Raw genomic sequence first — 55,426 nt, 5'->3', positions numbered from 1 at the left:
CGCGACCCATGACGAGGCGGTGCCCAACTCCAATGCGGTGGCGGCCGACGCCCTTATCCGCCTCGCCGCGCTCACCGGAAACGATGAACTGAGGGCGCGGGCCGACCGGGTGCTGGCCGGTGTTTCCGGCGCCACGGCGAAGAATGTGCTCGCCCATGGTGCCACGCTGAATGCCATCGACACCCGTCTGGGCCTCGCCGAGATCGTGGCGGTGGGAGCAAACGGCGCGGCGCTTGCGATAGCCGCGCTCAAGGTGCCGTTCCCGCTGCGGGTGGTGGCGCGGGCGGGCGACGACGTGCCATCCGGCAGCGTGATGGCGGCCCGGATCGCCTCCGCGCCGGCGGAAGGGGCGGCTTTCGTCTGCGTGGGGGAGCGCTGTTCGCTGCCGGTGAGTGATCCGGCCCAAATCGCGGCGGCGGTGGGCGAAATGATCGGTTGAGGCGCCAATTTTCGAGACGCCGGGACCGACCCCTCTTCAAATCGCGTCAGAAAACCTCCTGCGGGAGGTTTTCTCGGGATGAAGAATGGATCGGACGAGAGGGCAATTGCCCGCCCACGGGCTTCCCAAGCGATCAACCTTTGGTTGATTTATGGTTGTAATAGCGTGAAACGGGTAGACTTCAGCGCCCTCAGCTCCCCGTTTTCTCCACTGGCGGCGCGTCGGCATATTTCAGCCAGAGCGCCTTCTCGCCCATGCCGGCGACGAAGGCCGCATGGGCTTCCGCCTCGGCGGCGGTCAGGCGCGGGGCGAGCGGGACGGGCCGGGGATGCGCCGCCTGGGCGGCGACCACCAGCCGCGGCGCCTCGCTGGAATCCTCCACCAGGCCGATGAGGCTCGCCTGCTTGCCGCCGAGCAGTTCGCCATAGACCTCGGCCAGAAGCTCGGCATCCAGCAGCGCGCCGTGCTTCACCCGGCGCGAGCTGTCGATGCCATAGCGGTTCATCAAATCGTCGAGGCGATTGCCGCCACCGGGATGCTTGCGTCGCGCCAGCGCCAGCGTGTCCACCACCCGGTCGCGGGCGATAGCCGACCGGCCGAGGCGGTCCAGCTCCGCGTTGAGAAAGCCGATGTCGAAGGCCGCGTTGTGGATCACCAAAGTATCATCGGCAATGAAAGTCAGGAATTCGTCGGCAACATCCTTGAATTTCGGCTTATCCGACAAGAATTCAGCGGACAGGCCATGGACGTTGAAGGCCTCCACCGGCATGTCGCGCTCAGGGTTGATATAGACGTGGAACACCGTGCCGGTGAGGATGCGGTTGACCATCTCCACGCAGCCGATCTCCACCAGCCGGTCGCCGCCAAAGGCTTCAAGGCCGGTGGTCTCGGTGTCGAGCACGATCTCGCGCATAGGCGTTCCCCCAACCTCAGCCGGCGACGCGGCGCCCCGGCCCCGACAGCGCCCGCACGATGCCGGCCACCTGATGGGCCGCCGCCGGGAAGCCCCGGCCGGTGTCGATGACGAAATGCGCGCGCCGACGCTTTTCAACGTCCGGCATCTGCTTGCCCACAATGGCCTCAAATTTCGCTTCCGTCATGCCGGCCCGCTCCAGCACACGGGCACGCTGCACAGCTTTCGGCGCGCTGACCACAGCGACCGCATCGACGCGTCCGGTGCCGCCGGTCTCGAACAGCAGCGGAATGTCCAGCACCACCAGTCGCGCCCCCGCCGACCGCGCCTTCGCAAGGAAGGTTTCTTCCTCCGCCCGGACCAGTGGGTGAACAATGGCTTCCAATCGCCGCATGGCCTCAGGGTCGGCGAGCACCCGCGCGCCCAGCGCAGCGCGGTCGATGGCGCCCTCCCGCGTCACCCCGGGAAACGCCGCCTCCACCGGTGCGACCGCCGCCCCCCGATAGAGCGCGTGCACGCAGGCATCCGCGTCATGCACCGGCACGCCCATGGTCCGGAACAGCCGCGCCGTGGCCGACTTGCCCATGCCGATGGAGCCGGTGAGACCGAGGACCCACATGGCGTCACGCCTCCAGCTGGCCCGTGGCCCTGAGATCGGCAATCAGCAGATCGCGCAGCTCGGCGGTGACCTCGGGCCGCACGCCGAACCAGCGCGCGAATCCGGGCACGCCCTGATGCAACAGCATGCCAAGGCCATCCACCGTGCGAAATCCCTGCTCCGCCGCGGTCTTCAGCAACGGGGTGATGAGCGGCACATAGACGATGTCACTCACCACCGCTTCGGGCCTAAGACGCGACAGATCAAGGGTGAGCGGCGCCGCGCCCTTCATGCCGAGCGAGGTGCAATTCACCAGAATATCGGCATCCGCCATCACGTCGGCCGCCTTGTCGAAGGCCAGCGGGACCACCGTCTTGCCGAACAGCGAGGCGATGGCCTCGGCCCGCTCCAGCGTGCGATTGGCCAGCACCACCCGCTCGAACCCGCGCTCAACCAGCGCATGGACGATGGCCCGGGATGCGCCGCCCGCACCCAGCACCAGCGCCAGCTTTCGCTCCCCATCCCAACCCGGAACGGCGGCATCCAGATTGGCGATGAAGCCGTAGCCGTCGGTACTGGCACCGCACAGCCGGCCGTCATCGAGCCACAGGGTATTGGCGGACCCCAGGGCCGCAGCGCTCTCGTCCGCCTCATCGAGGACGGAGAAGGCAATTTCCTTGTTGGGTGCCGTCACGTTGCAGCCGGCATAGCCCCGCGCCGCGAGGCTGCGGTAGAAATCCGCCGCCTGCGCCGGAGGGACTTCCTCCCGGCCATAGTCCCCGTCGATGCCATAGGCCTTCAGCCAATAGCCGTGGAGCAGCGGAGAGCGGGAATAACTGACCGGCGAGCCGGTGATGCAGACCCGCACCGTCACGGCAAAAGTCCCTGTTCCCGGAAGAAAGGCAAAAGCTGGAGCAGCGGCAGGCCGAGGATGGTGAAATGGTCCCCATCCACCCGCGTGAACAGATGCACGCCCACGGATTCCAGCTGGTAGGCGCCCACGGACGTGAGCACCCGCGGCCCGGCCGCCGTGATGTAGGTGGTCAACGCCTCGTCGCTCAACGGCCGCATGGTGAGAAAGGCGCTGACCACCGTCTCGAACAGGATCTCGCCGTCGCGGGCCACCGCCACCGCCGAATGCAGGGCATGGGTCTGGCCCGCAAGCTCCTGGAGCTGCAGGCGTGCCGCCTCGATGCTGACCGGCTTGTGGTAGATCTTCGCCCCCAGCGCCAGGGTCTGGTCCGCGCCCAGCACCAGGCGCCCCGGGGCCGCATGCGATCCGGCAAGCGCCTTCGCCCGGGACAGGATCACGGCGATGCCGGCGGGATCGACCGCGCCCGCATCCGCCTGGATCGACCGCTCGTCCACCTCCGCGGCCACCGTTTCCACCGGAACGCCCGCATGGACCAGAAGGGTCAGGCGCGTCGCGCTCTTGGATGCCAGGACGAGCGGCTGTTCACCACGCCACACGAGCATATCTCCCTCTGCTGCCGCGCTCCGGCCGGGGCCGATGCCTGTGGGTTTCCCTCAAAGCCGGCCGGGGTGCAAGCTGTGCTCTCGTCTCATACCAATGGCGCATGAGCCTGTCTCATGGGCCATTGGTCAAGCCCGCGCGGCGCCCGGCTCCGGCTTTAACATCCACAACTCGGGAACACCCGAGTTGTGGATCGGACCCACTTGGCATCGGTCGAAGGCAAAAGGCTGATGGTCTCAGGTCTCGGCGATGGCCCGGCGCCGGCGCTCGCTGTAGAGCGCATAGATGGTCGCCGCGGTCTCTTCCACCGAGCGGCGGGTGACATCGATGAGGGGCCAGCCGTTGCGGGCGCACAGGCGCCGCGACAGGGTGATCTCCTCGTTCACAGCCTCCCGGTCCACGTAGGACGCACCCAGATTGGCCGCATTGAGCCCCAGAAGGCGGTTCTGGCGGATCTCGACAATGCGCTCCGGACTGGCCACCAGGCCCACGACGAGGGGCTTCTTCAGCTTCTCCACACCCGGTGGCAAGGGCACGCCGGGCACCAGCGGGATGTTGGCGGTCTTGATGCCGCGATTGGCAAGATAGATGGACGTGGGCGTCTTGGAGGTGCGGGACACGCCGAGCAGCACCACGTCGGCGCTTTCCAGGTCGTCCGTCATGTGCCCGTCGTCGTGCATGACGGTGTAGTTCAGCGCATCGATGCGCTTGAAATAATTGGCATCCAGCGAATGCTGCCCACCCACGCGCGGGGTCGGGCTGCCGCCGAGATAGGACTGGAACAGCTGCACCACCGGCGCCAGCACCGACAAATAGGGCACACCCAGCTCACGGCAGCGCTGCTTCAGCCGCTCGCGAATCTCCTTGTCCACCAGCGTGTAGAGCACGATGCCGGGATTGCTCTCCACCTCGTTCAGCACGCGCTCGAGCTGCTTCATGGAGCGGATGAGCGGATAGACGTGCTCGATGGGCAGCACGTTCGCATACTGCGCGCAGGCCGCCCGTCCCACATTGATGAGGGTTTCGCCCGTGGCATCGGAAACCAGGTGCAGGTGGAAGTAACTCTCGCCGGGCGTTTTCGGATTCACAGCTATCCACCGCTCCTGTGGAACCCTGTTGAAAAAGGCACGCCCAATGGCGCCGTGCAAGTGCGGGCTCTGGATAACCCCGAAATCCATCCACACCCAGACCGTGCGGGACGAAATCCGGGAGCCCCCTGTGCGTCCATGTGGACGCCGCTCCGGGACCCCCGCGTTAATCCTTTGTTAACCGGCCTTTCGCCGGCTTCGCACCCGCGGCAAGTGAGCCTTCCGGACGGGGCATGCCTGTGGACCGGTTGTCGAGTGTCGCTCACATCGTTAATCAACCGTTAAGACTCCAAAGACTCTCTCTCTTTAAAAGATTCTATTAGATTGAAGGGACGGGATGAACCGCGCTCCTGAGACAAGATCGCCTTTCCTGCGGGTGCTCGACGGCACGCCGATCGATCCCCCGCCGCTCTGGATGATGCGGCAGGCGGGGCGCTATCTTCCGGAATATCGCGCCGTGCGGGCGCAAGCCGGGGATTTCCTCACTCTGTGCTACACGCCGAAGCTTGCCGCCGAGGTGACGCTGCAGCCGATCCGCCGCTACGGATTCGATGCGGCCATCATCTTTTCGGACATTCTGGTGGTGCCTCATGCCCTCGGCGTCGGTCTCACCTTTGAGGCCGGGGAAGGCCCGCGCCTGACGCCGGTGACCGACCGGGCCGGCGTGGGCGCCCTCAAGGATAGGCTCGATCCCGACAAGGTGGACCCCGTCTACGAGGCCATCGCGATGGTCCGCGCGACGCTTCCGGCTGAGGTGGCGCTGATCGGTTTTTGTGGCGCGCCCTGGACGGTGGCCACCTACATGGTCGCCGGCCAGGGCACGGATGACCAGGCGCCGGCCCGCATGCTGGCCCTGCGGGACGAAGCTCTGTTCCAGAGCCTCATCGACCGGCTGGTGGAGGCTTCCATCGTCCACCTGTCGGGCCAGGTGGCGGCCGGGGCCGATGCGGTGCAGATCTTCGACACCTGGGCCGGCGTACTCGATCCCGTGTCTTTCGAGCGCTGGAGTGCCGAACCGCTGCGCCGTATCGTCGCGGGGCTGAAGGCGCTGCATCCCCATGTGCGCGTCATTGCTTTTCCGAAGGGGGCTACGCTGGAGGCGCTGGAACGGCTCGCCGATACCGGCATCAACGCCATCGGCCTCGATTGGGCGGCGGATCGGCAGGCGGCGCGGCGGCGGCTGTCCGGGCGTGTGGCGCTCCAGGGCAATCTGGATCCGCTGCGCCTCATCGCCGGCGGAGCGGCGCTGGAGGAGGAAGTGGCGCGTATCCGCGATGATTTCTCCGGGGTGCGGCACATCTTCAATCTCGGCCACGGCATCCGCCCGGAAACCCCGCTCGACCATGTGGAGAAGCTGGTGGAAGCGGTGCGGCGGGCGCGCTGATCGACCCGAGGTCCAACCAAGATGGCTGACGATTTATATAGCTGGATCAAGGCACTGCACGTCATAGCCGTCATCTCCTGGATGGCGGGCATGCTCTATTTGCCGCGGCTCATGGTCTATCATTGCGCCGCCGCGGCCGGCTCGGTGCAATCCGAGACCTTCAAGGTGATGGAACGGCGGCTGCTGAAGGCCATCATGAACCCGGCCATGATCGTCACCTGGGTCGCCGGGCTGTATCTGGCCTATGCGGGCGGCTGGTACATGGCCGGCTGGTTCCACGCCAAGTTCGCCCTGGTCCTGGCCCTGTCCGGCTTCCATGGTGCCCTCTCGCGCTGGGTGCGGGACTTCGCACAGGACCAAAATACTCGCCCGGCCCGTTTCTTCCGCATTGCCAATGAGGTGCCGACGCTGCTGATGATCGGCATCGTCATTCTTGTGGTGGTCAAACCGTTTTGATGCCCCCTTGACCGGAAGGAGGACTTGCGCCGCCTTCCCGGCCCGCCTATCTTGGGGACGCTTTCCTAAACGCAGGCGAACGCGCTTCCTTCAGTCCGGTGCCGTCATTGGCCCGGCCGGCGTGTCAGGCGGCAGGCTGCGTGCCCCGGCTTCCCCTGAAGACCTGCGACCCCGTCCCTCCCCTACCGGCCATGTCTGATCTTTGCGATCGGCTTCGGCATACTCAAGATTCATCGAGGCTTTCCCTTATGCGGGAAGTGAAACTTCAAGACCTTAAGTCCAAGACCCCCGTCGAACTCCTCGCCTTTGCCGAGGAGAGCCAGGTGGAAAACGCCAGCACCCTGCGCAAGCAGGAGCTGATGTTCGCCATTCTGAAGCAGCTGGCGGCCACCGAAACGGAGATCATTGGCGAAGGCGTCGTCGAGGTGCTCCAGGACGGCTTCGGCTTCCTGCGTTCGCCCGAGGCGAACTATCTGCCGGGGCCGGACGACATCTATGTGTCTCCCTCCCAGATCCGGCGGTTCGGCCTGCGCACCGGCGATACGGTGGAAGGACAGATCCGTTCGCCGAAGGAAGGCGAACGGTATTTCGCGCTTCTCAAGGTCAATACCATCAATTTCGAAGACCCCGAGAAGACGCGGCACAAGATCAACTTCGACAATCTGACGCCGCTCTATCCCGACGAGCGCCTCAAGCTGGAGCATGAGGAAACCGTCGGAAAGAAGGATTTCTCGCCGCGCATCATCGACATCGTGGCGCCCATCGGCAAGGGCCAGCGCGGCCTCATCGTGGCCCCGCCCCGCACCGGCAAGACGGTGCTGCTGCAGAACATTGCCAAGTCCATCACCGCCAATCACCCGGAATGCTTCCTCATCGTGCTGCTCATCGACGAGCGGCCGGAAGAAGTCACCGACATGCAGCGCTCCGTGAAGGGCGAGGTGGTCTCCTCCACCTTCGACGAACCCGCCACGCGCCACGTGCAGGTGGCCGAGATGGTGATCGAGAAGGCCAAGCGCCTGGTGGAACACGGGCGCGACGTGGTGATCCTGCTGGATTCCATCACCCGCCTCGGCCGCGCCTACAATACGGTGGTACCGTCCTCCGGCAAGGTGCTCACCGGCGGCGTGGACGCCAACGCCCTGCAGCGGCCCAAGCGCTTCTTCGGCGCGGCGCGCAATATCGAGGAAGGCGGCTCGCTCACCATCATCGCCACGGCGCTGATCGAGACCGGCTCGCGCATGGATGAGGTGATCTTCGAGGAGTTCAAGGGCACCGGTAACTCGGAAGTCATCCTCGACCGCAAGGTCTCGGACAAGCGTGTGTTCCCGGCCATCGACATCACCCGCTCGGGCACCCGCAAGGAAGAGCTTCTGGTGCCGGCGGACACGCTCAAGAAAATGTATGTGCTGCGCCGCATCCTCAATCCCATGGGCACGGTGGACGCCATCGAGTTCCTGCTCGACAAGCTGCGCCAGACCAAGACCAACGCGGATTTCTTCGATTCCATGAACACCTGAGGGGCGCGCCTGCGTGCTCCATGGGTGGTGCAAGATGCAGCCGTCACGCCTCCGGGGCGTGGCGGCTGTGCTGTTTCGGGAGTGAACAAAGCGCCAACAGGACCGTTTGGGCGATTCGCTCCGTTTGTGTTCCGGTGCTGTTCGCCTGCCGGGGGATGAACTGTCCCGATCCGGGATCGTTTCCGAATTTTGATCTGCTGCTCCGACCGGGCAGGGTGCGAACCCTCTCCCGCCCCGAAGCCGGATGTTTCCGGCTTCGGTCCTTGGGAGCTGAACTCGGCAACAGCCGAGTTCAGGCGGGAGAGGGAGCGAGGGCGCTTGTTTTCAGAGAACCGGGACACAGGGCGGCAGCGGATAGCGGCCCCGCCCCCGGGAACAGACACGCAACCTGCCACCTCATCCGATTCGCGCCCGGTCCGTTCCTGCCGCGTTCTTCACGGATGCGTACCTGTGTCAATTCGGGAGCTTTCCCGAGGCACCCTTTCCGTTTCACGCTCGACCTCCTATCTTCAAGGAAACGCGCGGCCCCGCCCGCAGCTTTTCTTTTGAGGATTGAGCCATGTTCATTCAGACGGAAACCACGCCGAACCCGGCAACCCTGAAGTTCCTGCCCGGCCGTTCGGTGCTGGGCGAAGGCACCCTCGACCTGCGCTCGCATGACGATGCCGACCTTTCCCCCCTCGCCCAGCGCCTGTTCGACGTGCGCGGCGTGGCCGGGGTGTTCCTGGGGTCGGATTTCGTCACCGTCACCAAGGCGGAGGCGGAATGGCCCCAGATCAAGCCGGCCATCCTCGGCGCTATCATGGAACACTTCATGTCCGGCGCCCCGGTCCTCTCCGACGGGGTGAAGCCGGACGCCGCGGATGCGGACGAGTTCTTTGAGGAAAAAGACGCGGAGATCGTCGCCACCATCAAGGAACTGCTCGAAACGCGGGTACGCCCGGCGGTGGCCAATGACGGCGGCGACATCACCTTCCGCGGCTTCAAGGACGGCATCGTGTTCCTCAACATGAAGGGCTCGTGCTCCGGCTGCCCGTCCTCCACCGCCACCCTGAAGAACGGCATCGAGAACCTTCTCAAGCATTTCGTGCCGGAGGTTGCCGAGGTTCAGGCGGTATAAAGGTAAATCACCATTAACCTTTCTGTAAGGTAAGCGGTCTGGGTCGCTTCCCCTCGCCACGGTTTAGGTTGATCGTGGCGAGGAGTGAGGCACCCGGTTTCATGTTCGTTCTAGCCATAGATACGGCGCTTGCCGCCTGCTCCGCCGCGGTGCTCGACACCGAGACGGACAGCATTGTCGCCGGTGATTCGATCCTCATGGAGCGCGGTCACGCCGAGACGCTGATCCCGCTCGTGGAGCAGGTGATGGCGGCGGCGGGCCTCGATTTCGAGCATCTCGCGCGCATTGCCGTCACCATCGGGCCCGGCAGTTTCACCGGGCTTCGGGTCGGGCTCTCGGCCGCGCGTGGGTTCGGGCTCACCGCCAACCGGCCGGTGGTGGGGGTGACGACGCTGGCGGCGCTGGCCGCCCCCTATCTCGCCCAGGACGATGCGGTTCCCGTGGTCACCGCCATCGATGCCCGGCACGGCCATGTCTTTCTGCAGATGTTCGGCGTCGGCGCCCGTACCCTGATCGCCCCGCGCGTCACCAGCGTGCGCGAGGCTGCGCGCTCGGTAGCCATAGGGGCGGTGCGCCTCGTGGGCTCGGGCGCGGCCCTGGTGGCGGAGGCCTGGCCCCCGGCCGAGCAGCTGCCCCTGCTGGTGGACGAAACCCCCGCACCGGATGTGGCCTGGGTGGCGCGGCTCGGTGCCGTGGCCGATCCGGAAGCCGCCGAGCCCCGCCCGCTCTATCTGCGCTCGCCCGATGCCAAGCCGCAGGACAAGGCGCGCGTCGCCCGCCGATGATCGGTCTTCTCGAACGCTTCTTCCCGCCCCGCCCGCCGCTGCTGCGCGATGCGGTGGCGGCCGACGTGCCGCATCTTGCCGCCATCCATGGCCGCGCCTTCGCCCGCGGCTGGGGCATCGACGAGTTCGAGCGGCTGTTGTCGGACCGGGCCGTGCGCGCCCATGTGGCGACGCTCGGCGTCCGCCGCCCGCCCGTGGGTTTCATCCTGTCCCATGTGGTGCCGCCGGAAGCCGAGGTGCTGACGGTGGCCGTGGTCACCGATCGGCGCCGCCGGGGCATCGGCCGGGCGCTGGTGTCCCACCATCTGGCGCGCCTTGCCGCCGAGGGGGTTTCCACCTCGTTCCTGGAGGTGGAGGACGGCAACCTGGCCGCGCGCACGCTTTATGAGCGCCTGGGCTACCGCGAGGTGGGGCGCCGGCGGGGCTATTATGCCGGCGGTGCGGATGCCTTGTTGCTGCGGCGGGATTTTTGAGGCGCGCCCGCCCCCTTGCAGGGATCGGGCCGGAGGGCGATAAGGCGTCTGTCCCGTTGGATCGCGGAGGTCCCGCTTGAGCGGCAGCAACATGAGCGTCATCGAGGAAGCGTGCCTGGCCAAGGGCATGAGGATGACCGAGCAGCGCCGGATCATCGCCCGCGTGCTTTCCGGCGCGCAGGACCATCCTGACGTGGAGGAACTGCACCGCCGCGCCGTCGCCATCGACGACAACATCTCCATCTCCACCGTCTACCGCACGGTGAAGATGCTGGAGGATGCCGGCATCATCGAGCGCCACGATTTCGGCGACGGTCGGGCCCGCTACGAGCAGATGCCGGACGAGCACCACGACCATCTCATCGACCTGAGATCGGGCCATGTGATCGAATTCCGCTCCGAGGAGATCGAGGCCTTGCAGGAGGCGATCGCCCGCCGCCTCGGCTTCAAGCTGCGCGGTCATCGCCTTGAACTCTACGCCGTCCCCCTCGACGAGGACGACAAGTCGTGACGCCCGCCCCCGGGCCGGCGGCTGAGCCCACGCGGCTGCCCCTCGAATTCGGCGGGCTGGACCCCCTGGGGCCAGAGCAACCCGCGGTCTCGCGCTTTCTCGATCGCGTGAGGGTGGCTGCCGTGCTGGTTCCGGTGGCGATGGTGACGCTGGTGGGCATTCCGCTGCAATGGCTGTCGCTCAAGCTCTCCCTGCCTAGCCGCCGCCGCATCCCGGTGCTCTATCACCGCATCCTCCTGAAGTTCATCGGGGTGCGGGTGAAGGTGCACGGCGCGCCGGCGGCCGACCGGCCGCTGCTCATCCTCGCCAACCATGGATCCTGGATCGATATTCTGGTGATCGGGTCGCTCACGCCGCTGGTCTTCGTGGCCAAGAGCGAGGTGGCGCGCTGGCCGCTCATCGGGCTTCTGGCCAAGTTCCAGCGCACCGTGTTCGTGGATCGCCAGCGCCGGCACGCCACCGGGGAGGTCAACCGCACCATCGCCGAGCGGCTGCAGGACGGCGACCCGGTGGTGCTGTTCGCGGAGGGTACCTCCAGCGACGGCAACCGCGTGCTGCCCTTCCGCACGGCACTGGTGGGCGCGGTGCGCGAAGCCATCGCCGATGGCGCCGAGGTGACGGTGCAGCCCCTCGCCGTGTCCTATGTACGCCTGCAGGGCCTACCCATGGGGCGGCTCCACCGCCACATCGCGGCCTGGTATGGCGACATGGATCTGGTGCCGCACCTGCTGGAGGTCCTGCGTCACGGTTCCATCGACGTGGAGGTCTCCTTCGGCGAACCGGTGCGGCTCGACGAGGACCATGACCGCAAGAGCGTCACCCGGCAGTGTGAGGAGTCCGTGCGGCTCATGTTCGCCCACGCCCTTGCCGGTCGGCCGGTGGCGACGGATGAGGGCAATTCCCCGGCTGATCTGGATCCGGCGTCACCGGCCCCATGACGACGCTTGCCGCATTGGGCTTCGGCTATTGTGCCCGCCATCTGGTGGCGGACGGGACAGCTCCTTTTTCCCGCATCGTCGGCACCGCCCGGACGCCGGAGCGTCTTGCCGCGCTGCCGGCGGAGGTCGCGCCCTTCCTGTTTGACGGGGAAAGCCTGTCCGACGGTCTCGCAGCGGCGCTCGCCGGGACGGAGCTGATCATCGCGTCAGCACCGCCGGATGCGCGGGGCGATCCGATTTTGCGCTGCGCCGGCAAGGTGCTGGAGGCAGGGCGGCTGGGTCAGGTGGTCTACCTGACCACCCTCGGCGTCTATGGCGACCATGGCGGTGGCTGGGTGGACGAGACCACGCCCCCGCGCGCCGGCAGCCCGCGGCTGGAGCGGCGCCTTGCTGCGGAACAGGAGTGGTTCGCCTTCGGGCAGAAGCGCGGCATCCCGGTCTCGGTGCTGCGCCTTGCGGGCATCTATGGTCCCGGCCGCAATGCGCTGGAACAGCTGAGGGCGGGCGCGGCGCGGCGTATCGACAAGCCGGGCCAGGTGTTCAACCGCATCCATGTGGCGGACATCGCCCGGACCATCCGCGCGGTGGTGGCGCGGCGCTTCGACGGCATCCTCAACGTCACCGACGATCTGCCGGCCCCGCCCGGCGATCCCATCGCCCATGCGGCGGCGCTTCTCGGCCTGCCGGTGCCGCCGGCCATCCCGTTCGACGATGCGGCACGCGACATGAGCCCCATGGCGCTCACTTTCTGGGCCGCCAACAAGCGGGTGGCCAACCACCGGCTCAAGGCCGAGCTGGGCGTGAGCCTCGCCTATCCCACCTATCGCGAGGGCCTTGCGGCGCTTCACGATTCGGGTGGGTGAGGGGTCCATCAGATCCGCTCGAACGTCAGGTAGGTGGGACTGCGCCCCTCCTCCAGGGCCTTCGCCTCGTAGCGGGTGCCGGGCCAGTGCGGATAGGGCTGGCGCCAGTCGTCGGCCCGCTCGGCAGTCCAGCGGAAGGCGCCGTGGGCGCGCACCGTAGCCAGGGTCCAGCCCACATAATGAGGCACGTCGGACGCGAAGCGGAACACGCCGCCCGGCCGGATGGCGCGAGCGAGGCGGTCCAGATTGTCCGGCCGGACGAACCGGCGCTTCCAGTGGCGGCGCTTGGGCCAGGGATCGGGATAGAACAGGTCGGTGCCGTCGAGGCTCGCCGCCGGTAGGCGGTCGAGCAGCAGGGCCGCGTCCTCGCCGAACAGGCGGATGTTGGACAGCCCGGCCTTCTCCAGGTCCACCAGCATGCGCGCCATGCCGTTCAGGAACGGTTCGGCGCCGATAAAGCCCATGTCGGGCCGGCGTGTGGCGTGGGAGATGAGGTGCTCGCCGCCGCCGAAGCCGATCTCCAGCCAGAGGCCGGCAATGGCATGGGGGAACAGGCTGGCCGGGGTCCGCGCCTCTTCGAGGGCGAAGCGCGAGATGGGCAGAAGGCGCACCATGGCATCCTGCTGGGCGCCGCGCAGCGCCTTGCCCACGCGTCGGCCGTAGAAGGCGCCGTGACGTTCCGTTTCTTCGGTCATGTCGTGCATATCATAGGGGATCCCGAACGATGCCGCGGCATCCGGGAGTCCCTCACGCCGTCGCCTGCAGAACGCGCGGTCCCATCGGGCCAGCCGCGCCACAGGTTCGGGCGCGGCGGCCGAAGGCTGCGGAACTGTCAGGCCACGGCCGACTTGAGGGCGTCCACGAGGTCGGTCTTCTCCCAGGAGAAGCCGCCGTCCGCTTCCGGCGCGCGGCCGAAATGGCCGTAGGCCGCCGTGCGGGCATAGATGGGCTTGGTGAGGCCCAGATGCTCGCGAATGCCGCGGGGGCGCAGGTTCATCACCTCGCGCAGCACGGTCTCGAGCTTGGCCTCGTCCACCTTGCCGGTGCCATGCAGGTCCACATAGACCGCCAGCGGATCGGACACGCCGATGGCATAGGCGAGCTGGATGGTGGCGCGATCGGCGAGGCCGGCCGCCACCACATTCTTGGCCAGGTAGCGCGCGGCATAGGCGGCCGAGCGGTCCACCTTGGTGGGATCCTTGCCCGAGAAGGCGCCGCCGCCATGGGGCGCCGCGCCGCCGTAGGTATCCACGATGATCTTGCGCCCGGTGAGGCCGCAATCGCCGTCCGGCCCGCCGATCACGAACTTGCCCGTGGGGTTCACGTGCCAGACCGTGTCCTTGGAGATCCAGCCCTCGGGCAGTGTGGCGCTGATATAGGGCTCGACGATGGACTTCACATCGTGGGACGACAGGTTCTCGTCCAGGTGCTGGGTGGAGAGCACGATCTGGGTGACGCCCACCGGCTTGCCGCCCTCGTAGCGGACGGTCACCTGGCTCTTGGCGTCGGGGCCGAGGGCATGGGTCTCGCCGGAATGGCGCGCTTCGGCCAGGGTCTTCAGGATCTTGTGCGCATAATAGATCGGCGCGGGCATCAGCTCCGGCGTCTCGCGCACGGCATAGCCGAACATGATGCCCTGGTCGCCGGCGCCCTCGTCCTTGTTGCCGGCAATGTCCACGCCCTGGGCGATGTCGGCGGACTGGGCGTGCAGCAGGACGTCGATGTCCGCCGTTTCCCAATGGAAGCCGGCCTGCTCGTAGCCGATGGACTTGATGGCGAGCCGGGCGGCGTGGGACAGCAGATCGCGCGTGATGGAAGAGGGACCGCGCGTCTCGCCCGCAATCACCACCTTGTTGGTGGTGGCAAGGGTCTCGCATGCGACGCGAATCTGGCTCGGATCCCAGCCTTCGACTTCGGCGGTCCGGAAGAAAGTATCCACCACCTCGTCGGAGATGCGGTCGCAGACCTTGTCCGGATGGCCTTCCGAAACCGACTCACTGGTGAACAGATAGGACTGACGCGCCATGTCTCCGAACCCTCTTGCGCCCGCGCCGCGTTGCGGTTTCTTCTTGTGGCAACGCGGCAGCGAGCGGTCAAGGTCGGTTGCACGAAATCGTTCGTCAAAACGAACGGTTCAGGCGGGCGTCTCCGCTTCTCCGGCGATGGCAATGACCAATTCCACGATCCGCCGGCGAATCTTGGGGTCGGTGATGCGCATGAAGTTGCGGGTCAGCGTCAGCCCGTCCGAAGTCGCGAGGAAGTCGGAAACGTAAGCGGGCGACTGATCTTCAGAGAAGCCTTCTCCTTCGGGCCCGAAGGCCGGTGCGCCTTCGAAGAAGAACGCCACGGGCACGCCGAGCACGGTGGAGATCTGCTGAAGACGGCTGGCTCCTATACGATTGGTACCCTTTTCATATTTCTGGATCTGCTGGAAGGTAATACCCAGATGCTCGCCCAGCTTCTCCTGGCTCATGCTAACCATCATCCGCCGCATGCGGACCCGCGAGCCGACGTGCTTATCAATAGGGTTCGGCGCCTTCTTGGCCATGGTCTCTCCGGCTATGACGGAAAAGATTAATCATTACTTCGCGGTGCGAAGGCTGCCCTGATTGCCGGCGAACATAGGCATACAATCTACGAGCGTCGATCAACCTTTGCGTGTAATGCAACCGCCTGGAGGCGCTGCGGCGAGCACCAGCGCGGCTATCAACAGGCCGGCAAGGACCACAAGAGGGAAACGCGCCGCCACCGGAACTGTTTCCAGCGGTCGCGGCAAAGGACCGTCGACGAGGCCCGTTTCGCCAAGGCGCGACCCTGCGACAATACGACCCAGAGGATCAATGATGGCAGAGATGCCCGTATTGGCTGCGCGCACCAGCGGAAGGCCTTCCTCGACCGCGCGCAAGCGAGCCTGCACAAAGTGCTGGTAGGGACCTGGGGTGGTACCGAACCATGCATCGTTGGTGAGGTTCAGGAGCCAGGTGGGGCGTGGGCCGACGGGTATTACCTTGCCTGAAAAGATAACCTCATAACATACCAGCGGTGCGGCAAGGCCGGCGCCGGGTACGTTCAGCCCGGCCAGTGTGCTGCCGGATGAGAAACCGCCCCTGACCCGCGTCAATTGCTCGATGCCCATGGACTCAAGGAACGACTGGAACGGCAGGTATTCGCCGAACGGTACGAGATGCACCTTGTCGGTATTGCGCAACACCCGGCCTTTCGCGTCGATGACGCGGATCGCATTGAAGAACGGCGAATGCTGGCCGGGCGGGGGCAGGTCGAAGCGCACCGCGCCGGCCACCAGGGTCACGTTGGGCGGCAGCGTGGCGGCGATATCCTCCGCCGCCCAGGGCTCGCGCTCATAGACGAAGGGGAAGGCCGATTCCGGCCAGATGAGCACGGTCACGTCGGCAAGACCCGCCGGGTAGGTGGGGCTCGGGCGGGCGCTCAGGGCGAGATAGTCGGCCAGGATCTCGCGCCGGCGGCCATATGCGAATTTCTTGTCCTGCGGCAGGTTGGGCTGCATCACCCGCAGATGGACGCCCGGCACCGCCTCAAAGGGCGTGCTGGCGAGCCGCCATCCGCCCCAGGCCGCCGCGCCCGCCAGCACCAGCGCCGCGCCGGCGACGGCGGCAAGGCTTCGCCGGCCGGGCACCAGCAGCAGCACCGGGCTGGACAGCAGCAGCACGGCAAAAAAGGTGAGGCCCCAGATGCCCACCAGCGCGGCGCTCTGCATCAGCAGGTCCGACTGCGCGAAGGCATAGCCGAAGGTGTTCCAGGGAAAGCCGGTCAACACATGGCCGCGCAGCCACTCCGATACGGTGAGGCCGAAGGCGAGGGCAAACAGCCGCACGCCCCCCTTCGACCACAGCAGCCGCGCCAGCACCGCGCCCAGCGCGGTGAACAGGGCGAGCCCCGTGGGCATGGCCAGCACCGCGAAGGGCAGGAGCCAGCCGAACACGTCGGCCTCCACCAGGAAGGCGTCGCCGATCCACCACAGGGAGGCGAGGAAATAGCCGAAGCCGAACCACCAGCCGACGCCCGCGGCGCCCCACAGGCGGCGCTTAAGCCCACCGCGGCAGCCGTCGATGAGCAGCACGAGCACGCCGAAGCTGAGCACCAGCACCGGCCACAGGCCGAACGGCGGCATGGCCAGCGCGCCGATCGCCCCGGCAACGAACGCGGCGAGGCGCCGGCGCCAGCCGGAGAGGAAGCGCAGCGCCAGGAAGCGCCCGCGCAGCCGCGCGACCGGGGAGGAGGCTGGGAGCACGCGTCGCTACAGGTCGGACGTGCTGGATTCGATGGCGGGCAGCGGCGTGTTCTCCCGCGGGGGGATGACACGCAGCTTTTTCACCCGCCGGGGGTCCGCCTCCAGGACCTCCACCTCGAAGCCGCCGGGCAGGGCGATCATTTCCCCCTGCTTCGGCACCCGCGAGGCCACCATGACGAGGAGGCCGCCCAGGCTGTCCACCTCCTCCATGGCCTGCTCCGAGGCGAAGGCGGGGCCGAGCACTTCCACGGCGGCCTCCAGCGGCGTGCGCGCATCGGCGAGGAAGCTGCCGTCCGGCTGGCGGATGAGAAGGGTCTCGGCCGCCTCGTCGTGCTCGTCCTCGATCTCGCCGACGATCTCCTCCACCACGTCCTCGATGGAGACGAGGCCGTCGGTGCCGCCATATTCGTCGATGACGAGGGCGAGATGGGTGCGCGCCGCCTGCATGGCCACCAACAGGTCCACTGCCGGCATGGAGGGCGGCACATAGAGAATGCGGCGGATGAGGCCGGCATCTTCCAGCGAGCGGTCGAGATTGACCGCGCCCAGGTCCAGCTTGTTGCCGGGCTGGCTGGTGAGGTCGCCGGTCACGAAGGCAATGAGGTCGCGGATGTGGACCATGCCGACAGGATCGTCCAGCGTGTCGTCATAGACCACGAGGCGCGAGTGGCCCACGGTCACGAACACCTTGAGCAGTTCGCCGAGCGAGACATCCTTGCGCACGGCGACGATCTCGGCGCGTGGCACCATGATGTCGCCGATGCCCACCTCCTTCAGATGAAGGATGTTGCGCAGCATCTTGCGCTCGGATGGGGTGAACTCCCCTTCCTCCTCGGGCGCTTCCGCCGCGTCCAGCACCTCCACGAGGTCGGTGCGGAGCGAGCCGTGCGGGCGGAACGTGCCGAGGAGGGCACGCAATCGATCGAGAAAACTTTGCGGCTCCGCGCTGGTCTCGGTCGTTGGCTGGTCGATGTTGGACATGGTCTGATCTTCGCCTTGGAACGTCAGTCCTGCGGCAGGGCATAGGGATCGTCGATCCCGAGCCCCGCGAGGATCCGCCGTTCCAGCGCCTCCATTTCCTCTGCTTCGGTTTCGGTCATGTGGTCGTAGCCCAGAAGGTGCAGCGTGCCGTGCACCACCAGATGGGCGAGGTGGTGGCCCGTCGTCTTGTCTTCCGCCCGGGCTTCGCCGGTAAGGGTTTCCAGCGCGACGATGATGTCGCCCAGGGGCTGGGGTGCGTCCACGTCGTCGGGAAGGTCGGGCTGCGGGAAGGACAGCACGTTGGTGGCCTTGTCCTTGCTGCGCCACTCCCGGTTCAGCACGCGGATGCGCGCGTCGTCGGTGAGGGTGATGGCGACCTCGCAGGGCTCCGGCACCGCGTCGCCGCAGGCCGCAAGCGCCGCCCTGGCGGCGCGCAGGCAGATGGCCTCGGCCTCGGGCACGCAGGACCAGCCCTCCGCCTCCACCATCACGTCGATGACGATGGGGTCCTCCACGGGGGGGACGCTTGCAGCGACAAGCTTCAAGGCGGCCATGGGATCAGGCTCCACCCTTGCCGAGGCGGGCGGCAGCGGCCTCAAGCTTGGCCGCGTCGAGCTTTTCGTAGGCCGAGACGATGCGCCCGACCATTTCGTGGCGCACCACGTCCTCGGCCTTGAAGACGCAGACGCCCACCCCCTCAATGCCGTCCAGCAGCCGCACCGCCTCGGCAAGGCCGGAAATCTGGCCCTGGGGCAGGTCGGTCTGGCTGGCGTCGCCGGTGACAATCATGTGCGAGTTCTCGCCCAGGCGGGTCAGGAACATCTTCATCTGCATGGAGGTGGCGTTCTGCGCCTCGTCCAGGATCACCGCGGCGTTGGAGAGGGTGCGCCCGCGCATGAAGGCGAGCGGGGCGATCTCGATCTCGCCCGATTGCAGGGCCCGCTCCACGAAGGGACGGTCCATCAGGTCATAGAGGGCGTCGTAGATGGGGCGCAGGTAGGGGTCCACCTTGTCCTTCATGTCGCCGGGCAGGAAGCCGAGCCGTTCGCCCGCCTCCACCGCCGGCCGCGACAGGATGATGCGGTCCACCATCCGCCGTTCCAGCAGATGCACCGCATAGGCCACCGCGAGCCAGGTCTTGCCGGTACCGGCGGGACCGGAGCCGAAGACGAGGGTGTGACGCTTCAGCGCCCTGATATAGGCGTCCTGCGCCGCGGTGCGCGCCCGCACGGGGCGGCGGCGCAGCTGGATCTCGTCGAACGACTGGCGGTTCTCGGACGGATCGAAATCGAACAGGGAGCCCTGCGAGGTCACCTCGCGGATGGCCCCATCCACGTCGCCCTGACTGATGTCGCGGCCCTTGCGCAGGGCCTCATAGAGGTGTTCCAGCACGGCGCGGGCCTGCTCGCAGGCATCGCGCGCGCCTTCCAGCGTCACGTGGTTGCCGCGCGAATCGGCCTTCACCCCGAGCTTTCGCTCGATGACGGCGAGGTTGCGGCCGTAATGGCCGAACAGGAGGGTGGCGAGCCGGTTGTCGTCGAAGGCCAGCACCACATGGGCGGGGCCTTCGTCCTCGGTACTCGCCCAGGGCGGCGTCACCGCCGCGCGGGCGGGGCCGGGGGGCGGCAAGGTGCGTTCAGTAAAACGCTCCGAGGAACGCTCCGAGGCGCGTTCGAGGGGACGGTCGCGGTCGCTGCCGGATCTGCGCAAGCTCAAGCCTCCATGGCCGCAAGCGGCCGGGATCGGGCGGAAGAAGCTGGGGACTGGGAAACGGACGTGTCGTTGGCCTCCGCCGGAACACCTGCGAGGCTGTTGGGGCCCACGTCGGTGATGGTCACGGTGAGGAGGTCGCCGATGGCGGCGGGTGGGTCGTTCACCACCACGCTCTGCAGGTAGGGCGAGCGGCCGATGAGCTGTCCGCTCTGGCGGCCGGGCTTTTCCAGCAGGATGTCGAAGGTGCGGCCGCGGCAGCTTTCGTCAAACGCGGTCTTGGAGGCTTCCAGCAGGCGCTGCAGCTCGGCGAGGCGTTCGGCCTTCGCTTCCTCGGGCACCTGCGCCGTATGGTCGGCGGCGGGGGTGCCGGGGCGGGGGCTGTATTTGAAGGAATAGGCGCTGGCAAAGCCCACCTGGCGCACCAGGTCGAGGGTGTCCTCGAAGTCCTGCTCGGTCTCTCCGGGGAAGCCGATGATGAAATCGGACGACAGGGCCATGTCCGGCCGCGCCTTCCGCATCTTCTCGATGATGGCGAGGAAGGCGTCGCGGCCATGCTTGCGGTTCATGGCGGCGAGGATGCGGTCGGAGCCGGACTGCACCGGCAGGTGCAGGTAGGGCATCAGCTGGGGCAGGTCGCGGTGGGCGGCGATGAGGTCGTCGTCCATGTCGCGGGGATGGGAGGTGGTGTAGCGCAGCCGGGCAAGGCCATCGAGGCTCGCCATGTGCTCCATGAGCCGGGCGAGGCTCCAGGTCGTGCCGTCCGGTCCCTCGCCGTGGAAGGCGTTGACGTTCTGGCCGATGAGGCTGATCTCGCGCACGCCCTGGTCCACCAGCCGCGCCGCCTCGTCCATGATCTTGGCCACCGGGCGGGAGACCTCCGCGCCGCGGGTATAGGGCACCACGCAGAAGGTGCAGAATTTGTCGCAGCCTTCCTGCACGGTGACGAAGGCCGCCGGTCCGCGCGAGCGGGTGGCCGCCCGCGTCGGGGCGGGCAGGTGGTCGAACTTGTCCTCGGCGGGAAATTCGGTGTCCACCACCCGCTTGCCGGTCCTGGCCTCGGCCAAAAGCTCGGGCAGGCGGTGGTAGCTCTGGGGGCCGACCACGAGGTCCACCACCGGCGCGCGCCGCATGATCTCGGCGCCCTCGGCCTGGGCGACGCAGCCCGCCACCGCGATCATGGTGTCGGAGCCGGCCTCGTGCTTCTGTTTGCGCAGGCGGCCCAGCTCCGAATAGACCTTCTCGGCGGCCTTCTCGCGGATATGGCAGGTGTTGAGGATGACAAGATCGGCCTCCGCCGGGTCCTGCGTCTCCACGAAGCCCTCGCGTGCCAGCGTGTCCGCCATACGATGGGAATCGTAGACGTTCATCTGGCAGCCGAATGACTTCACATAAAGCTTGCGGGGCTCGTGCATGTTGCCTGTTCTGTCGCCGTCGATCATCGCGCGTGGGCGCGACGCGATCGTGACGCCAGCTCTTGTCGCCCCCCTCATAATTCGTGAGGTGGCAATCCTACCGGCAAACGCGCCGGTTGGAAACAGCGCCCGCACCGCCGGAGACGGAACTTAGAGAGGTTCGACCGACGCGGCGTCCCATTCCGCCCGCACTGTCGCGTCCAGTTCCTGCGGCAGCGATATGCGGGCGTGGGCCGCGACGGTATCAGGATCAGCCAGCCGGCCCAGCGCCCATACCGCCGCCCCGCGCACCAGCGCGGAGGCATCGCCAAGGCGCGCCTCCACCTGGGGCAGCAACGTGGCGTCTCCCGAATTGCCGATGGCGGTCAGGACATTGCGCACGAAACGGTCGCGTCCCACCCGCTTGATGGGGCTTTTCGGGAAGCGGGCGCGGAAGGCGGCATCGTCCAGCGCGACGAGCTCGGCCAAAGGCGGGGCGTCGTTCTCCGCCCGCGCCGCAAGCCTCATGTCGCGCCCGAGTTCCGCGAACTTGTTCCACGGGCAGGCGGCGAGGCAATCGTCGCAGCCATAGATGCGGTTGCCCATGAGCGGCCGCAGGTCGGGCGGGATCGGACCCTTGTGCTCGATGGTGAGGTAGGAGATGCAGCGCCGCGCATCGATGACGTAAGGGGAGGGAAAGGCCGCCGTGGGGCAGGCCTCGATGCAGGCGCGGCAGGAGCCGCAATAGTCCTTTGCCGGCTCTGAAGGTGCCAGCTCCAGCGTGGTGGCGATGGCACCGAGGAACAGCCAGGAGCCGAAATCGCGCGAGACCAGATTGGTGTGCCGGCCCTGCCAGCCCAGCCCCGCCGCCGCCGCCAGCGGCTTCTCCATGAGCGGAGCGGTATCCACGAACACCTTCACGTCGCCCTCAAGGCCACGCCTGTGGGCCTCGGCCAGCAGGGCGCGGGCAACGCGCTTCAGCTTCGGCTTGATGATGTCGTGGTAATCCTCGGCCCGCGCATAGACCGAGATGGCACCCGCCGACCGCTGCGCCAGCACCGCGCGCGGGTCTTCCGCCGGGCCGTAATTGAGCCCCAGCATGATGACGGAGCGTAGGTGCGGCCACAGCACGGCGGGATCGGCCCGGCGCTCCAGCGTCTCGGCCATCCAGCCCATGTCGCCGTGGGCGCCGCCAGCGACCCAATCCTTCAGCCGGGCCCCGGCCTGCGGGATCGCGTCCGCCCGGGCGATGCCGACGGCGTCGAAGCCTTCCGAACGGGCAAGGTCGGCGATGATTTCCTCAAGGGACGCGCCGGCCGCTTCGGTCAGAAGTCGAGGTCCGCGTAGGTCTTGGACGGGGGCATGCCCGGGATGCTCTCGGTCAAAAGCGCGCGGAAGGTCGGGCGCGATTTGATCCGCGCGTACCAGTCCCTCGCGTGATCGTCCTCGTCCCACGGCACGTCGCCCAGATAATCGGCCACCGAGAGATGCGCGGCGGCGGCAAGGTCGGCCTGGCTCAGCTTCTCCCCGGCGAGCCATTTGCGCGCCTTGGCCAGCCAGCCGATATATTTCAGATGATAGCGCAGATTGCTGCGCCCCATGCGCAGGGATGTGGCATCGGGCGAGCCGCCGCCCTGCTCGCGCGTCATGTAGCGCTTGTGGATGCGCTCGCGCACCAGGGGCTCGGTGGCCTCCACATACATCTTCTCGTTGAACCATTGGGTGAGCCGGCGCACCTCCACCCGCGCCGCCGGGGAGTCCGGCAGCAGGCGATGGTCGCCGAGGGCAAGGCCCCGCGTCTCGTCGAGCCATTCGGCGATGATGCTGGCGCCGGGCACCGAGGCGGCCATTTCCTCAACGATCACCGGCGTTTCGCCGGACGGGTTGAGGGCAAGGAAGCCGGGCCTACGCTCCCACACCCGCTCTTCGACAAGCTCCGGTTCGAGCCCGTATTCGGAGAGCAGCAGGCGGACAAACCGGGAATGCGGGCAAAAGGGATGGTGATGCAGATACATGATGCAATTTTCGCCGGGGGTCAGGTGGGGAGAAGGCCAGTCACCGGCGCCCCCCTGTTTTAGAGCGCGATTCTTTCCGATTGGTTCCACCGCAGTGCAGCATCGCGTGCTGGGTCCGCCGCGGCCGGGCGTCCACCGAAACGTGGTAAACAAAGTGCGACGATGATTGCCGCTCCGGGAGCATATTTCATCGTGAATTCAAAGGTTAGAGCTTCCCGCTGCGGCAGGATGGCCTGTGGCGGACGCGCCACAGGCCATCAGGAAATGACACCGCCGCAGGGTGCATGGCGCCTCCCGTCACGGCCGCGCGATTGCACCTGCGAAGGGGACGGAACAGGATGCGCCACCCTCACCGCCTTCCGGATTATCCCACCCATGACCCTCGGCGACATGCTCGAAGCCCTCGTTCTCGGCCTTGTGGAGGGGTTGACGGAGTTCATTCCCGTCTCCTCCACTGCCCATATCCTGCTCCTGGGGCATTTCCTGAGGTTCGAGAGCGCCGGCCACACCTTCGAGGTGCTGATCCAGCTCGGCGCGGTGCTCGCCATCCTCACCGTCTATTTCCAGCGCTTCCTCCGCGTGGCGCAGCAGCTGCCCACCAATCCGGGCGCGCGGCGCTTCGTGATCGGCATCCTCGTCGCCTTCCTGCCGGCGGCGGTCATCGGGGCGCTGGCCCACGGCTTCATCAAGAGCGTGCTGTTCGAGACCCCCGCCCTGATCTGCGTGACGCTGATTCTGGGTGGCATCGTGCTTTTGTTCATCGACAAGGTGGTGCCGGAGCCGCGCTACAACAACGCCATGGGCCTGCCGTTGCTGCTGGCGCTGAAGATCGGCTTCTTCCAGTGCCTGGCCATGATCCCCGGCATGTCGCGCTCGGGCTCCACCATCGTCGGCGGCATGCTCATGGGCGTGGACAAGAGGGCGGCGGCGGAATTCTCGTTCTTCCTGGCGCTGCCGACCATGGCCGGGGCCTTCGCCTACGATCTCTACAAGAACCGCAACAACCTCTCCATGGATGACGGCGTGCTGATCGTCATCGGCTTCATCGCCGCCTTCTGCGCGGCGGTGCTGGTGGTGCGGACCCTGCTCGATTTCGTTGCCAAGCACGGCTACGCGCCGTTCGGCTGGTGGCGCATCATCGTCGGCGTCGCCGGGCTCATCGGCCTCGCTTTGGTGGGCTGAGGGGTCCCCTTCCGTCGCCTTGAAGGGGCGTCGCGGCTCAGAAGTCGGAGGCGATGCCCCCCACTTCCCAGTCGCCGTAGCGCACCGGCTCGGGGCCGGCGCGGCCGTTGATCTCCTTCGGCCGCTCTTTGGCAGCCGCATCCATGGCGGCGCGGCGGGCCTCGGCTTCGGCGAGCGCGCGTTTCGCGGCCTCGCTCAAGGGCTTGCGCGACGGCGTGGGGGTCTCGTCGGACATCTTTCGGTCTCCTGTCCTGTCGCGCCGGGGCCGCGCGCCGTGTCCATCGCGCGGCCCATCCTTGCACCTGAAGCGCAAAGCATGGTAGCAGCGCCGCGCTTTTAGGGCATCCGATCGGGTGCCCACAATCAACCCTTGAGATGGAGATGCGCATGGCCACGCAGAATGGCGGCCCCACCCAGAATGCTGCGCCGTCGCTGAACGTGCTCGCGCAATACATCAAGGATTTCTCCTTCGAGAATCCCAACGCGCCGCGCTCGCTCGCCGCTCCGCCCAGCCAGCCCGACGTGAACATCCAGATCCACGTCAACGCCCGCCCCGGCGGCGACGGCGAGTTCGAGGTGGAGCTGAAGATCGAGGGTGGCGCCAGCATCGAGAGCAACACCCTGTTCGCCTTCGAGCTGGTCTATGCCGGTGTGTTCCGCATTCTCAACGTTCCGGAGCAGAGCCTGCAGCCGGTGGCGCTGATCGAGTGCCCGCGCCTGCTGTTCCCCTTCGCCCGGCAGATCATCGCCGATGCGGTGCGCAACGGCGGCTTCCCGCCCCTCATGATCGATCCTGTGGATTTCGCGGCGCTGTTCCAGCAGCGCATCCAGCAGGAAGGCCAGCCCCTCCAGGCCTGATCGCGCCGACGCGAGCCTGACCCAAAGACGCCGCCGGATGCCTTGTGCGCCCGGCGGCGTTTGCTTTGGTGAGCGATGTTTTGGTGTATCTAAGGGCGGATAACCAGAACAACCGGGTAGCCCGGAAGGAAGACCGGCGCGGGCGATGAGATCCATCCGCTTCAAGCTCGCTGCCCTGAGCGGCGCGGCGGCATCCTTTGCCATCCTGGCCGCCGTGGGGGTTCTCCTTGCGGTGGGGGCGGCGGATCGTGCCCTGGAAGCGACGGTCTCGGCCCAGCAGCGGCTGGACCTGCTCACCGAAATCTCCGCCCGCCTCTCCGATTTCGGCCTCGCCGCCGTGGCCGTCGCCGAAAGCCACGGCGCGGATCTGGGCCGTGCGGATCTGGGCCGCATGGAGGACGCCCGCTCCCGCGTCGCGGCGGTGCTGGAGGCGGCGACGGTGCGCGCCGCGCAGACCGCTCCCGTCCTTGAGACGGGCGTGCGCCCCCGCGAGCGCATGCTTGCGCATCTGCGGGCCGACTTCATCCTCCTCGACCGCCAGATTTCCGCTGCCGTGGCCGACGCCGATGCCCGCAGTCGGGGTGACCGGGTGCGCGGCGCTCTCAACGGCTTTGCCGCCGCTGCCGGTCCCACCCTGTCGCTGCTGGTGGAGAGCGAGCGCCGCGCCGTGACCAGCGCGCGGGAGGAAGCGCTGGCGCTGTCCCTGCGGCTTAGGGTGGGCGCGGTGGCGCTGGCCGCCCTGGTGCTGGCGGCGGCGGTGGTGCTTTATCGGGCGATTGCCCGCCCGCTGCTCACCCGGCTCGGGGAGATGGACCGGGCCGCCGCCGCCATCGGCCGCGGCGACCTCGACACCCGCCTCACCATCGGCCCGCGCGACGAACTGGGCGTGCTGACGGCGCGCTTCAACCGCATGGCCGCGCGCCTCGGCCGCCGTGAGCGGCGGGTGGTCGAGGATCGGGCCCTGCTGGAAAGGACCATTTCCGAGCGCACCGCCGACCTCACCGCCGCCAATGCCCGCCTCGCCGCCATCGACGCCTCCCGCCGGCGCTTCTTCACCGACGTGAGCCACGAACTGCGCACGCCGCTCACCGTCATCATCGGCGAATGCGACGTGACCCAGCGTGCCCCCGCCATTCCCGAGGACCTCAGCCGCTCGGTGCTGGCCACCATCCGCAAGCGGGCCGTGCGCCTGCATCGGCGGATCGAGGACCTGTTGCGGGTCGCCCGCTCGGAAAGCGGGGAGATCGAGCTGGTGTTCCAGGATGTGCCGCTGGTGCCGCTGCTGGCCGACGCCGTCGCCGGCTTTGAAAGCGTGGCGCTCCGGCAGGGGGTGCGCCTCAAGCTGGAGGCGCCGGCGCCCGGCCCCCTGGTCCATGCCGACCGCGAATGGCTGCGCCAGGTGGTGGAAGGCCTTATCGACAACGCGCTGCGCCATGGCGGCACGGTGACGCGCATCACCCTCGCCATCGCCACCATGACCGGAGCCGGTGGAGAGGTGGTTGATCAGATCACCGTGACCGACGACGGGCGCGGCATCGCCGCGGAGGCGCGCGCCCGGCTGTTCACGCGCTTTGCCCGGGGACAGGGTTCCGATGGCGAGCGGTTTGGCGACGGCACCGGTTTCGGCCTCGGCCTCGCGCTGGCCGAATGGGTGGTGACGCGGCACGGTGGATGGATCATTCTGGACGAGGGAGAAGAGGGTGGTACCCGTGTGGTCATCGCGCTCCCCCGTCCCCAGGCCCATCCCGAGGCTGTCGAGGCGCAGGGCGCCTGAGCGAACCCGCCCGGCGAGGAGGACACATGAACATTCTGGTGGTCGAGGATGACAGCGACATCGGCGCGATGCTGAGCCGCGGGCTCTCGGCCGAAGGCTTCGACGTGACCGTCGTGGGCCGCGCCGACGAGGCGCTGGAGGCGGCACGCCAGTACAATCCCTGCGCGGTGGTGCTCGACATCATGCTGCCCGACGGCTCGGGGATCGAGGTATGCCGGGCGCTGCGCGAGGCCGGGCATTCCGGCCCCATCCTGTTCCTCTCCGCCAAGGACGAGGTGCGCGACCGGGCCGAAGGCCTCGGCGCCGGCGCCGATGACTACATCGTGAAGCCGTTCGAGTTCGCCGAGCTGGTGGCGCGGCTGCGCGCCCACCTGCTGCACCGCCTTGGCGACAACCATGCGGGCCGCCTCGTCGCCGGGCGTCTCGTGCTGGACCAGTCCACCCGCACCGTGCTGTTCGGCGAGATCCATGCCCGCCTGACCGAACGGGAGGCGGAGCTGCTGGCCCTGCTGATGGCAACCCCCAACCGGCCGGTGCCCCGCGGCGAGATCTTCGACCGGCTGTGGGCCAACCAGGGCGGGGCCTCGCTGAACGTGGTGGATGTCTATGTGGGCTACCTGCGCACCAAGCTTGCGCCGGTGAGCCGCGCCGGCGGGCCGCAGGTGTCCACGGTGCGCGGTCGCGGCTTCATGCTGGACCTCTCCGCGCCGGCGGCCGCCCATTGATCTGCTGCGGTGCAGCATCACATTTTGCTTGCGGGAACCAAATCAAACGCCAATATTTGAATCCGATGCGATGAACTTCATCATTGCAGGTTGTTCTTATGATCTTCTTAGAAAGATCTGGAGCACATAACCGGAGGAAGCATCATGCGTTGGAACAAGCCTCAGGTCTGCGAAGTCTGCGTGGGCATGGAAGTCACCGCCTATCTGCCGGCCGATTTCTGATCCGAATGTGGTCGGTGGCCGGGAACGATAAGGCAGGAGCGTTCGACGCATCATGCAGGTGATCGTTCTCGGTTCGGCGGCCGGCGGCGGCGTTCCGCAATGGAACTGCCGCTGTCCGGTGTGCCAGATGGCCTGGTCGGGAGACCCGCGCGTCACTCCGCGCACCCAGTCGAGCATCGCCGTCTCCGCCGACGGCGCCGATTGGGTCCTGCTGAATGCCTCGCCCGACCTGCGGGCGCAGATTTCGGCCACCCCCGCGCTCAAGCCGCGCAAGGGGGATCGCGACAGTCCCATTCGCGCCGTCGTCCTCACCAACGGGGACGTGGACCACATCGCCGGCCTGCTCTCGCTTCGGGAATCCCAGCCGTTTGCCCTCTACGGGACGGCCGATACCTTGGGGCTGCTTAAAGAGAACCAGGTGTTCGACGTGGTGGCGCAGGCCTTCGTCAGCCGGACCGCCGCCGTGTTCGGGCAGGCCTTCTCGCCGGCGCCGGGACTTGCGATGGAATTCTTCACCGTGCCCGGCAAGGTGCCGCTCTGGCGGGAGGACGCCAGCCTCGTCATCGGCGAGGAGACCGGCTCCACCGTGGGCGTCACCATCACCTGCGGGGACAAGCGCCTCGTCTATATTCCCGGCTGCGCGGCGGTGACGCCGGCGGTGCGGGATCGGATCGCCGGGGCCGACCTGCTGTTTTTCGACGGCACGCTTTATCGCGACGACGAGATGATCCAGGCCGGCGTCGGCACCAAGACCGGCGCGCGCATGGGGCACCTTTCCATGGCCGGAGCCGACGGGACCGTGGCGCTGCTCAAGGACGTGCCCGTGGCACGCCGCGTCTTCATCCACATCAACAATACCAACCCGGCGCTGGTGGATGGCTCGCAGGAGCACCAGGCCGTGGAGCAGGCCGGCTGGACGGTGGCCCGCGACGGAATGGAGTTCTCCCTATGACGTTCCTCGCCCTCGCCGAGCCTCTGGTGTTTCCGCCCTTGCCCGCGCCGTCCGAGCCGCTGTCGCCCGAAGGGCTGGAAGCGGCTCTGCGGGAGGTGGGGGCGACGCGCTACCACAATCTCCACCCGTTCCATAAGCTGCTGCATTCCGGCAAGCTCAACCGGGACCAGGTGCGCGCCTGGGCGCTGAACCGCTACTGCTACCAGTCCGCCATTCCCCGCAAGGATGCAGCGCTCATGAGCCGCTGCGACGACCGGGAGCTGCGCCGCGAATGGCTCCACCGCATCACCGACCATGACGGGTTCGCCGAGGACACCGGCGGCATCGAGCGCTGGCTGGTGCTCACCGACGGCCTGGGCCTCGACCGCGACTATGTGGTGTCGAAAGACGGCGCGCTGCCCGCCACCAAGTTCGCGGTGGAAGCCTATGTGCGCTTCGTGGCCGACCATTCGCTGCTGGAGGCGGTGGCCTCCTCCCTCACCGAGCTGTTCGCGCCGGGCATCCATGCCGAGCGCATCTCCGGCATGCTGGCCAATTACGACTTCATCAACGAGCGCGTGGTCGCCTATTTCCGCCGCCGGCTCGATCAGGCGCCCAAAGATGCGGACTTCGCCCTCGACTATGTGAAGAAGAACGCCCGCACAGTGGCCGAGCAGCGCGCCGTCATCCGGGCCTTGACCTTCAAGACCGAAGTTCTCTGGGCGCAGCTTGATGCGCTTTACTTCGCCTATGTGGAGCCGGGCTGGCCGGCGCCCGGCGCGTGGCGGCCGGGTATCGCCCTGGTCGAGGCCGGCTGAGCCATGCGAGCGGAAGAGACCGACGTGCCGCGCCTGCCCCGCGGCGTGAAACTGAAGTATGATCAGGTGCGCGAGCGCCACGTGCTGCTCGCTCCGGAGCGGGCGTTCGACATCGACGAGACCGCTGCGAGCGTGCTGGAACTGGTGGATGGCCAGCGCACCTGCGGCCAGATCGTGGACGCGCTGGCGCTGCGGTTCGACGAAAAGCGCGAGGTGATCGCCGACGACGTGCGCGACATGATCGGCGATCTGATTGCGCGGCGGGTGATCGAGCGATGACCAATGTCACGGCCGAAATGACGGATCTGGAGACGGCGCCCCGCCCGGCGGCGGCGCCTCTCGCCGGCCATCCCATCGGCATCCTGGCGGAGCTGACCCATCGCTGCCCCCTGCGCTGTCCCTATTGCTCCAACCCGCTGGAGCTGGAGCGCCGCGAGGCGGAGCTGGACACCGCCACCTGGAAGCGCGTGCTGAGCGAGGCGGCGGCCCTCGGCGTGCTGCATGTCCACCTTTCCGGCGGCGAGCCCACGGCGCGGGCCGACCTCGTGGAGCTGACCGCCCATTGCGCGGCGGAAGGGCTCTATACCAATCTCATCACCTCCGGCGTCGGCCGGGCCGGCGCCATGCTGCCGGCGCTCTCCGAGGCCGGGCTGGACCACGTGCAGCTCTCGTTTCAGGGGGCGACGGCGGAGATCACCGATCGCGTCGGCGGCTATGCGGGCGGCCATGCGGCCAAGCTCGCCTTCGCCGCGCAGGTGACGGACCTCGGCCTGCCGCTCACCGTGAATGCGGTGTTCCATCGCGCCAACATCCACCAGGTGGAGGACATGATCGAACTGGCCATCGCGCTGAAGGCGCGGCGGCTGGAGGTGGCGCACACCCAGTATTACGGCTGGGCCTATGCCAACCGCGCGGCGCTGATGCCGGCGCGCCCCGATGTGGACCGCTCCGTCGCCATCGTGGAAGAGGCGCGCAAGCGGCTGGAAGGGGTGCTGGTCATCGACATGGTGATCCCGGACTATTACGCCCGCTATCCCAAGCCGTGTTCCGGCGGCTGGGGCCGGCGCACCCTAAATGTCACGCCCACCGGCCGGGTGCTGCCCTGCCATGCGGCGGAAAGCATTCCGGGCCTTGAGTTCTGGTCGGTGCGCGATCACGCGCTGGGCGACATCTGGCGCGCCTCGCCGGCGTTCAACGCCTTCCGCGGCACCGACTGGATGCGCGAACCGTGCCGCAGCTGCGACCGGCGGGAGATGGATTTCGGCGGCTGCCGCTGCCAGGCCATGGCGCTGGCGGGGGATGCCAGCCTGACCGATCCGGCCTGCTCGAAATCCCCGTTCCACGCCAAGGTGGAGGCGCTGGCCACCGCCGAGGCAGCGGGCACCGCGCCCGATTTCATCTACCGCACCATCGGCGGGGCGCCGGCGGGCAAGCGGGAAGGAGCAAAACCGTGAGCGCCCGCAGGATCATCGGCCTTTGTCTCGTGCTCACCGGGGCGCTGTTCGCCGCCGGCTTCCTGGTGGAGCCGCTGCCCGCGCGCGCCGCCGAAGCGCAGGCCGCCACCGAAACCGCGCCGCCGGAAGCGGCGGACATCCTGTTCGAGCGCCCCCAGCTGGCCGGCACCAAGCCCGGCGACACGCTCTCCTATGCCTACACGCGCAAGGTGACCGACGCGGAACTTGGCCCGTCCTTCGACGACCGCATCCGCCTCATGATCGAACCGGGCAAAGGGGGCGATGCCCGCGATGTGCGCGTCGACTTCTTCTCGATCGAGCGCCACCGTGCCGCCGGCCCCTTCGAAGAGGTCACCACCAATCCGGTGCTGATGCTGTTCCTGGAGAATCATCTCGTGGAGCTGTCCGGGCGGCTCAAGGGCAATCCGCGCTATCTCAAGAACGCCATCCGTGCCGGGTTGCGGGACCGGGCCCGGGTCGCGGCCGCCGACATTACGGTGGACGGCCGCACCCTCAAGGGCTGGCGCATCACCGTGAAGCCCTACGAGGGCGACGCCAATGCCGCCCGCATGCGGGGGCTGGAGAGCATGAGCTACACATTCGACGTGGCACCGGACGTGCCGGGGGAAATCGCGCGCATCCAGATCGCGGCCGAAGCCCCCGGCGGCCGGCTCTGGGAGGAGACGATCGCCTATGATCCGAAAGGCTCTTGAGGCGGCGGGCCTGCTGCTTGCGTCGGCCGGCGCGGTGTGCGCCGCCACCGTCGCCGACAATGACTATCCCACCTCCGCGCGGGTTGATTATGTCATCGCCTGCATGGCGGCGAACGGGCAGTCGCGCGAGGCCATGACCCGCTGTTCCTGCTCGGTGGATACGCTAGCCTCCATCCTGCCCTATGACCGCTACGTGGCGGCGGAGACCATCCTTTCCATGCGTCAGGGGGTGGGGCAGGCGGCGAGCATTTTCCGCAATACGCCCCAATACGAGGACAACATTGCCGAATTGCGCCGCGCCCAGGCGGAAGCCGAGGTCCGCTGCTTCAAGTAAAATCCGATACCGCGCTGCACAACACCTGCTCGCATCTGCCGCATAGATGACGGGTTTTCTGCCCCTCGCGGCTATGTTAGCTTCCTCCCCAAGAACAGACGCATGGCGCACGGAGTTTTCCGAAGCGCACTGCAACGACAAGCGGGCAACCGCCGCGGCGTCTTGATCGGGACCTTCAACCCCCAAGGCAAAGCCATGGCATCCCAACGCTCTGCGTCTGTCCATTTCGTCCCATTTTCACCTCCGCGGGCCGGTACCGGCGCCAGCTGCACGCTCCGGCGTGGGCCTGGCGCAGCGCGCCCCGCCACCATCGCCTTCGGGTGACGCCATGACATCGGGAGAGCCGATCACCGGCGGTGCTGATCGCATCGTCCGAGACGTCGTCTGCGGCTTCTGCGGCCTCGGATGCGACGATCTGGAGGTGGCCGTCGCCGGCCGCGCCATCACGCCGCGCACCGCCTGCCCGGAGGCCGCGCGGCTTCTGGCCCGCAGCGATGCGCCGCCGCCGTCGCCGCGCATCAATGGCGCCCCGGCCAGCTTCGAGGACGCGGCCACCGCTGCGGCGATCCACCTCAAGGCCGCCCGTTCCGCCGCCTTCAGCGGCCTGGGCGCGGATCTGGAGGGCCTGCGCCGCTTGTTCGATATCGCCATGGCATCGGGCGCGAGCCTCGATCATGCGGCGTCGGGCGGGTTGTTCGCCAATCTGGAGCGCCTGGCCCGCAAGGGCTGGATCGCCGCCACCCTCGCCGAGGTGCGCAACCGCTGCGACGTGATGGTGGTATTCGGCGAAGATCCCGCCTCCGCCTTCAGCCGCTTCTTCTCCCGCGCCGTTCCGGCGCGCGGGGAGGGGGCGGACGGGGACGCCGCCCCGCTCTTCGTCACGGCGCCCGGCCGGCGGCAGATCGCCGTCGTCGGCGGGCCGCTGTCGGAGGCCTCGCGCCGGGTCCTGGCTGCCCACGACGTGACGGAGATTCCCGTTTCCGAACAAGAGGTGGCCACTGCCGCTGCCGTGCTGACGGCGCTGGTCGCCGGGCGTGCGGTGGACGGGCTCGCCGGCCTGCCGGAAGCGACGGTCGCGGCCCTCGCGGTCCTCGCCGCACAGCTCAAGGCGGCGCGCTACGCCGTCTTCACCTGGAACGCCGCCAGCCTACCCGAAGAGGATGCGCCGGTGGTTGCCGGCGCGGCGTCGGAGGCGGTGGATGCGCTCTCCGTCACCACCCGCGCGGCGGTGTTTCCGCTGGGCGGACGGGACAATGTGACCGGGGCGCACCAGCTTGCCCTGTGGCGCTTCGGCTACCCCCTGCGCACGGCGGTGGGGGCCGGCACGTCGCGCCATGTGCCCGAGCTTTACGCAACGGCCGCAGCACTTTGCGACGCCGACCTGCTGCTCCACACCAGCGCCTTCCGGCCCGACGCGCCGCCCGATTTTGACCGGGGCCCGGTGATCGCCATCGCCCACCCGGACACCGTGTTCGCGCGGGAGCCGGAGGTGTTCATTCCGGTGGGGACGCCGGGGGTGGATTATGGCGGCCATGTCTTCCGTATGGATTCAGTGGTTTGCCTGCCGCTTCAGGCCCTTAGGCCTGCCGAACTGCCCAGCGTCGCTGAGGCGGCGGCGGCCATTCTTGTGTCGTTCGGGAGGGGTGCATGAGGACGCGCATCACCGGTGGGCGCGTGTTCGACCCCGCCAACAACATCATCGACCAGGTCCGCGACGTTCTGCTTGAGGACGGCCGGATCATCGCCGACGCGCCGCCGGTCAATGGCGAGGAAGTCGTTGATGCCTCGGGCACAATCGTGCTCGCGGGCGGTATCGACCTGCACAGCCATATCGCCGGCGGCAAGGTCAATCTCGGCCGCCTGTTGATGAATGAGGATCGGGCACTGTTCCCCGAGCCGTTCGGTGATTTCTGCGGCTGCGGCGGCGGGCGGGCGGCGCCCACCACCCACGCAACCGGCTGCCGCTACTCGCAAATGGGCTACACCGCCGTATTCGAGCCGGCGGTGGTGGGGGCCAATGCCCGCCACGCTCATCTGGAAATGGCGGACATCCCCAACATCGACACCGGTGGCTTCCTGGTGCTGGGGAACGACGATTTCCTGTTGCGCCTCATCGCCCAGGGCGAGGGCCAGCAGGCGGTGAACGACTATGTGGCCTGGATGCTCAAGGCCACCCAGTGCTGCGCCATCAAGATCGTGAACCCCGGCGGCATCAACGCCTTCAAGTTCAACGGGCGCGCCCTCGATCTTGACGAGACCGGGCCGTTTTACGGCCTCACCCCGCGCCGGGTTCTCAACACCCTTCAGCGCGCCGTATCGGAACTGGGGGTGCCGCACCCCATCCATCTGCACGGCTGCAATCTGGGGGTGCCGGGCAACGTCAAGACCACGCTCGCCACCATCGGCGCGAGCGAGGGCTTCCCCCTCCATCTCACCCACATCCAGTTCCACTCCTACGGCACCGAGGGCGACCGGCACTTCTCCTCCGGCTCGGCCGAGATCGCGGAGGCGGTGAACGCCAATCCGCACATCTCGGTGGACGTGGGCCAGATCATGTTCGGCCAGACCGTGACCGCCTCGGCCGATCTCATGTCCCAGTACCGCAACCACAACATCGCCGATCCCAAGAAGTGGATCGGCATGGACATCGAGATGGACGCCGCCTGCGGCGTGGTGCCGTTCAATTATCGCGACACCTCCTTCGTGAACGCGCTGCAATGGGCCATCGGGCTGGAATTGTTCCTGCTCATCGAGGACCCGTGGCGGGTGTATCTGACCACCGACCATCCCAATGGCGGACCCTTCACCTCCTACCCGCACCTCATCCGCCTGCTCATGGACAAGCCGTTCCGCGACGAGCACCTCGGCCGCATCCACAAGGCGGCGCGCGCCCACACCAAGCTCGCCGAGATTTCCCGCGAATACACGCTGGAGGAAATCGCGGTGGTGACCCGCGCCGCCCCCGCCCGTACCCTGGGCCTGAAGGATCGCGGCCATCTCGGCCCCGGCGCCCGGGCGGACGTGGTGCTCTATGAGGAGCAGGCCGACCGCGAGGCCATGTTCGCCGCCCCGCGCCTCGTCATGAAGGACGGCGAGGTGGTGGTGGTGAACGGCGAGGTGGTGGCCCTCACAAAGGGACGCACCTATGCGGTGCATCCGCCATCGGACCCGCTCATGGACAAGCGGCTGGAGCGCTGGTTCGACGAGGCAGTGGGCCTGAAGGCCAGCCATTACAAGATCGCCGATGGCGAGATCCGCGACGGCCAGGGCCCCGAAATCGTGGAGCTGATGCCGTGACCGAAGCTCCCATGATCATCAACGGCGTCGAGATTCGCGACAGCTTCGCCGAGGCGTTTCCCATGGCGGGAACGCGCCTCATCATCACCGCCGACACGCCGCGCTGGGCCCATACCGCCGCCGCCAGCCTGACCGGGTTCGCCACCTCGGTCATCGGCTGCGGCTGCGAGGCCGCCATCGAGCGGCAGCTCGGCCCCGGCGAGACCCCGGACGGGCGGCCGGGCTACGCCGTGCTCATCTTCGCCATGTCCCTGAAGGATTTGAAGAAGGTGGTGCCGCTCAGGGCCGGGCAATGCGTGCTCACCTCGCCCACCTCCGCCTGCTATTCGGGGCTGGAGGGCGGCGCGGCCATCGCGCTTGGTCGGGCGCTGCGCTATTTCGGCGACGGCCACCAGATCGCCAAGTCCATCGACGGGCGGCGCTTCTGGCGCATCCCGGTCATGGAAGGCGAGTTCGTCTGCGACGAGGTGGTGGGCTCCACCACTGGCGCGGTGGGCGGCGGCAACTTCCTCATCCTCGCCCGCTCGCGTCCCGCCGCCCTCGCGGCCGCCGAGGTGGCGGTGGAGGCCATGGGCCAGGTGCGCGGCGCCATCATGCCGTTTCCGGGCGGCGTGGTGCGCTCCGGCTCCAAGGTGGGCGCCAAATATGCCGGCATGATCGCCTCCACCAACGATGCCTATTGCCCGACCCTGCGCGGGGTTTCCAACAGTGCCCTGCCGCCGGAGGTGGAAAGCGTGCTGGAGATCGTCATCGACGGGCTTTGTGAACATGATGTCGCTGCCAGCATGCAGGCGGGCATCACCGCCGTCTGCGGCCTTGGCGCTGCCGCCGGCGTGGTGGCCATCGATGCCGGCAATTATGGCGGCAATCTCGGCCCCTTCCATTTCAAGCTGCGCCAGTTGATGGCTCCTGTCGCCGGGGAGACGACCATATGAGCGCCTATCGCCTCACACTCCGCGCGCCGCTCGCCGCGCGCGCGGACCTCTCGGGCATCAACCCGGCGACCCTCGCCGGCCTGTCCGCCCAGGCGGTGTCCTGGCTCACGCTGCCCTATGGCAATGGCGCCGTGCCCCTCGGTGACCTGTTCGAGGTCTCGGAGGTGGAGGGCGACGCCCTCGTCATCGGCGGTGATCCGCGCCTTGATTTCGTGGGCGCGCAGATGGCCGAAGGCGCCATCGAGGTGGATGGCCCGGTGGGCGTCCTCGCCGGATCGGGCATGATCGGCGGCCGCCTCGTCATCCGCGGCGATGCCGGCGACGGCCTTGCGGCGGGCCTTGAGGGCGGTCGCATCGAGGTCGCGGGCTCGGCCGGCGCGGGGGTGGGCGGTGCCCTCACCGGCGACCGGCAGGGCATGAAGGACGGTATCGTGGCCGTGGCCGGCAGCGTGGGGCCAAGCCTTGGCGCCCGCATGCGCGGCGGGCTGATCCTGGTGGGCGGCGATGCCGGCCCCCGCGCGGCGGACGGCCTGATCGCCGGCACCCTCGCGGTGGCGGGGCGCGTTGCTGCCGGCGCCGGACGCGGCATGAAGCGCGGCACGCTCCTTGTCGCCACCGCGCCCGAGGCCCCGGCGCCGGGCTTCGTCTCCACCGGTCCCCATGATTTCGTTATGCTGGCGCTGCTCGCCCGCCGCGTACCGGACCTTGCCGGCCTGTTCGGCGATCGTCTCGGGGTCCGGGCGGAGCGCCTGGTGGGCAACCGCCTCGCCGGGGGCGCGGGCGAGATTCTCGTCCTTCAGTGAGGGATGGACGGCAGGGGTGGGCCAGTCCGGCCCGCCCTTCGTAGACAATGATCAAAGAGAGGAACGCCTGATGATGCGCGCCGTGTTTGTTTCCGCTTTGCTCCTGGCCGCCGCGACCGGCTCCGCGCTCGCGGATCCTGATGTGGCCAAGGGCGAAACCGCCTTCAAGAAGTGCATGGCGTGCCACGCCATCGGCCCCGACGCCAAGGCGAAGGTGGGTCCGCCGCTCAACGGCATCGTCGGCGCCAAGTGGGCGCATTTCGAGGGCTATGCTTATTCCGCCGACATCAAGGACGGCGCCGCCGCCGGCAAGGTGTGGGACGCGGCGACCCTGGATGCCTACCTCACCAATCCCAAGGTGCTCGCCCCCAAGGGCAAGATGGCCTTCGCCGGCGTGAAGAACGAGGACGAGCGCAAGGATCTCATCGCGTTCCTCGCCCAGTTCAACGCCGACGGCAGCAAGAAGTAGGCGGGGCAGGGGGGCGGGCGGGCATGCCTGTGCGGCCGGCCCCCACGGCCGCGCCGTGCCTTCCGCCGGGTGCTGCGGTTCACGGTGCGTACCGTGTTGATACCGGTGCGGTTGAGGCAGCCGGCGTGAAAGCGGCTGTGCGGTTTCACCCGTCACCATCGTCATGTCCCGGCTTGTTCGGGGCATCCATCTTTGGACAAGCGGGACAGTGATCCCGGCGCTTGAGATTAATTGCGCCGGCTAATAAAGTGCCAGCCGCGCGACGGCCACCGCCGGCGCGCAATCCGCGGCGGCGGCGGCGAAGGCGGGGCATTCGGCCAGGATTTCCCCCGCATCCCGGTAGGGCCGGCCGCTGCGCGCCGCGAGCCGCGCCGCCAGGAAGCGCCCGACTCCCGCCCCCACCAGTGGCGCATCCGCCGCCACGCCTCCGGCCGAAAGCACCTGCGCCAGAGCCCCCTGCAGCCGGTGCAGCTGCACCTCTGCGGCGAAGGCGGCGAAGGCCTCCGCCTCGGCCATGGAGCAGGGACCAAGGTCCCGTCCCACCATGCGCAATAGCCGGCGGGCGCTGGCTTCGCGGGTCTTCTCGCCGCCGTCCGCCGCCGGATGCAGGTCGGCCCCTTCGGGCAGTTCGCCGGTGAGGCGGTGGACATCGGCGGTGGTGGCGAAATGCTCCGCCATGAGCGGCACTTGCCGGCCTCGGAACGGGAGCGTGGCGGCCAGCGCCATCACCGGCGTTCGCGCCGCGCCGCTATAGACCAGCTCTCCGGCTTCCATCCGCTCAGCGTCAGTGTAGCCAGCGAAGCAAACTTCTGCGCCGGCAAACTTTATGATGTCGGTGGTGGTCGATCCAATATCCACCAGAACGCCTTCGCCGCACATGCGCGCGAGTGCCGCGGCGGTGGCGTGCCAGTTGGCGGAGGCCACGTCTCCCGCGTGGTCCGGCGCTTCGGCGGCCGGGACGAAGCCGGCGCGCCCGGCATAGATGCGCATGTCCGCGCCCAGCCGTTCCGCCAGGGCCTGGGAGAGACCGGCCACGCCGGAGGCGCGATCGGGCCAGAGGTCCGTCAATTCGCCGGTCATGGTCACCACGGAGCGGCCGGTGGCGGGCGAAAGCGTCGCCATGGCGGCATCCAGCTTGTCGAGGCCCTGCCACAGCGGGCAGGCCACCATTTCGACGGACAGGAGGCTGCCGTCCGGCGCGAGCACGGCGCGCTTCAGGTGGGCGCCGCCCACATCCCAGCCGAGGATGGGATCGTCCATCGGAATGCTCATGCGAGCGCCAGTTCCACCGGACCGCGGGCACCGGTACCGCGGGCCGCGCCCCTGTCCGCGAAGGGCGGCAGCAGCGTCGCCGGATTGAGGCCGAGGGCCGGGCCAAGGCCGGCATAGGCGGTGGTGAGGCGCGGATTGACCTCAACCACCACCGGTCCCGCTTCGGTCAGGAGGATGTCGATGCCGAAGATGCCCTCCAGGCCGGGGAAGGCGCGCACCACGTCCCGCGCCAGTGCGGCGAGGCGTCCGTCCCCATCTTCGAGGGCGCCCACGGAAAGCCCGGCAAGGACCACGCTGCCGTTCTCGACGCGGATGTGCTGGCGGTTCACGGCGAGCAGCCGCACGCCCTCCGGCCCCGCGAGCACCGTGAGGCTGGCCGCCGCGCCGGCCACGAAAGGCTGGATCACCAGCCCATCGCGGCAGGCCGGGATGGCGGGCACTCCCGGGGGCCAGAACTGGGTGTCCTCGCAGCCGGCGCCGTCGTCCGGCTTGGTGATGCGCGGACCGGTGAGGTCCGGCGCCTGCGCCAGCGGGAAGGTGGGGATGTGCGGCACCCCGGCGGCGGCGAGGCGGTGCGCGGTTTGAAGCTTGCTGCCGGCGGCGGCGATGGCCTCAGGCGTACAGGCGAGGACGCGGGCGCCGCTCTCCCGCAGCATCTCCACCAGCCGCGCCAGCACGCCATCGGTCTCCGGCGCTACCGGCCACACCACGTCGGCACGTTCGGCGAGGGTGCGCCAGATGGCCCAGGCGTCCGCCCCGGCTGCAACCGGGACAGCGCCGGGCAGGAGGGGCAGGCGATCATCGGCGGCGAGCAGGATTTCGCCCACCTGCGGCAAAGCAGCAAGGTCGCGCCGCATGGCATCGCGGATGAGGGCGGCTTCCCGCGCGAGGCTCGCCGGCAGCGCCGCGTCGCGCAGGCCGCCCCCGGTCACGAACTCGCAGACGAAGACGCGCATGCGCCGTTTCCCATAAATCCGACAACCCGGTCTTGAGCCTACGCCGTCACCGGCTCGGCGACGAGGCATTCCGCCAGCGGTTCGGCCATGTTGCGCCCGGTGGCGTCATGAAGGCCGCGCCAGGCCGGCATGGAATTCACCTCCAGCACCGTGAGCCGCCCGGACCCATCGGCGATGAGGTCCACCCCGGCATAGGATGCGCCCACCGCCGCTGCCGCGCGCACGGCGAGGTCGGCAAGCTGGCCCTCGGCGGCCACTTCCACGCCGGTGGCGCCCTGGTGGATATTGGTGATCCAGGACGTGCCCCGGCGCACCATGGCGGCCTCGGCGCGTCCGCCCACCACGAACACGCGGAAATCCTCGTGGGTCTCCGAGGCTGCAGGCCGGGCCGGGGCCGAAACGAAATCCTGCAGGTAGTAGACCCCGCCCACCTCCTCGGCGTCCGGCAGCCGGGCCTTGGGCGCAAGGCGCATGAGGCCGCGGCCCTGGGCGCCGAACATGGGCTTGAGCACGCTGTCGCCGGGGGCCGAATCCACCAGCATCTGGGCGGTGGCGCGGTCTTCCAGCACCAAAGTGCGGGGCGTCGGCAGGCCGGCGCGGGCCAGCAGGAAGGTGGTGGCGCTCTTGTCCACGCAGCGCTCGATGGCACGGGCGTCGTTCATCACCCGCACCCCCATCTCGCGCAGGGCATGGAGCACGCCCAGCCGGGCAGTGACCTGCTCCAGCGTGCCGGCGGGCACCGAGCGCACGAAGCAGGCGTCCGGCAGGTCGTCGGCAAAGCCGGGCAGCAGCAGGCCGTGGGCGGTCTCCCCCACGGCGAAGCCGCAGGTCTTCAGCGAGATCACCCGCGCCGTGTGTCCACGCGCCTTGATGGCGGCCATGAGGGAGCGGGTATGCCAGTCCACCCGCTCGGCGAAGAGCACGAGGCCCGCCACCTCAGCCCCCGAAGGAGCGGGCGATGAGGATGGGGTCGAAGCCGCCGGCGGTGAAGCTTTCGCCATGGTCGATGGCGCTCACCGTCACCCGTGCCGGGGAGAACAGCAGCGGATCCACCTTGTAGAAGTCGCAGTCATAGCCCGCGAAAATCTCGCCGAACGGCCGGCCGTAATCCCGCGACGCCAGCGAGGGCAACCGCGCGGCGAGGTCTTTTGCGGCCTCCGCCGGGCCGTGGACGAAGAGATGCACGTCGCCGCCGTAGAGCACCGCATCGTTGGTGCGGCCCATGGCGGTGAGGAAATCCGGCGACGGCGGGCAGATGGGCGCCGAGCCCACGCCGTCGGCGATATGCTCCAGCGGGAAATGCAGCGCGTGCGCCTTGTGCAGCGCCACTTCCAGCACCCGCGCCACGATCTGCACCGTGCCGGCCAGCGAGCTGGTGGGGGTCAGGATCAGAGTGATGTCGGACGGCGCCACGGCGCAGCGGGCGGCGATTTCGTCCACCACCTCGGCCGGGGGCACCACGGAGGTTTCCAGTACCAGGGTGACCTTTTCGCCCCGGTCGCGGTAGCCGAGTTCCCCGTAGAGGGTTTCCACCGCCGCAATGGCCCGGCCGGGGCCGGAGCCGAGGGCGAAGAAGTCGCCGGCGGCGAGGCTCCAGCCGGCATATTGGCTGCCGAGGCAGGCCAGAACCGGATCGGAGGTGGAGACGCTCGCCAGCGTGTCCCAGGGCGAGAACCGGCCGGCGGGCACCAGCGCCACCCGGCCGAGCCCGCCGAGGCAGATCTCGGCGATGCGGCGGCCGGCTTCCAGACCGCCCTTGGCGGCGATGCCGGCATCCACGATGAGGGCATCGCGCGGGCCGCGGGACACCTTCAGGCGCAGGGCATCGGCGTCGCGGATCAGGGCCTCCACCAGCGGCGCCACGCAGGTGGCGAGGCTGATGGCGGGCACGGCGTCCGCAGGGGTGATCAGGGGCATGGACGAGGTCGGCTGTGAGGTCATGGCCGGGTCTCCCGGAGCGGGCGAACGCGGGCAAGCCCCGCGCGGCGGGCGCGGGGCCGGGCGGGACAAGTCGAGCGGATCAGCATGGTGGCCTTCCTACGCGTCCAGCTCGCGGGCGAGCTTGAAGATGGCGGGAAGATCGAAGAACAGCGGGGTGTCGGTGACGCACATCTGCTTCAGCAGGGTGTGCTGCACGGCGTACTTCAGGTTGCCGATGGCGAGCGCGCCGATGCCGACCCCGTGGGGCAGGGCGGCCGCCGCATCATGGGCGCCGATGCCGGCGATGCCGGCGGGGGGAACGGCATTCACGTCCGCCGCCACCAGCAGCCGCGTGGCGGCCTGAAGATGCGCGGCGGTGAGGATTTCCACCCCCGCCTTGCCGGCGGCGAGGACCACTTCCGCCTCGGGGACGAGCTTGGCCTTCTCCGCGTCGGTCACGGCGGCGGTGCAGGCGAGGTCGACGCCGAAGCGGGCTTTCAGGTCCTTCGCCTTCTCCTCCACCGCCGCGACTTCGCGATGGCTGACGAGGGTGACGAGCGCCCCCGCCTGCGCGGCGATGACGGCGGCGATGGAGCCCACCACGCCGGTGGCGCCATAGACCTGCACGGCGACGCCCTCGAGGCCCTTGGGCCGGGTCTTCAGCAGGGCCTGCTCCACCTTGGCGATCATGGCGGCGGCGGTGGTGAAGGAGCCGGCGGGATCGGGAAAGATGGAAATCTCGAAGGGCGGGAAGATGGAGGCCTTCGCCTCCGCCGCCATGTCGAGGGCGAGGGCGGCATCCTTGCCGCCGATGAACAGGCCGGTGCGCGGCGCCGACTGGGGCGCGCGGGAGAACATCATGTCCTGTGTCAGGTCCCGCACTTCGCTCAGGGCGACGCGGGAATAGGGGGCGATGGTGGTGTAGCCGGCATCCACCGCCATGTTCACGTCGAATGGGCTGACGTGGTTCAGGGGGGTGATGATGTGGAGAATGGGGGCGGATTCCGCCATGGCGCAGCTCCGTGTCGGGGGAAACATTAGCGGGTGGCTTCGCCCCGGATCGCTCCGGAGCTCGGCGGTTGTTTCCCCGCACGCAGTCGAATGGGCTAGACTCTTGAACCAACGCCGCGCGCCGCGCAAGGGCGTTTGCGTCTATCCTTCCGGTGTCTTTGCCGCAGGATACCTTTTCCTTGCACTGCGAAAAATCGACGGTCGATGACAGTACGAAAACACCGCAGGATGCTGCGGTGCAGGGGCGGGATGGGACGGTGGCGCCATCCCGGATGATGGTCCAAAGTGGTTCTCAGCGCCTGTTTGCACCACACCGTCATGGCCGGGCTTGTCCCGGAAGTCGGCTGTTGCCGCCTTCCGGCTCTGTGAGCGGACCCCGCAAACATGCGGGGTCCTGCCATCCACGCGGCGCGGCCGGGAGCGCTTTTCACATGTTGGCTCAGGCGGTGAGACGTGGATGCCCGGCTCAAGGCCGGGCATGACATTGGTCTTGCGTGACGATCGGCCAATTCCCCAAATCCGACCCTCAGAAGGTCGCCTTCAGGCCGGCATAGGCCGAGAGGGGCTGGCCGGGGCTCTGCATCTGGGCGTTGTTGAGGCCGAGATAATCGGTGTCGAAGAAGGTGCCGTAGGAAGCGTATTTCTGGTTGAAGAGATTGTTGATCAGGCCGAACACCTGGATGTTGGGCGTGATCTGGTAGCTGGTGCGCACATTGGCAACCCAATAGCCCGGCAGCTGCGGGTTGATGTTGGATTCATCGCCCACATAATACTGGCTCGACACCACGATGACGTCGCCGCCCACCTTCCACTTGTCCGTCAGCATGTAGTCGGCGCCGAACTTCAGGGTCTGGGCCGGGATGCCGGGAATTTGGTCGCCCGGGGTCACGAAGATTTCGCCGTCGTCCGCCAGCGGATTGTTGGGCGAGGCAAGGGTGCCCGAGAACTGGAAGGTGGCGTCGATATAGGCGTAGTTGGCGTAGAGCTTCAACGGGCCGTTGGCGTACTGCAATCCGGCTTCGAAGCCCTGCCGGCGGGTGGCGGGCACGTTGGTGAAATAGCCGTAGCCGGTCTGCTCGCTGGCGAGGGCGATGATGTCGTCGTCGCTGTCCACCCGGTAGAGGCCGAGCTTCCAGCTCAGGGCGCCGCCGAAGAGCTTGCTGCCGCCGCGCAGGCCGGCCTCGTAGGTGTGCGACACCACCTGCTCCAGCGGCGGGTCGGCCACCAGGGAGTTCTCCAGCAGGCACGGCCGGTTGGGGTCGGCGCAGTTCAGCTCCAGCGGGGTCGGCGCGCGGTTGGATTCCGAATAGCCGCCATAGGCGGTGACCTCGGGCGTGATCTTGTAGGTGACGCCGATGACCGGGTTGATGCGGGCGAAGGTGTAGTCGCCATTGAGCTGCGGGCTGGTGCCGCTGGCGTCCTGCATGGTGATCTGCGCCACGTTGAGGCGCGCGCCCATGGTCAGGGTGGCGCGGTCCGTCATGTCGAACGCGTTGGTGGCGTAGAGGCCGTAATAGGTGGTCGTGGCGTCCAGGTTCACCGGCAGGTAGTACACCTGATATTCATCCGGCAGCGTATAATTCGGCTGGTTTTGCAGGTAGATGCCGGTGCCGGCCACGCCCAGGGTGTTGATGTCGGTGATGCCCAGCTCGGTGCTGGATTTGAAGTTGACCGTGCTGTAGTCGACGCTGCCGCCGACGACGAAATAATTGTCGTGGCCGATCAGCTTGTCGGTGCTCGTCGCCTGCACCGAGCCGCCATAGGTGGTGGTCTCGGTCCAGGTGCGGTTGATCACGCCATAGAGCTGATTGGCGGCAAGCTCGTTGAACGGAATGGTGTTGCCGTTCTGGTCATAGAGCACCATCTGGCTGCGGAAGGCGGCGTATTGCGGATTGGTGAGCGGCGTGCCGCCGCCGGGCGGGCCGGTGAACTGGTCCTCCTCCAGGCACATCTTGGTTTCGCCGACGCCGGGGTTCCAGGTGTCGCTGCAATCCTCCAGGTCGGCATCGTTGCCGTCCACATGGGACTGCTTGAAGCGGCGGACATAGAGGTTGCCCTGCAGCTGCCAGGTGTCGGAGAGGTCGTAGCGCCCGTTGAGCGCCAGCAGGCCCATGTCGTTCTGGGTGGTCTGCGGCCACGTGTAGACCGAGGTGTAGTCGAAGGCGAGCATCTCCACCGGGGTGGGACCCACCACGCCCAGCGAATTGCTGGCGACGCTGGCCACCAAATGCAGCTCGCCCTTGTCGCCCTTCCAGCCGAGGTCGCCGTAGAAGCGCGCCAGCTCGGAGGGGGACTGCTTGCGCCAGCCGTCGTCGCGCACCGCGTCGGCGGCGATGTAGAGGCCGACGCCGTCCTTCTCGCCGCCATACTGGATCGAGCCGCCGATCTGGCCGAACGAGCCGCCCTGCACCGAGCCCTCGAAGCCGTGATAGGTGAAGCCGTTCTTCATCTGGATGGAGACGGCGCCGCCGAGCGCGTTGAGGCCGAACGCCGGATTGTTGGTAAACACCTCGGCGCGGTCGATGGCCACCTCGGGAATAAGGTCCCAGTTCACCGTGTCGCCGAACGCCTCGTTGACGCGGATGCCGTTCTGGTAGACCGCGATGCCCTGCGGCGTGCCCTGCAGCGGGGAGGCGGCGAAGCCGCGGAAGCGGAAGTCCTGGAAGAAGGCGTTGCCCTGCACGTCGGTGGAATTGGCGCTGGGCGTGTACTGGACCAGGGCGTCGATGGTGGAGAAGGACTGCAGGCGGTTGAACTCTTCCGCCGAAATGATGGTCACCGTGCTCGGCACCCGGTCCACATCGATGCCGGTTCCGGTGAGGGGCGTGGTGGCGACCACCTCCACCGTGGGCAGCTCGATGGCGGCGCCCTCGGCCGCCGGCGCGGTTTGCGCAAGCGCCGCCCCCGACACCAAAATCATCGCCGGCAGGGATGCCCCCGAAAGGCCGAGCGCCACGGCAATGGCGCGCCAGGAAGTTTCCGCCCTCATCGTCCCGCCCCTGCGTTTTATCCGGATTCAGGACCCGCACTGCGCTCTGCCGCGCTGTACCGCAGTATCACCGGCATCGCTTGATTGTGGCAGGATAGTGATTTGAGGTGTTCAGTCAATCACCTCTAATCTTTCTAGACCATTGAGCCCGTCCTACGTGCAAAGATGGACCGCCGGTGCGGTTACGGATGAAGTTCCGATGCGACGACGGCAGATGATTTCTCATTTTTCTCTTAGTATCGACGGGACGGCGGGTTGCCGTAGACAACAAACTGGAACGTCTCCAGACTACCCGCAAACGCGCCTGCGGTTTCGTGCACCGCTCGGGCCATTGCACCGCTCGGGCCATGAGGGAGGACAGGGGATGCTGACGCGCCGTCGCATGCTCGCGCTCACGGCGGGCGTGGTCGCGGGCGTCGCTGTGTCCCCGGGACTGTCCGCCCGCGCCGCTTCCGACCCGAATGCCGGTCCCTCGCCGGTGCTGCGCCTCGGCCTGCTCCAGTTCGGCACCGGGGCGTGGGAGATCGCCGCCATGACGGCGCTGGGGCTCGATGCCGCCCACGGTGTCACCCTCGCCCCGCAGCGCTTCGCCACCAATGATGCCGGCCGCATCGCCTTCCAGGCCGGCGCGGTGGATGCCATCCTGTCCGACCTGCTGTGGGCGGCGCGGGTGAAGGCGGAGGGCCGTGACCTGGTCTACCTGCCCTTCTCCTCCGCCGAGGGGGCGGTGATGGTGCGCTCTGATTCGCCTCTGAAGACCGTGGCCGATCTGGCCGGCAAGCGGCTGGGAGTGGCGGGCGGTGCCCTCGACAAGAGCTGGCTGATGCTCAAGGCCCATGCCCAGGCGCAGGCGGGCCTCGACCTGCAGAGCGCGTCGCGTCCCGTGTTCGCAGCTCCGCCCCTGCTGGCGGCGGAGCTGGAGCGGGGCAATCTCGATGCCGCGCTGCTCTACTGGACGTTCTGCGCGCGGCTGGCGCCCAAGGGTTTCCGGCGCCTTATCGGCGTCGAGGATCTGGTGCGCGGCTTCGGCGTGCCGCGCGAGCCGACGCTGGTGGGTTATGTGTTCGACGGCGCCTTCGCCCGCGCCCATCCCGCCACCGTCGCCGCCTTCGCCCGCGCCTCCCGCGCCACCAAGGCGGTGCTCTCCGGCGACGATCCGGCCCGGACGGAGGCCGCCTGGGCCGCCGCGCGGCGCGAGATGCAGGCGCCGGACGAAGCCACCTTCACCGCCCTGCGGGCGGGCTTCATCGCCGGCGTGCCGCGCCTGTCGCTGGCGGAGGACGAAGCGGCGGCGGCTGAGCTTTATGCCGTGCTGGCGCGGCTCGGCGGCGAGCGCCTGGTGGGGCCGGCGGCAAGCCTGCCGCCCGGCCTTTATTTCGCGCCGGAGGGTGTGTCGCGATGAAGCCTTCGTGGCCAGGCGCGCTCCATGAGGTTGACCTGATGAGCTTCATCCCATGAGCTTCATCCTATGAGATTCACCCCATGAGCTTCTCTTGGTCCGGCGCCCTGGTGCGCGTCGGCTCGCTCATCGCCCTGCTGGTGCTGTGGCAGGGGGCGGCGGTGCTCGCCCACAGTCGCGCCCTGCCCCCGCCAGAGGCGGTGCTCGCCTTCCTGTCGAAGGAGGCGGCGGCGGGCGACCTGTTCGCCAACCTCGCGGTCACGCTGGCGCGGGTGGCGGTCTCCTTCGTTTTGGCAATGACGGTGGGCGCCGTCATTGGCGTCGCCTTCGGTCGCGTGCGGCGGCTGGATCGGGTGTTCGACTCGTGGCTGGTGGTGCTGCTGAACACGCCGGCCCTCGTCATCACCGTGCTCTGCTACATCTGGCTCGGCCTCACCGAGACCGCGGCGGTGCTGGCGGTGGCGCTCAACAAGATCCCCACCGTCGCCGTGCTGCTGCGGGAGGGGGCGCGGGCATTGTCGCCGGAGCTGGACGAGATGGCCGGCGCCTTCCGCCTGTCGTTCCTCGATCGCATGCGCCATGTGGTGCTGCCGCAACTGGAGCCGCACCTTGCGGGGGCGGCGCGCTCCGGCCTCGCCCTGGTGTGGAAGATCGTGCTGGTGGTGGAACTGCTGGGGCGGCCCAACGGGGTGGGCTATGCCATCTCCGTCTATTTCCAGCTGTTCGACGTGGCTGCGGTGCTCGGCTATGCGCTGGCCTTCATGGCCGTCATGCTGGCCATCGAATATGGCGTGCTGCAGCCGTTCGAAGCCCATGCCCGGCGCTGGCGCCTGGAAACCCGTTGACATGAGGGCCGGACAGGTGAGCCCCGCCGACAGCCTCCTTGAGGCCCGCATAACGGCCAAGACCTATCGGCGGCCCGACGGCGTCGCCATGGAGGCGGTGCGCGACCTCGCCCTCACCGTCGCACGCGGGGAATTCGTGTGCCTCATCGGCCCCTCGGGCTGCGGCAAGACCACCACGCTGCGCATCCTCTGCGGTCTCGACCGGGATTTTGAAGGCACCCTCACCCCCGATCCGGCGCGGCTCGCCATCGGCATCGCCTTCCAGGAGCCCCGGCTTCTGCCGTGGCGGACGGTGGAGGAGAACATCCGCATCGTCCTGCCTCCGGCGCGGCGCGGCGCCGACCTGTCCGGCCTGCTTGCAACCTTCGGCCTTGCCGCGCACCGCGCCCGCTATCCCGGCGAGCTGTCGCTGGGGCTGGCGCGGCGGGTGTCGCTGGCGCGGGCGCTGGTGGTGGAGCCGGATCTCCTCGTGCTCGATGAACCCTTCGTCTCCCTCGATGCGCAGGCGGCGGTGGAGCTGCGGCGCTGCGTGACCCTGGCCGTCGAGCGCGATGGCAAGGAGCGCGCGCGCGGGGATGGGCGCATAGGTGGGCGCATAGGTGGGCGCATGGGCGTGGTAATGGTGACGCACAACGTGCGGGAGGCGCTCCAGCTGGCCGACCGCCTGGTCCTGCTGGCGCCCCGCCCCACTCATGTCCTTGAGGACGTGCGCCTTCGCGTGCCCCGCTCGGCCCGCGCGCCGGACTGGGTGGAAACGGAGCGTGCGGCGCTCGCCGCCCGCTTCCCGATCTTGAGCGAGGTGTAGGACCGAGGGGCGATGAACGTCACGCATCGCCCCTCGGGCCCATTTCGGCACCGGTCACCGACCGCGGCCGTTGATGTGAGCGGCCGGTCCACCGCAAATTGCGGACCACACCATGTGCGCGCGGAGATGGCTCATGACCCTGCGGCTGACCTTGAGCACCTTGCGGCGGCTTGCCGCACTCCTCCTCTTCGCCGTGCCCGCTCATGCTGCAGCGCAACCAGTAGCCGAGCCGTTGGCGGTGATCGAGGTGGCGCGCGGTGTGTTCGTCCATCAGGCGCCCTATGCCCTTGCGCTGCCACGCAATCTCGGCTTCGTGGGCAATGCGGGCTTCGTGGTCGGGCGCGATGCCGTGGCGGTGATCGACACCGGCGGCAGCTTTCAGGCCGGCGCGCAGCTGAAGGCGGCGATCCGGCAGCGGACGGCGCTGCCGGTGCGCTATGTCATCAACACCCACATGCATCCCGACCACGTGCTCGGCAATGCCGCATTTGCCGGTCCCGGCGTGATCTTCATCGGCCACCGGAACCTGCCGGAGGCGCTCGACGCCCGCGCACAAGCCTATGTGTCCGCCACCGAGCGCCTGGTGGGGCCGGCGGCGGCGGGCACGCGGGTGGTGCTGCCGGACGAGACCGTGGCGGATGTGCGCGACATCAACCTCGGCGACCGCGTGCTGCGCCTGGAAGCCTGGCCGACCGCCCACACCGCCACCGACCTTACCGTGCTCGACGTGACCACCGGAACCTGGTTCCTCGGCGACCTCCTGTTCCTCGGCCATGTGCCGGCGCTGGACGGCAAGGCGGCGGGATGGATCGCGCTGATCGATGAGCTGAAGCGCCGCCCGGCGGCGCGCGCGGTGCCCGGCCATGGCCCGGCGGCGGTGGCCTGGCCGGCGGCGGCCGAGCCTACGGAGCGCTATCTCAAGCGGCTTGTGGCCGACGTGCGCGGCATGGTGCGGGAGGGGCGGACCCTCTCGGAGGCGGCGCGGGAAGCGGGCCGCACCGAGGCCGGAAACTGGGAGCTGTTCGACGATTTCAACGCCCGCAATGCCACCACCACCTTCCATGAGCTGGAGTGGGAATAATTTTTTCCGGGGCAACGCTGGTCTTATTGCAGTGCAAAAACGACGTATGGTTACTTCGCAGGTGCAGAACAAAACTCCGGTCGCCGCAGACATTTGGCGTATTGCTTCCGGAGAGAACATTGCTTACGTTCCTCTCAGCTTCGGCTTCAACAACTCCGTGCGGGGAACGCGGGGTTGGTTCGCAGGCCTGCGGGACGCCAGTCACCGCATGGCTTCATGGCATCACGCCGGTCGTGACACGCTGCCGAAGTAGATGGAGTCCCCCAAGGCGAAAACAACGCGCTCAGTGCGTTACCCGATCCACGTGTGTGGAGGCGGGCGCGCATCCATCGGAGGAAGCCCGGATGAGACGTCTTTTGGTTCTGACCGCCGCGGCGGTGGTCACGGCATTTGCCGGCGCGCCAGCCCGCGCCAACGATAGTGTTCTGAAACTCACCCAAGATCCCAACCAGTGGGCGCTCCAGACCGGGGATTACGCCAACACGCGTTTTTCCAAGCTGAAGCAGATCACTGCGGATAACGTCGGCAAGCTCCAGGTCTCCTGGACCTTCTCCACCGGCGTGCTGCGCGGCCATGAAGGCTCGCCGCTCGTCGTCGGCGACGTGATGTATGTGCACACGCCCTTCCCGAACATCGTCTATGCGCTCGATCTGAAGAACGAGGGCAGGATCATCTGGAAGTACGAGCCCAAGCAGGATCCCAACGTGATCCCGGTGATGTGCTGCGATACGGTCAATCGCGGCCTCGCCTATGCGGACGGCAAGGTGTTCCTGCACCAGGCCGACACCAAGGTGGTGGCCCTCGACGCCCAGAACGGCAAGGTGCTGTGGTCGGCGGTGAACGGCGATCCCAAGAAGGGCGAGACCAATACCGCCACCGTCATCCCGGTGAAGGACAAGCTCATCGTCGGCATCTCCGGCGGCGAGTTCGGCGTGCGCTGTCACATGACGGCCTACGACCTGAAGTCGGGCAAGGAGATGTGGCGCGCCTATTCCATCGGCCCGGACAGCGACATCCTCGTCGATCCGGAGAAGACCACCGAGCTGGGCAAGCCCGTCGGCAAGGATTCTTCGCTGAAGACCTGGCAGGGCGACCAGTGGAAGACCGGCGGCGGCTGCACCTGGGGCTGGTATTCGTACGACCCCCAGACCAACCTCGTCTATTACGGCTCGGGCAACCCCTCGACCTGGAACCCGAAGCAGCGTCCCGGCGACAACAAGTGGTCCATGACCGTGTTCGCCCGCGATGCCGATACCGGCATGGCCAAGTGGGTCTACCAGATGACCCCCCACGACGAGTGGGACTATGACGGCGTCAACGAGATGATCCTTGTCGATCAGAAGATCGACGGTAAGGATCGTTCGCTCCTCGTCCATTTCGACCGCAACGGCTTCGGCTACACGCTGGACCGCAAGACCGGCGAGTTGCTGGTGGCCGAGAAGTTCGACCCGGCCGTCAACTGGGCCACCAAGGTGGACATGGACCGCAACAGCCCGACCTTCGGTCGTCCGCTGGTTGTCGGCCGCTATTCCACCGAGAAGCAGGGTGAGGATGTCAACACCACCGGCATCTGCCCGGCGGCGCTCGGCACCAAGGACCAGCAGCCTGCGGCCTTCTCGCCCGACACCGGCCTGTTCTACGTGCCCACCAACCATGTGTGCATGGACTACGAGCCGTTCCGCGTGAGCTACACCCCCGGCCAGCCCTATGTGGGCGCCACGCTCTCCATGTTCCCGGCGCCGAACAGCCATGGCGGCATGGGCAACTTCATCGCGTGGGATGCCCGCCAGGGCAAGATCGTGTGGTCCAACAAGGAGCAGTTCTCCGTGTGGTCCGGCGCGCTCGCCACCGCTGGCGGCGTGGTCTTCTACGGCACGCTTGAGGGCTACCTGAAGGCCGTGGACGCCAAGACGGGCAAGGAACTCTACAAGTTCAAGACCCCGTCCGGCATCATCGGCAACGTGATGACCTACACCCACCAGGGCAAGCAGTATGTGGCCGTGCTCTCGGGCGTCGGCGGCTGGGCCGGCATCGGCCTCGCAGCCGGCCTCAACGACCCCAACGCCGGCCTCGGCGCTGTGGGCGGCTATGCGGCCCTGAGCAACTACACGGCCCTCGGCGGTCAGCTCACGGTGTTCGCCATCCCGTGATGGGACCGATGGCCTGAACCGCGAGCGATGCGTCCCGGATGACTGGTTCTCCGGCGCGTCCCCAGACGGACCGGCACGCTCCCTCGCCAGAGGCGGCGCGCCGGTCCCGACATCGACACCGCATTCAAGGTTGGACTTCCGTTGGACGCGCTGGAACGCGATCTGATCTGATTGAATCAATCTGATCAGTTTATCGCGCTCTCACTCCAAGAAACGAGAATGCGTCGTCCGATCAGCTTGCACCGCCTCGCGCGTGCTTTGGCGATTTTGATTGAAGCGTGAGGGACGGAACGCCGCTGCGGCGCCGGCCCAAGCCCTTCGTCTGCCCTTTTGGAGAGATCGTGTGGTTTCAAAAGTCAATCTGAAGCGCGCCGGCGTTTTCTTCCTCGCGGCGTTCGGCTTTCAACTCGCCGGCGCCGGCCTGCCCGCGTTCGCGGAAACCACCCCTCCCGGTGACCCGAAACCGGTGAAGGCGGAGGACGGCAAATATTTCGACGCGTCCGGCGCGCCCACCTACAACATCAAGCCGGACGGCACGGTGGATTGGTTCACCTATTCCGGCTACCGGCGCTACCATGCCGAATGCCATGTGTGCCATGGCCCGGACGGCATGGGCTCCACCTACGCGCCGGCCCTCATCAATTCGGTCAAGGTCATGAATTTTGACCAGTTCAGCGAAGTGGTGGTCGGCGGCCGGCAGAACATTACCAGCAGCAACGACAGTGTCATGCCGTCGTTCGGCCTGAACAAGAACGTGATGTGCTACCTGGACGACATCTATGTCTACCTGCGCGCCCGTTCGAACGATGCACTGGGCCGCGTGCGTCCCGCCAAGCGGGATGACAAGACGCAGGGAACCATCGATGCGGAAAAAGCCTGCCTCGGCGAGTGAAAGGCCCCCGGCGACCAGGGAGCGTTTCGCCGCGCTCCTCGCTTCCTTCGCCACCGGTGCGCTGGCCGCGATCCTGCTGCTGAGCGCCACCGGTGCGCGCGGCCAGCAGATCCCAGACCAGGTGTCGGCGGACGCGCTCCGGGTGTGCGCCGACCCGGCGAACATGCCCTATTCCAACATGGCCGGGGAAGGCTTCGAGAACCGAATCGCCGCCATCGTCGCCGACGAGCTGAAGGTCCCGGTGCGCACCTATTTCATGCCGCAGGGTCCCGGCTTCGTGCGCAACACCCTGGGCCGGCGCCTGTGCGACGTGGTCATCGGCTATGCCGCCGGCGCCGATCCGGTGCTGCATACCAATCCCTATTACCAGTCGGTCTATGTGCTGGTGGTGAAGGCCGGCGGCCCCTTCGACGGCGTGGAGCGGCTCGAGGATCCGCGCTTGAAGCAGGCCCGCCTCGGCGTCATGGCGGCGACCCCGCCGGCGGATCATCTGCTTGAATACGGCCTGTTGCCGAAGGCGCGCACCTATTCGCTCCTGGTGGACCGTCGCTTCGCTTCGCCCGCGCAGGACATGCTGGACGACCTCGCGAGGGGGGAGATCGATGGGGCGCTGCTGTGGGGTCCCACGGCCGGCGCCTTCGCCGCGCAGGCCCCGACGCCGCTGAAGGTGGTGCCGCTGCTGAAGGAAGCCGAGCGGCCGGCCATGACCTATCGCATCACCATGGGCGTGCGGCCCACCGACCATGCCTGGAAGCAGACGCTCAATACCGTGCTGCGCAAGCGCGCCGCGGACATCGAGAAGGTGCTGCTTGCCGCCCATGTGCCCCTCGTCGACGAGGACGGCGCCCTCATCACCGCTGCCGCACCCTCCGGAGACACGAGGATGGGCCAGTGACGCCAGCGCGCGCCCGTGCAGCGTTTGCCGCCCTCGGCCTCGCTGTGTCCCTGTCTCTTCCCCTTGCCCCTGCCGTTGCCGTTGCCGAAGAGGCGCCGCCGGAGCCGAGCGGCTATCGGCTTGAGGACTATCGCGCGCCGACGCCCGCAACCCTTGCCGGCGCCAAGGTGCTGGACACGGATGCCGCGGCGGAGATCTGGCGCGCCGGCGGGGCGGCCTTCATCGACGTGCTGCCGCGCCCGCCCCGGCCCACCGGCCTGCCCGTGGGAACCGTGTGGCGCGATCCGCCCCACGCCAGCATTCCCGGCGCCGTGTGGTTGCCCAACGTGGGCTTCGGCGCCCTCAATCCCGACACCGAGGCCTATTTCCGTGCCGGGCTGGAAGCCGCCAGTCGCGGCGATGTGAACGCACCCCTCGTCATCTTCTGCCAGCGTCAGTGCTGGATGTCGTGGAATGCGGCGAAGCGGGCGCTGGAAAACGGCTATCGCAACGTCGCCTGGTTTCCGGAGGGAACCGACGGCTGGTCGCAGGCGGACCTTCCGCTCACCCCCGCCACGCCGCGGCCCTGAACCGGCAGCAGGGCATTTCGAGCGAAGTCGATCCCGATTCGCGGGAAGAATATGCGTAATATCAACGGTCCCGGACTTTGACCCACGCCGGGAAAGCTATGCTCAGGTGCCGCAGCGGACTTGGACCATCGTCCGATGAGTCAAGGTCGGCCGGTCAGTGATATAATGTCCTTTAATATGAAGCGGCTTCCGTGTGCCGGGGCAGGCGGAAGCCACTCAAGGAGGGAAACGCCATGATGCGCCGCTCGTCATCCCGGACCGCCGGCCGGATGGGCCTCCTCGCGCTTGCGCTGAGCGTGTCCGCCGCCGGCGCCGCCCTTGCCGCGGGACCGGCCGTCGAACCGGCCACCGAGCCCGCGCCGCGGCTCAGCCGGGAGCCGGACCGGGAGGCCACCTGGGCCTCCATCCGGCCGGATCTCTTCCCGGGCAAGGCCATCGCCGAGGCCGGCGCCATCGTGCGGCTCGATGCGCCCGAGCGGGCGGAGGATGCCGCACTCGTGCCCCTGACGGTCCAGCTGGCCTTGCCGCCGGGTGACCCGCGCACCCTGAAAGCGGTGACGCTGGTGGTGGACGAGAACCCCGCCCCCATGGCCGGCCGCTTCACCCTCGCCGAGGGCACGCGGGACTTCTCCCTGTCGCTTCGGGTGCGGGTGAATTCCTATTCCTTCGTGCGCGCGGTGGCGGAGACCAGCGACGGCGCGCTGCTGATGACCAAGTCCTATGTGAAGGCGGCGGGCGGCTGCTCCGCCCCCGCCACCAAGGATACGGCGGACTCCATCGCCCATGTGGGCGAGATGCGCTTCCGCTCCTTCGCGCAGGCCGGGCGGCCGGAAGCCCAGGTGCAGATCCGCCACCCCAATTTCTCCGGCCTCCAGATCGATCAGTGGACGCGCGGCTACACCCCGGCCTGGTTTGTGCGCGCGGTGGAGGTGAAGCAGGGCGGGAAGCTGCTCTTCGCCATGGAAGGCGGCATCTCCATCAGCGAGGACCCCACCTTCCGCTTCAGCTACACGCCGTCAGCGGAACAGGTGACGGTTCGTGCCGAGGATACGGATGACACGGTCTTCACCCAAACCTTCCCCGGCGGCGGCAGCTGAGTAAGGTTTGAGGGCTTGTTGCCGCGACCGGGCACACTGTTGAACCGTCTCCCGCCCCGAAGCCGGATGTTTCCGGCTTCGGCTCATGGGAGCCGAACTCG

General features: G+C 68.0%; 57 protein-coding genes (1 of these 57 cut by a window edge). 35 read left to right on the top strand and 22 right to left on the bottom strand.

Annotation, left to right across the window (positions count from 1 at the left end; genetic code table 11):
• A protein-coding gene (locus V5F48_RS15665) for a thioredoxin domain-containing protein (protein WP_394259445.1) crosses the window boundary here: on the top strand, nt 1-439 show its final stretch. The gene continues 1,571 nt to the left of window position 1, outside the view; 439 of the gene's 2,010 nt are visible here — the last part of the coding sequence; the start codon falls outside the window, past its left edge; the stop codon is at nt 437-439.
• A gap of 190 nt (nt 440-629) precedes the next feature.
• On the opposite strand, the gene dnaQ is transcribed toward V5F48_RS15665, so the two are convergent.
• From dnaQ to V5F48_RS15640, 5 genes are all read right to left on the bottom strand, one after another.
• Entirely contained in the window at nt 630-1,352 is a 723-nt protein-coding gene (dnaQ, locus tag V5F48_RS15660; RefSeq protein WP_394259444.1) for a DNA polymerase III subunit epsilon, read from the bottom strand.
• Between the two features lie 16 nt (nt 1,353-1,368).
• Nucleotides 1,369-1,971: a dephospho-CoA kinase gene (gene coaE / locus V5F48_RS15655; RefSeq protein ID WP_394259443.1), complete on the bottom strand. Its 603-nt coding sequence runs from the start codon at nt 1,969-1,971 to the stop codon at nt 1,369-1,371.
• Nucleotides 1,972-1,975: 4 nt separating this feature from the next.
• Entirely contained in the window at nt 1,976-2,824 is an 849-nt protein-coding gene (locus V5F48_RS15650; RefSeq protein ID WP_394259442.1) for a shikimate dehydrogenase, read from the bottom strand.
• The gene (locus V5F48_RS15645; protein ID WP_394108660.1) at nt 2,821-3,426 is read right to left on the bottom strand and encodes a Maf family protein; all 606 of its coding nucleotides are present in this window, start codon (nt 3,424-3,426) and stop codon (nt 2,821-2,823) included. Before V5F48_RS15645 ends, V5F48_RS15650 begins: the two co-directional genes overlap by 4 nt.
• Before the next feature lie 234 nt (nt 3,427-3,660).
• Nucleotides 3,661-4,512, bottom strand: coding sequence for a pyruvate, water dikinase regulatory protein (locus V5F48_RS15640; RefSeq protein ID WP_394259441.1), 852 nt, complete (start codon nt 4,510-4,512; stop codon nt 3,661-3,663).
• 337 nt (nt 4,513-4,849) lie between these two features.
• On the opposite strand from V5F48_RS15640, the gene hemE reads away from it, so the two are divergent.
• The 9 genes from hemE (at nt 4,850) to V5F48_RS15595 (ending at nt 12,559) form a co-directional block, all read left to right on the top strand.
• Nucleotides 4,850-5,896, top strand: a complete 1,047-nt coding sequence (gene hemE / locus V5F48_RS15635; protein WP_394259440.1) for a uroporphyrinogen decarboxylase — start codon at nt 4,850-4,852, stop codon at nt 5,894-5,896.
• A 21-nt stretch (nt 5,897-5,917) separates the two neighbouring features.
• Nucleotides 5,918-6,352 (top strand): protoporphyrinogen oxidase HemJ, encoded by a 435-nt coding sequence (gene hemJ, locus V5F48_RS15630; protein ID WP_394259439.1) that lies wholly within the window; start codon nt 5,918-5,920, stop codon nt 6,350-6,352.
• A gap of 191 nt (nt 6,353-6,543) precedes the next feature.
• Nucleotides 6,544-7,869 (top strand): transcription termination factor Rho, encoded by a 1,326-nt coding sequence (rho, locus tag V5F48_RS15625; RefSeq protein ID WP_394259507.1) that lies wholly within the window; start codon nt 6,544-6,546, stop codon nt 7,867-7,869.
• Between the two features lie 559 nt (nt 7,870-8,428).
• Nucleotides 8,429-8,989, top strand: coding sequence for a NifU family protein (locus V5F48_RS15620; RefSeq protein ID WP_394259438.1), 561 nt, complete (start codon nt 8,429-8,431; stop codon nt 8,987-8,989).
• A 101-nt stretch (nt 8,990-9,090) separates the two neighbouring features.
• Nucleotides 9,091-9,774: a tRNA (adenosine(37)-N6)-threonylcarbamoyltransferase complex dimerization subunit type 1 TsaB gene (gene tsaB / locus V5F48_RS15615; RefSeq protein ID WP_394259437.1), complete on the top strand. Its 684-nt coding sequence runs from the start codon at nt 9,091-9,093 to the stop codon at nt 9,772-9,774.
• Entirely contained in the window at nt 9,771-10,247 is a 477-nt protein-coding gene (locus tag V5F48_RS15610) for a GNAT family N-acetyltransferase (RefSeq protein ID WP_394259436.1), read from the top strand. Before tsaB ends, V5F48_RS15610 begins: the two co-directional genes overlap by 4 nt.
• 91 nt (nt 10,248-10,338) lie before the next feature.
• On the top strand, nt 10,339-10,758 hold the full coding sequence (locus V5F48_RS15605) for a Fur family transcriptional regulator (protein WP_282640615.1): 420 nt from the start codon (nt 10,339-10,341) through the stop codon (nt 10,756-10,758).
• Nucleotides 10,755-11,696, top strand: a complete 942-nt coding sequence (gene olsA / locus V5F48_RS15600) for a lyso-ornithine lipid O-acyltransferase (protein WP_394259435.1) — start codon at nt 10,755-10,757, stop codon at nt 11,694-11,696. Before V5F48_RS15605 ends, olsA begins: the two co-directional genes overlap by 4 nt.
• Complete coding sequence (locus V5F48_RS15595; protein WP_394259434.1) at nt 11,693-12,559, top strand: SDR family oxidoreductase; 867 nt, start codon at nt 11,693-11,695, stop codon at nt 12,557-12,559. Before olsA ends, V5F48_RS15595 begins: the two co-directional genes overlap by 4 nt.
• 8 nt (nt 12,560-12,567) lie before the next feature.
• Here the strand turns inward: V5F48_RS15595 and trmB are convergent, their stop codons facing one another.
• The 10 genes from trmB to V5F48_RS15545 form a co-directional block, all read right to left on the bottom strand.
• On the bottom strand, nt 12,568-13,263 hold the full coding sequence (gene trmB, locus V5F48_RS15590; protein ID WP_394259433.1) for a tRNA (guanine(46)-N(7))-methyltransferase TrmB: 696 nt from the start codon (nt 13,261-13,263) through the stop codon (nt 12,568-12,570).
• 128 nt (nt 13,264-13,391) lie between these two features.
• The gene (gene metK / locus V5F48_RS15585) at nt 13,392-14,585 is read right to left on the bottom strand and encodes a methionine adenosyltransferase (RefSeq protein WP_394108650.1); all 1,194 of its coding nucleotides are present in this window, start codon (nt 14,583-14,585) and stop codon (nt 13,392-13,394) included.
• A 108-nt stretch (nt 14,586-14,693) separates the two neighbouring features.
• Entirely contained in the window at nt 14,694-15,107 is a 414-nt protein-coding gene (locus V5F48_RS15580) for a helix-turn-helix domain-containing protein (RefSeq protein ID WP_138400726.1), read from the bottom strand.
• A gap of 99 nt (nt 15,108-15,206) precedes the next feature.
• Nucleotides 15,207-16,799: an apolipoprotein N-acyltransferase gene (gene lnt / locus V5F48_RS15575; RefSeq protein ID WP_394259506.1), complete on the bottom strand. Its 1,593-nt coding sequence runs from the start codon at nt 16,797-16,799 to the stop codon at nt 15,207-15,209.
• Between the two features lie 36 nt (nt 16,800-16,835).
• Complete coding sequence (locus V5F48_RS15570) at nt 16,836-17,810, bottom strand: hemolysin family protein (RefSeq protein ID WP_394259432.1); 975 nt, start codon at nt 17,808-17,810, stop codon at nt 16,836-16,838.
• Nucleotides 17,811-17,833: 23 nt separating this feature from the next.
• Entirely contained in the window at nt 17,834-18,364 is a 531-nt protein-coding gene (ybeY, locus tag V5F48_RS15565) for an rRNA maturation RNase YbeY (protein ID WP_394259431.1), read from the bottom strand.
• Nucleotides 18,365-18,368: 4 nt separating this feature from the next.
• Nucleotides 18,369-19,409, bottom strand: a complete 1,041-nt coding sequence (locus tag V5F48_RS15560) for a PhoH family protein (RefSeq protein WP_394108740.1) — start codon at nt 19,407-19,409, stop codon at nt 18,369-18,371.
• Between the two features lie 113 nt (nt 19,410-19,522).
• Entirely contained in the window at nt 19,523-20,935 is a 1,413-nt protein-coding gene (miaB, locus tag V5F48_RS15555) for a tRNA (N6-isopentenyl adenosine(37)-C2)-methylthiotransferase MiaB (RefSeq protein ID WP_394259430.1), read from the bottom strand.
• Between the two features lie 150 nt (nt 20,936-21,085).
• Nucleotides 21,086-22,243 (bottom strand): tRNA epoxyqueuosine(34) reductase QueG, encoded by a 1,158-nt coding sequence (queG, locus tag V5F48_RS15550; protein ID WP_394259505.1) that lies wholly within the window; start codon nt 22,241-22,243, stop codon nt 21,086-21,088.
• Nucleotides 22,240-22,929: a glutathione S-transferase family protein gene (locus V5F48_RS15545; protein ID WP_149577978.1), complete on the bottom strand. Its 690-nt coding sequence runs from the start codon at nt 22,927-22,929 to the stop codon at nt 22,240-22,242. Before V5F48_RS15545 ends, queG begins: the two co-directional genes overlap by 4 nt.
• Nucleotides 22,930-23,304: 375 nt before the next feature.
• Here V5F48_RS15545 and V5F48_RS15540 point away from each other — a divergent pair, with 375 nt between their 5' ends.
• The gene (locus tag V5F48_RS15540; protein WP_394259429.1) at nt 23,305-24,111 is read left to right on the top strand and encodes an undecaprenyl-diphosphate phosphatase; all 807 of its coding nucleotides are present in this window, start codon (nt 23,305-23,307) and stop codon (nt 24,109-24,111) included.
• A 37-nt stretch (nt 24,112-24,148) separates the two neighbouring features.
• Here the strand turns inward: V5F48_RS15540 and V5F48_RS15535 are convergent, their stop codons facing one another.
• On the bottom strand, nt 24,149-24,346 hold the full coding sequence (locus V5F48_RS15535) for a DUF1674 domain-containing protein (protein ID WP_394108643.1): 198 nt from the start codon (nt 24,344-24,346) through the stop codon (nt 24,149-24,151).
• Between the two features lie 152 nt (nt 24,347-24,498).
• Between V5F48_RS15535 and secB the strand changes: the two genes are divergently transcribed.
• From secB to V5F48_RS15460, 15 genes are all read left to right on the top strand, one after another.
• Nucleotides 24,499-24,969 carry a protein-export chaperone SecB gene (gene secB / locus V5F48_RS15530; RefSeq protein WP_394259428.1) on the top strand — a complete coding sequence of 157 codons (471 nt, stop codon included), beginning with the start codon at nt 24,499-24,501 and terminating at the stop codon, nt 24,967-24,969.
• 145 nt (nt 24,970-25,114) lie between these two features.
• A complete protein-coding gene (locus V5F48_RS15525; RefSeq protein ID WP_394259427.1) occupies nt 25,115-26,743 on the top strand; it encodes a sensor histidine kinase in 1,629 nt (542 codons plus the stop codon).
• A 26-nt stretch (nt 26,744-26,769) separates the two neighbouring features.
• Nucleotides 26,770-27,468 (top strand): response regulator transcription factor, encoded by a 699-nt coding sequence (locus tag V5F48_RS15520; RefSeq protein ID WP_394108640.1) that lies wholly within the window; start codon nt 26,770-26,772, stop codon nt 27,466-27,468.
• Nucleotides 27,469-27,612: 144 nt separating this feature from the next.
• The gene (pqqA, locus tag V5F48_RS15515; protein ID WP_081437156.1) at nt 27,613-27,690 is read left to right on the top strand and encodes a pyrroloquinoline quinone precursor peptide PqqA; all 78 of its coding nucleotides are present in this window, start codon (nt 27,613-27,615) and stop codon (nt 27,688-27,690) included.
• A gap of 52 nt (nt 27,691-27,742) precedes the next feature.
• Nucleotides 27,743-28,642: a pyrroloquinoline quinone biosynthesis protein PqqB gene (pqqB, locus tag V5F48_RS15510; RefSeq protein ID WP_394259426.1), complete on the top strand. Its 900-nt coding sequence runs from the start codon at nt 27,743-27,745 to the stop codon at nt 28,640-28,642.
• Nucleotides 28,639-29,439, top strand: a complete 801-nt coding sequence (pqqC, locus tag V5F48_RS15505; RefSeq protein WP_394259425.1) for a pyrroloquinoline-quinone synthase PqqC — start codon at nt 28,639-28,641, stop codon at nt 29,437-29,439. The genes pqqB and pqqC overlap by 4 nt, the downstream gene beginning before the upstream one ends.
• A gap of 3 nt (nt 29,440-29,442) precedes the next feature.
• Nucleotides 29,443-29,718, top strand: a complete 276-nt coding sequence (pqqD, locus tag V5F48_RS15500; protein ID WP_394108637.1) for a pyrroloquinoline quinone biosynthesis peptide chaperone PqqD — start codon at nt 29,443-29,445, stop codon at nt 29,716-29,718.
• 17 nt (nt 29,719-29,735) lie between these two features.
• Nucleotides 29,736-30,893, top strand: a complete 1,158-nt coding sequence (gene pqqE, locus V5F48_RS15495) for a pyrroloquinoline quinone biosynthesis protein PqqE (RefSeq protein ID WP_394108738.1) — start codon at nt 29,736-29,738, stop codon at nt 30,891-30,893.
• Nucleotides 30,890-31,606, top strand: a complete 717-nt coding sequence (locus V5F48_RS15490; protein ID WP_394259424.1) for a hypothetical protein — start codon at nt 30,890-30,892, stop codon at nt 31,604-31,606. Before pqqE ends, V5F48_RS15490 begins: the two co-directional genes overlap by 4 nt.
• Nucleotides 31,587-31,940, top strand: a complete 354-nt coding sequence (locus V5F48_RS15485) for a hypothetical protein (RefSeq protein ID WP_394259423.1) — start codon at nt 31,587-31,589, stop codon at nt 31,938-31,940. The genes V5F48_RS15490 and V5F48_RS15485 overlap by 20 nt, the downstream gene beginning before the upstream one ends.
• 328 nt (nt 31,941-32,268) lie before the next feature.
• Nucleotides 32,269-33,591, top strand: coding sequence for a molybdopterin-binding domain-containing protein (locus tag V5F48_RS15480; RefSeq protein ID WP_394259422.1), 1,323 nt, complete (start codon nt 32,269-32,271; stop codon nt 33,589-33,591).
• Nucleotides 33,588-35,237: a formylmethanofuran dehydrogenase subunit A gene (locus V5F48_RS15475; protein WP_394259421.1), complete on the top strand. Its 1,650-nt coding sequence runs from the start codon at nt 33,588-33,590 to the stop codon at nt 35,235-35,237. Before V5F48_RS15480 ends, V5F48_RS15475 begins: the two co-directional genes overlap by 4 nt.
• 11 nt (nt 35,238-35,248) lie before the next feature.
• Nucleotides 35,249-36,172 carry a formylmethanofuran--tetrahydromethanopterin N-formyltransferase gene (gene fhcD / locus V5F48_RS15470; RefSeq protein ID WP_394259504.1) on the top strand — a complete coding sequence of 308 codons (924 nt, stop codon included), beginning with the start codon at nt 35,249-35,251 and terminating at the stop codon, nt 36,170-36,172.
• Nucleotides 36,169-36,975 carry a formylmethanofuran dehydrogenase subunit C gene (locus tag V5F48_RS15465; RefSeq protein WP_394259420.1) on the top strand — a complete coding sequence of 269 codons (807 nt, stop codon included), beginning with the start codon at nt 36,169-36,171 and terminating at the stop codon, nt 36,973-36,975. Before fhcD ends, V5F48_RS15465 begins: the two co-directional genes overlap by 4 nt.
• Before the next feature lie 70 nt (nt 36,976-37,045).
• A complete protein-coding gene (locus V5F48_RS15460) occupies nt 37,046-37,444 on the top strand; it encodes a c-type cytochrome (RefSeq protein WP_394259419.1) in 399 nt (132 codons plus the stop codon).
• Nucleotides 37,445-37,684: 240 nt separating this feature from the next.
• On the opposite strand, the gene V5F48_RS15455 is transcribed toward V5F48_RS15460, so the two are convergent.
• The 6 genes from V5F48_RS15455 to V5F48_RS15430 all read right to left on the bottom strand — a co-directional run bounded on the left by V5F48_RS15455 (nt 37,685) and on the right by V5F48_RS15430 (nt 45,592).
• Nucleotides 37,685-38,716 carry a hydantoinase/oxoprolinase family protein gene (locus V5F48_RS15455; RefSeq protein ID WP_394259418.1) on the bottom strand — a complete coding sequence of 344 codons (1,032 nt, stop codon included), beginning with the start codon at nt 38,714-38,716 and terminating at the stop codon, nt 37,685-37,687.
• The gene (locus V5F48_RS15450; protein ID WP_394259417.1) at nt 38,713-39,672 is read right to left on the bottom strand and encodes an ATP-grasp domain-containing protein; all 960 of its coding nucleotides are present in this window, start codon (nt 39,670-39,672) and stop codon (nt 38,713-38,715) included. The genes V5F48_RS15455 and V5F48_RS15450 overlap by 4 nt, the downstream gene beginning before the upstream one ends.
• 38 nt (nt 39,673-39,710) lie before the next feature.
• Nucleotides 39,711-40,607, bottom strand: a complete 897-nt coding sequence (locus V5F48_RS15445) for a RimK family alpha-L-glutamate ligase (RefSeq protein ID WP_394108628.1) — start codon at nt 40,605-40,607, stop codon at nt 39,711-39,713.
• Between the two features lies 1 nt (nt 40,608).
• The gene (mch, locus tag V5F48_RS15440) at nt 40,609-41,589 is read right to left on the bottom strand and encodes a methenyltetrahydromethanopterin cyclohydrolase (protein ID WP_394259503.1); all 981 of its coding nucleotides are present in this window, start codon (nt 41,587-41,589) and stop codon (nt 40,609-40,611) included.
• 120 nt (nt 41,590-41,709) lie between these two features.
• On the bottom strand, nt 41,710-42,603 hold the full coding sequence (locus tag V5F48_RS15435) for a methylene-tetrahydromethanopterin dehydrogenase N-terminal domain-containing protein (protein WP_394108626.1): 894 nt from the start codon (nt 42,601-42,603) through the stop codon (nt 41,710-41,712).
• A gap of 526 nt (nt 42,604-43,129) precedes the next feature.
• Nucleotides 43,130-45,592 (bottom strand): TonB-dependent receptor, encoded by a 2,463-nt coding sequence (locus tag V5F48_RS15430; protein WP_394259416.1) that lies wholly within the window; start codon nt 45,590-45,592, stop codon nt 43,130-43,132.
• 364 nt (nt 45,593-45,956) lie between these two features.
• On the opposite strand from V5F48_RS15430, the gene V5F48_RS15425 reads away from it, so the two are divergent.
• The 9 genes from V5F48_RS15425 to V5F48_RS15385 all read left to right on the top strand — a co-directional run bounded on the left by V5F48_RS15425 (nt 45,957) and on the right by V5F48_RS15385 (nt 55,325).
• Complete coding sequence (locus tag V5F48_RS15425) at nt 45,957-46,994, top strand: ABC transporter substrate-binding protein (protein ID WP_394259415.1); 1,038 nt, start codon at nt 45,957-45,959, stop codon at nt 46,992-46,994.
• Nucleotides 46,995-47,074: 80 nt separating this feature from the next.
• Nucleotides 47,075-47,836 (top strand): ABC transporter permease, encoded by a 762-nt coding sequence (locus tag V5F48_RS15420; protein WP_394259414.1) that lies wholly within the window; start codon nt 47,075-47,077, stop codon nt 47,834-47,836.
• Nucleotide 47,837: 1 nt separating this feature from the next.
• Nucleotides 47,838-48,641, top strand: a complete 804-nt coding sequence (locus tag V5F48_RS15415; RefSeq protein WP_394259413.1) for an ABC transporter ATP-binding protein — start codon at nt 47,838-47,840, stop codon at nt 48,639-48,641.
• A gap of 133 nt (nt 48,642-48,774) precedes the next feature.
• Nucleotides 48,775-49,722 (top strand): quinoprotein relay system zinc metallohydrolase 2, encoded by a 948-nt coding sequence (locus V5F48_RS15410; RefSeq protein ID WP_394259412.1) that lies wholly within the window; start codon nt 48,775-48,777, stop codon nt 49,720-49,722.
• A 344-nt stretch (nt 49,723-50,066) separates the two neighbouring features.
• Nucleotides 50,067-51,872, top strand: coding sequence for a lanthanide-dependent methanol dehydrogenase XoxF5 (gene xoxF5 / locus V5F48_RS15405; RefSeq protein ID WP_394108620.1), 1,806 nt, complete (start codon nt 50,067-50,069; stop codon nt 51,870-51,872).
• A 421-nt stretch (nt 51,873-52,293) separates the two neighbouring features.
• Entirely contained in the window at nt 52,294-52,764 is a 471-nt protein-coding gene (locus V5F48_RS15400) for a c-type cytochrome, methanol metabolism-related (RefSeq protein ID WP_394108736.1), read from the top strand.
• Nucleotides 52,736-53,659 carry a substrate-binding domain-containing protein gene (locus V5F48_RS15395; RefSeq protein WP_394259411.1) on the top strand — a complete coding sequence of 308 codons (924 nt, stop codon included), beginning with the start codon at nt 52,736-52,738 and terminating at the stop codon, nt 53,657-53,659. Before V5F48_RS15400 ends, V5F48_RS15395 begins: the two co-directional genes overlap by 29 nt.
• Nucleotides 53,656-54,228 carry a PQQ-dependent catabolism-associated CXXCW motif protein gene (locus V5F48_RS15390; RefSeq protein ID WP_394259410.1) on the top strand — a complete coding sequence of 191 codons (573 nt, stop codon included), beginning with the start codon at nt 53,656-53,658 and terminating at the stop codon, nt 54,226-54,228. Before V5F48_RS15395 ends, V5F48_RS15390 begins: the two co-directional genes overlap by 4 nt.
• A 233-nt stretch (nt 54,229-54,461) precedes the next feature.
• Nucleotides 54,462-55,325, top strand: coding sequence for a quinoprotein dehydrogenase-associated SoxYZ-like carrier (locus tag V5F48_RS15385; RefSeq protein ID WP_394259409.1), 864 nt, complete (start codon nt 54,462-54,464; stop codon nt 55,323-55,325).
• The last annotated feature ends 101 nt before the right edge of the window (nt 55,326-55,426 follow it).

Origin of the sequence: Xanthobacter autotrophicus ATCC 700552 (genome assembly GCF_043194565.1) — a bacterium.
In the GTDB taxonomy this organism is placed as follows: domain Bacteria; phylum Pseudomonadota; class Alphaproteobacteria; order Rhizobiales; family Xanthobacteraceae; genus Xanthobacter; species Xanthobacter autotrophicus_F.
This window is presented reverse-complemented; position numbering and strand designations above follow the sequence as displayed.

Bases quoted from the DNA above. Each gene is read 5' to 3' on its own strand.
- dnaQ (WP_394259444.1), bottom strand. From the start codon at position 1,352: ATGCGCGAGATCGTGCTCGACACCGAGACCACCGGCCTTGAAGCCTTT.
- coaE (WP_394259443.1), bottom strand. From the start codon at position 1,971: ATGTGGGTCCTCGGTCTCACCGGCTCCATCGGCATGGGCAAGTCGGCC.
- V5F48_RS15645 (WP_394108660.1), bottom strand. From the start codon at position 3,426: ATGCTCGTGTGGCGTGGTGAACAGCCGCTCGTCCTGGCATCCAAGAGC.
- hemE (WP_394259440.1), top strand. From the start codon at position 4,850: ATGAACCGCGCTCCTGAGACAAGATCGCCTTTCCTGCGGGTGCTCGAC.
- hemJ (WP_394259439.1), top strand. From the start codon at position 5,918: ATGGCTGACGATTTATATAGCTGGATCAAGGCACTGCACGTCATAGCC.
- rho (WP_394259507.1), top strand. From the start codon at position 6,544: ATGTCTGATCTTTGCGATCGGCTTCGGCATACTCAAGATTCATCGAGG.
- V5F48_RS15620 (WP_394259438.1), top strand. From the start codon at position 8,429: ATGTTCATTCAGACGGAAACCACGCCGAACCCGGCAACCCTGAAGTTC.
- tsaB (WP_394259437.1), top strand. From the start codon at position 9,091: ATGTTCGTTCTAGCCATAGATACGGCGCTTGCCGCCTGCTCCGCCGCG.
- V5F48_RS15610 (WP_394259436.1), top strand. From the start codon at position 9,771: ATGATCGGTCTTCTCGAACGCTTCTTCCCGCCCCGCCCGCCGCTGCTG.
- V5F48_RS15605 (WP_282640615.1), top strand. From the start codon at position 10,339: ATGAGCGTCATCGAGGAAGCGTGCCTGGCCAAGGGCATGAGGATGACC.
- V5F48_RS15595 (WP_394259434.1), top strand. From the start codon at position 11,693: ATGACGACGCTTGCCGCATTGGGCTTCGGCTATTGTGCCCGCCATCTG.
- trmB (WP_394259433.1), bottom strand. From the start codon at position 13,263: ATGCACGACATGACCGAAGAAACGGAACGTCACGGCGCCTTCTACGGC.
- metK (WP_394108650.1), bottom strand. From the start codon at position 14,585: ATGGCGCGTCAGTCCTATCTGTTCACCAGTGAGTCGGTTTCGGAAGGC.
- V5F48_RS15580 (WP_138400726.1), bottom strand. From the start codon at position 15,107: ATGGCCAAGAAGGCGCCGAACCCTATTGATAAGCACGTCGGCTCGCGG.
- V5F48_RS15570 (WP_394259432.1), bottom strand. From the start codon at position 17,810: ATGTCCAACATCGACCAGCCAACGACCGAGACCAGCGCGGAGCCGCAA.
- ybeY (WP_394259431.1), bottom strand. From the start codon at position 18,364: ATGGCCGCCTTGAAGCTTGTCGCTGCAAGCGTCCCCCCCGTGGAGGAC.
- miaB (WP_394259430.1), bottom strand. From the start codon at position 20,935: ATGCACGAGCCCCGCAAGCTTTATGTGAAGTCATTCGGCTGCCAGATG.
- V5F48_RS15545 (WP_149577978.1), bottom strand. From the start codon at position 22,929: ATGTATCTGCATCACCATCCCTTTTGCCCGCATTCCCGGTTTGTCCGC.
- V5F48_RS15540 (WP_394259429.1), top strand. From the start codon at position 23,305: ATGACCCTCGGCGACATGCTCGAAGCCCTCGTTCTCGGCCTTGTGGAG.
- V5F48_RS15535 (WP_394108643.1), bottom strand. From the start codon at position 24,346: ATGTCCGACGAGACCCCCACGCCGTCGCGCAAGCCCTTGAGCGAGGCC.
- secB (WP_394259428.1), top strand. From the start codon at position 24,499: ATGGCCACGCAGAATGGCGGCCCCACCCAGAATGCTGCGCCGTCGCTG.
- V5F48_RS15525 (WP_394259427.1), top strand. From the start codon at position 25,115: ATGAGATCCATCCGCTTCAAGCTCGCTGCCCTGAGCGGCGCGGCGGCA.
- V5F48_RS15520 (WP_394108640.1), top strand. From the start codon at position 26,770: ATGAACATTCTGGTGGTCGAGGATGACAGCGACATCGGCGCGATGCTG.
- pqqA (WP_081437156.1), top strand. From the start codon at position 27,613: ATGCGTTGGAACAAGCCTCAGGTCTGCGAAGTCTGCGTGGGCATGGAA.
- pqqB (WP_394259426.1), top strand. From the start codon at position 27,743: ATGCAGGTGATCGTTCTCGGTTCGGCGGCCGGCGGCGGCGTTCCGCAA.
- pqqC (WP_394259425.1), top strand. From the start codon at position 28,639: ATGACGTTCCTCGCCCTCGCCGAGCCTCTGGTGTTTCCGCCCTTGCCC.
- pqqD (WP_394108637.1), top strand. From the start codon at position 29,443: ATGCGAGCGGAAGAGACCGACGTGCCGCGCCTGCCCCGCGGCGTGAAA.
- pqqE (WP_394108738.1), top strand. From the start codon at position 29,736: ATGACGGATCTGGAGACGGCGCCCCGCCCGGCGGCGGCGCCTCTCGCC.
- V5F48_RS15485 (WP_394259423.1), top strand. From the start codon at position 31,587: ATGATCCGAAAGGCTCTTGAGGCGGCGGGCCTGCTGCTTGCGTCGGCC.
- V5F48_RS15480 (WP_394259422.1), top strand. From the start codon at position 32,269: ATGACATCGGGAGAGCCGATCACCGGCGGTGCTGATCGCATCGTCCGA.
- V5F48_RS15475 (WP_394259421.1), top strand. From the start codon at position 33,588: ATGAGGACGCGCATCACCGGTGGGCGCGTGTTCGACCCCGCCAACAAC.
- fhcD (WP_394259504.1), top strand. From the start codon at position 35,249: ATGATCATCAACGGCGTCGAGATTCGCGACAGCTTCGCCGAGGCGTTT.
- V5F48_RS15465 (WP_394259420.1), top strand. From the start codon at position 36,169: ATGAGCGCCTATCGCCTCACACTCCGCGCGCCGCTCGCCGCGCGCGCG.
- V5F48_RS15460 (WP_394259419.1), top strand. From the start codon at position 37,046: ATGATGCGCGCCGTGTTTGTTTCCGCTTTGCTCCTGGCCGCCGCGACC.
- V5F48_RS15455 (WP_394259418.1), bottom strand. From the start codon at position 38,716: ATGAGCATTCCGATGGACGATCCCATCCTCGGCTGGGATGTGGGCGGC.
- V5F48_RS15450 (WP_394259417.1), bottom strand. From the start codon at position 39,672: ATGCGCGTCTTCGTCTGCGAGTTCGTGACCGGGGGCGGCCTGCGCGAC.
- mch (WP_394259503.1), bottom strand. From the start codon at position 41,589: ATGCCCCTGATCACCCCTGCGGACGCCGTGCCCGCCATCAGCCTCGCC.
- V5F48_RS15435 (WP_394108626.1), bottom strand. From the start codon at position 42,603: ATGGCGGAATCCGCCCCCATTCTCCACATCATCACCCCCCTGAACCAC.
- V5F48_RS15430 (WP_394259416.1), bottom strand. From the start codon at position 45,592: ATGAGGGCGGAAACTTCCTGGCGCGCCATTGCCGTGGCGCTCGGCCTT.
- V5F48_RS15425 (WP_394259415.1), top strand. From the start codon at position 45,957: ATGCTGACGCGCCGTCGCATGCTCGCGCTCACGGCGGGCGTGGTCGCG.
- V5F48_RS15420 (WP_394259414.1), top strand. From the start codon at position 47,075: ATGAGCTTCTCTTGGTCCGGCGCCCTGGTGCGCGTCGGCTCGCTCATC.
- V5F48_RS15415 (WP_394259413.1), top strand. From the start codon at position 47,838: ATGAGGGCCGGACAGGTGAGCCCCGCCGACAGCCTCCTTGAGGCCCGC.
- V5F48_RS15410 (WP_394259412.1), top strand. From the start codon at position 48,775: ATGACCCTGCGGCTGACCTTGAGCACCTTGCGGCGGCTTGCCGCACTC.
- xoxF5 (WP_394108620.1), top strand. From the start codon at position 50,067: ATGAGACGTCTTTTGGTTCTGACCGCCGCGGCGGTGGTCACGGCATTT.
- V5F48_RS15395 (WP_394259411.1), top strand. From the start codon at position 52,736: ATGCGGAAAAAGCCTGCCTCGGCGAGTGAAAGGCCCCCGGCGACCAGG.
- V5F48_RS15385 (WP_394259409.1), top strand. From the start codon at position 54,462: ATGATGCGCCGCTCGTCATCCCGGACCGCCGGCCGGATGGGCCTCCTC.